At 46.2% G+C, this 42429-nt stretch carries 46 protein-coding genes and 1 tRNA gene; 24 read left to right on the top strand and 23 right to left on the bottom strand.

Annotated features, from left to right (window positions below; translation table 11 throughout):
- From QZ209_RS03055 to cfa, 5 genes are all read left to right on the top strand, one after another.
- Positions 1–306: Maf family protein (locus QZ209_RS03055; RefSeq protein WP_294344586.1), on the top strand; the 306-nt coding region annotated here is incomplete at its 5' end.
- Positions 306–1274 carry a tRNA (adenosine(37)-N6)-dimethylallyltransferase MiaA gene (miaA, locus tag QZ209_RS03050; RefSeq protein ID WP_294344585.1) on the top strand — a complete coding sequence of 323 codons (969 nt, stop codon included), beginning with the start codon at positions 306–308 and terminating at the stop codon, positions 1272–1274. The genes QZ209_RS03055 and miaA, both read left to right, overlap by 1 nt.
- A gap of 257 nt (positions 1275–1531) precedes the next feature.
- Entirely contained in the window at positions 1532–2113 is a 582-nt protein-coding gene (locus tag QZ209_RS03045; protein ID WP_366515735.1) for an STAS domain-containing protein, read from the top strand.
- 246 nt (positions 2114–2359) lie between these two features.
- The gene (locus tag QZ209_RS03040; protein WP_294344584.1) at positions 2360–3133 is read left to right on the top strand and encodes a sterol desaturase family protein; all 774 of its coding nucleotides are present in this window, start codon (positions 2360–2362) and stop codon (positions 3131–3133) included.
- 11 nt (positions 3134–3144) lie between these two features.
- Positions 3145–4059, top strand: coding sequence for a cyclopropane fatty acyl phospholipid synthase (gene cfa / locus QZ209_RS03035; RefSeq protein ID WP_294344583.1), 915 nt, complete (start codon positions 3145–3147; stop codon positions 4057–4059).
- A gap of 163 nt (positions 4060–4222) precedes the next feature.
- On the opposite strand, the gene QZ209_RS03030 is transcribed toward cfa, so the two are convergent.
- The 11 genes from QZ209_RS03030 to purC all read right to left on the bottom strand — a co-directional run bounded on the left by QZ209_RS03030 (position 4223) and on the right by purC (position 14466).
- The gene (locus QZ209_RS03030) at positions 4223–5446 is read right to left on the bottom strand and encodes a DUF1343 domain-containing protein (protein ID WP_294344581.1); all 1224 of its coding nucleotides are present in this window, start codon (positions 5444–5446) and stop codon (positions 4223–4225) included.
- A 155-nt stretch (positions 5447–5601) separates the two neighbouring features.
- Positions 5602–5674, bottom strand: a tRNA-Met gene (locus QZ209_RS03025).
- A gap of 47 nt (positions 5675–5721) precedes the next feature.
- Positions 5722–7830 (bottom strand): methionine--tRNA ligase, encoded by a 2109-nt coding sequence (gene metG / locus QZ209_RS03020; protein WP_294344580.1) that lies wholly within the window; start codon positions 7828–7830, stop codon positions 5722–5724.
- Positions 7831–7857: 27 nt separating this feature from the next.
- Positions 7858–8826 (bottom strand): PSP1 domain-containing protein, encoded by a 969-nt coding sequence (locus QZ209_RS03015; RefSeq protein WP_294344578.1) that lies wholly within the window; start codon positions 8824–8826, stop codon positions 7858–7860.
- 134 nt (positions 8827–8960) lie between these two features.
- A complete protein-coding gene (locus QZ209_RS03010) occupies positions 8961–9722 on the bottom strand; it encodes a lysophospholipid acyltransferase family protein (protein WP_294344576.1) in 762 nt (253 codons plus the stop codon).
- Between the two features lie 6 nt (positions 9723–9728).
- Positions 9729–10937 (bottom strand): pyridoxal phosphate-dependent aminotransferase, encoded by a 1209-nt coding sequence (locus tag QZ209_RS03005; protein ID WP_294344573.1) that lies wholly within the window; start codon positions 10935–10937, stop codon positions 9729–9731.
- Between the two features lie 54 nt (positions 10938–10991).
- Entirely contained in the window at positions 10992–11486 is a 495-nt protein-coding gene (coaD, locus tag QZ209_RS03000; protein ID WP_294344571.1) for a pantetheine-phosphate adenylyltransferase, read from the bottom strand.
- Positions 11487–11544: 58 nt separating this feature from the next.
- Entirely contained in the window at positions 11545–12078 is a 534-nt protein-coding gene (rsmD, locus tag QZ209_RS02995) for a 16S rRNA (guanine(966)-N(2))-methyltransferase RsmD (RefSeq protein ID WP_294344569.1), read from the bottom strand.
- Between the two features lie 7 nt (positions 12079–12085).
- On the bottom strand, positions 12086–12997 hold the full coding sequence (locus QZ209_RS02990) for a transketolase (RefSeq protein ID WP_294344567.1): 912 nt from the start codon (positions 12995–12997) through the stop codon (positions 12086–12088).
- A 102-nt stretch (positions 12998–13099) separates the two neighbouring features.
- Complete coding sequence (locus tag QZ209_RS02985; protein WP_294344565.1) at positions 13100–13729, bottom strand: VTT domain-containing protein; 630 nt, start codon at positions 13727–13729, stop codon at positions 13100–13102.
- Between the two features lie 26 nt (positions 13730–13755).
- Complete coding sequence (purC, locus tag QZ209_RS02980) at positions 13756–14466, bottom strand: phosphoribosylaminoimidazolesuccinocarboxamide synthase (RefSeq protein ID WP_294344564.1); 711 nt, start codon at positions 14464–14466, stop codon at positions 13756–13758.
- A 106-nt stretch (positions 14467–14572) separates the two neighbouring features.
- Between purC and QZ209_RS02975 the strand changes: the two genes are divergently transcribed.
- The gene (locus QZ209_RS02975) at positions 14573–15001 is read left to right on the top strand and encodes an EamA family transporter (RefSeq protein WP_294344562.1); all 429 of its coding nucleotides are present in this window, start codon (positions 14573–14575) and stop codon (positions 14999–15001) included.
- A 21-nt stretch (positions 15002–15022) separates the two neighbouring features.
- Here the strand turns inward: QZ209_RS02975 and QZ209_RS02970 are convergent, their stop codons facing one another.
- Both QZ209_RS02970 and QZ209_RS02965 read right to left on the bottom strand, forming a co-directional pair.
- The gene (locus tag QZ209_RS02970; protein ID WP_294344560.1) at positions 15023–15421 is read right to left on the bottom strand and encodes a RidA family protein; all 399 of its coding nucleotides are present in this window, start codon (positions 15419–15421) and stop codon (positions 15023–15025) included.
- Between the two features lie 189 nt (positions 15422–15610).
- Positions 15611–16456: a hypothetical protein gene (locus QZ209_RS02965; protein WP_294344558.1), complete on the bottom strand. Its 846-nt coding sequence runs from the start codon at positions 16454–16456 to the stop codon at positions 15611–15613.
- A gap of 114 nt (positions 16457–16570) precedes the next feature.
- On the opposite strand from QZ209_RS02965, the gene QZ209_RS02960 reads away from it, so the two are divergent.
- From QZ209_RS02960 to QZ209_RS02935, 6 genes are all read left to right on the top strand, one after another.
- Positions 16571–17590 carry an endonuclease gene (locus QZ209_RS02960; protein WP_294344556.1) on the top strand — a complete coding sequence of 340 codons (1020 nt, stop codon included), beginning with the start codon at positions 16571–16573 and terminating at the stop codon, positions 17588–17590.
- A gap of 240 nt (positions 17591–17830) precedes the next feature.
- Positions 17831–19906 carry a sodium-translocating pyrophosphatase gene (locus QZ209_RS02955; protein ID WP_294344553.1) on the top strand — a complete coding sequence of 692 codons (2076 nt, stop codon included), beginning with the start codon at positions 17831–17833 and terminating at the stop codon, positions 19904–19906.
- Between the two features lie 159 nt (positions 19907–20065).
- Entirely contained in the window at positions 20066–21670 is a 1605-nt protein-coding gene (locus QZ209_RS02950; RefSeq protein WP_294344551.1) for a thiamine pyrophosphate-dependent enzyme, read from the top strand.
- Positions 21671–21685: 15 nt separating this feature from the next.
- On the top strand, positions 21686–22288 hold the full coding sequence (locus QZ209_RS02945) for an indolepyruvate oxidoreductase subunit beta (RefSeq protein WP_294344549.1): 603 nt from the start codon (positions 21686–21688) through the stop codon (positions 22286–22288).
- Positions 22289–22298: 10 nt separating this feature from the next.
- Positions 22299–23597 carry a phenylacetate--CoA ligase gene (locus QZ209_RS02940; protein ID WP_294344547.1) on the top strand — a complete coding sequence of 433 codons (1299 nt, stop codon included), beginning with the start codon at positions 22299–22301 and terminating at the stop codon, positions 23595–23597.
- Between the two features lie 11 nt (positions 23598–23608).
- Positions 23609–24046: an ACT domain-containing protein gene (locus QZ209_RS02935; RefSeq protein WP_294344545.1), complete on the top strand. Its 438-nt coding sequence runs from the start codon at positions 23609–23611 to the stop codon at positions 24044–24046.
- Here the strand turns inward: QZ209_RS02935 and QZ209_RS02930 are convergent.
- Positions 24030–25229, bottom strand: a complete 1200-nt coding sequence (locus QZ209_RS02930; protein ID WP_294344543.1) for a PLP-dependent aminotransferase family protein — start codon at positions 25227–25229, stop codon at positions 24030–24032. The genes QZ209_RS02935 and QZ209_RS02930 overlap by 17 nt on opposite strands.
- 193 nt (positions 25230–25422) lie before the next feature.
- Here QZ209_RS02930 and pth point away from each other — a divergent pair, with 193 nt between their 5' ends.
- Positions 25423–25992 carry an aminoacyl-tRNA hydrolase gene (pth, locus tag QZ209_RS02925; protein WP_294344540.1) on the top strand — a complete coding sequence of 190 codons (570 nt, stop codon included), beginning with the start codon at positions 25423–25425 and terminating at the stop codon, positions 25990–25992.
- Here the strand turns inward: pth and QZ209_RS02920 are convergent.
- The 3 genes from QZ209_RS02920 to hisC are packed head-to-tail and all read right to left on the bottom strand — an operon-like array spanning position 25989 to position 28456.
- Complete coding sequence (locus QZ209_RS02920) at positions 25989–26804, bottom strand: alpha/beta hydrolase (RefSeq protein WP_294344538.1); 816 nt, start codon at positions 26802–26804, stop codon at positions 25989–25991. The genes pth and QZ209_RS02920 overlap by 4 nt on opposite strands.
- Positions 26805–26816: 12 nt before the next feature.
- Positions 26817–27389 (bottom strand): RNA methyltransferase, encoded by a 573-nt coding sequence (locus tag QZ209_RS02915; protein ID WP_294344536.1) that lies wholly within the window; start codon positions 27387–27389, stop codon positions 26817–26819.
- Positions 27386–28456: a histidinol-phosphate transaminase gene (hisC, locus tag QZ209_RS02910; protein WP_294344534.1), complete on the bottom strand. Its 1071-nt coding sequence runs from the start codon at positions 28454–28456 to the stop codon at positions 27386–27388. Before hisC ends, QZ209_RS02915 begins: the two co-directional genes overlap by 4 nt.
- 185 nt (positions 28457–28641) lie before the next feature.
- On the opposite strand from hisC, the gene QZ209_RS02905 reads away from it, so the two are divergent.
- The 9 genes from QZ209_RS02905 to QZ209_RS02865 all read left to right on the top strand — a co-directional run bounded on the left by QZ209_RS02905 (position 28642) and on the right by QZ209_RS02865 (position 34935).
- Positions 28642–29064: a sigma factor-like helix-turn-helix DNA-binding protein gene (locus QZ209_RS02905; protein ID WP_294344533.1), complete on the top strand. Its 423-nt coding sequence runs from the start codon at positions 28642–28644 to the stop codon at positions 29062–29064.
- Positions 29065–29174: 110 nt separating this feature from the next.
- Positions 29175–30164: an ADP-glyceromanno-heptose 6-epimerase gene (gene rfaD / locus QZ209_RS02900; RefSeq protein ID WP_294344531.1), complete on the top strand. Its 990-nt coding sequence runs from the start codon at positions 29175–29177 to the stop codon at positions 30162–30164.
- Between the two features lie 18 nt (positions 30165–30182).
- Positions 30183–31151, top strand: a complete 969-nt coding sequence (locus tag QZ209_RS02895; RefSeq protein ID WP_294344528.1) for a PhoH family protein — start codon at positions 30183–30185, stop codon at positions 31149–31151.
- 127 nt (positions 31152–31278) lie between these two features.
- On the top strand, positions 31279–31467 hold the full coding sequence (locus tag QZ209_RS02890) for a 4Fe-4S binding protein (protein ID WP_294344527.1): 189 nt from the start codon (positions 31279–31281) through the stop codon (positions 31465–31467).
- Between the two features lie 187 nt (positions 31468–31654).
- Positions 31655–31840 (top strand): 4Fe-4S binding protein, encoded by a 186-nt coding sequence (locus QZ209_RS02885; RefSeq protein WP_294344526.1) that lies wholly within the window; start codon positions 31655–31657, stop codon positions 31838–31840.
- Positions 31841–32200: 360 nt separating this feature from the next.
- Positions 32201–33202 (top strand): chlorophyll synthase ChlG, encoded by a 1002-nt coding sequence (gene chlG / locus QZ209_RS02880; protein ID WP_294344523.1) that lies wholly within the window; start codon positions 32201–32203, stop codon positions 33200–33202.
- The gene (locus tag QZ209_RS02875) at positions 33199–33618 is read left to right on the top strand and encodes a secondary thiamine-phosphate synthase enzyme YjbQ (protein ID WP_294344522.1); all 420 of its coding nucleotides are present in this window, start codon (positions 33199–33201) and stop codon (positions 33616–33618) included. Before chlG ends, QZ209_RS02875 begins: the two co-directional genes overlap by 4 nt.
- Before the next feature lie 15 nt (positions 33619–33633).
- On the top strand, positions 33634–34263 hold the full coding sequence (locus QZ209_RS02870) for a glycosyltransferase family A protein (protein WP_294344521.1): 630 nt from the start codon (positions 33634–33636) through the stop codon (positions 34261–34263).
- 135 nt (positions 34264–34398) lie between these two features.
- Entirely contained in the window at positions 34399–34935 is a 537-nt protein-coding gene (locus tag QZ209_RS02865; protein ID WP_294344520.1) for a TIGR00730 family Rossman fold protein, read from the top strand.
- Between the two features lie 21 nt (positions 34936–34956).
- On the opposite strand, the gene QZ209_RS02860 is transcribed toward QZ209_RS02865, so the two are convergent.
- Genes QZ209_RS02860 through QZ209_RS02845 form a run of 4 tightly spaced genes read right to left on the bottom strand, consistent with a single transcriptional unit; the run spans position 34957 to position 38608 of the window.
- Complete coding sequence (locus QZ209_RS02860) at positions 34957–35325, bottom strand: response regulator transcription factor (protein ID WP_294344519.1); 369 nt, start codon at positions 35323–35325, stop codon at positions 34957–34959.
- On the bottom strand, positions 35322–35696 hold the full coding sequence (locus tag QZ209_RS02855; protein WP_294344518.1) for a response regulator: 375 nt from the start codon (positions 35694–35696) through the stop codon (positions 35322–35324). Before QZ209_RS02855 ends, QZ209_RS02860 begins: the two co-directional genes overlap by 4 nt.
- Positions 35697–35708: 12 nt before the next feature.
- On the bottom strand, positions 35709–37919 hold the full coding sequence (locus tag QZ209_RS02850) for a PAS domain S-box protein (RefSeq protein WP_294344517.1): 2211 nt from the start codon (positions 37917–37919) through the stop codon (positions 35709–35711).
- Positions 37920–37948: 29 nt separating this feature from the next.
- Positions 37949–38608, bottom strand: a complete 660-nt coding sequence (locus tag QZ209_RS02845; RefSeq protein WP_294344516.1) for an adenylyl-sulfate kinase — start codon at positions 38606–38608, stop codon at positions 37949–37951.
- A 132-nt stretch (positions 38609–38740) separates the two neighbouring features.
- Between QZ209_RS02845 and QZ209_RS02840 the strand changes: the two genes are divergently transcribed.
- Positions 38741–39088, top strand: a complete 348-nt coding sequence (locus tag QZ209_RS02840) for a GTPase (RefSeq protein ID WP_294344514.1) — start codon at positions 38741–38743, stop codon at positions 39086–39088.
- A 55-nt stretch (positions 39089–39143) separates the two neighbouring features.
- Positions 39144–39950, top strand: coding sequence for a zinc transporter ZupT (gene zupT / locus QZ209_RS02835; RefSeq protein WP_294344513.1), 807 nt, complete (start codon positions 39144–39146; stop codon positions 39948–39950).
- A gap of 292 nt (positions 39951–40242) precedes the next feature.
- On the opposite strand, the gene QZ209_RS02830 is transcribed toward zupT, so the two are convergent.
- On the bottom strand, positions 40243–41274 hold the full coding sequence (locus tag QZ209_RS02830) for a zinc-dependent alcohol dehydrogenase family protein (RefSeq protein WP_366515736.1): 1032 nt from the start codon (positions 41272–41274) through the stop codon (positions 40243–40245).
- A gap of 176 nt (positions 41275–41450) precedes the next feature.
- Positions 41451–41747 (bottom strand): hypothetical protein, encoded by a 297-nt coding sequence (locus tag QZ209_RS02825; protein ID WP_294344511.1) that lies wholly within the window; start codon positions 41745–41747, stop codon positions 41451–41453.
- Positions 41748–42429 lie beyond the last annotated feature (682 nt).

Below are 42429 nucleotides of genomic sequence, written 5' to 3'. Positions count from 1 at the left end.
GCATATGCAATGCTCGAACAGCTTCAGGGAACATGCCACAAGGTTATGACAGGCTTCGCTTTGCTTCATGGAACGATCTGTCATACCGACTTCGTAACAACCCTTGTGGAGTTCTCACCGATGACAGGAGTCGAGATAAACCATTACATCGACACGCAACAACCATTCGACAAAGCAGGAGCATACGGGATCCAGGATCCCTTCATATCATGCTTTATCCGGCGCATAGAAGGCTGTTATTACAATGTGGTAGGCCTACCCTTATCACGCATCTATTCTGTCATGCGTACAATGGTGCTGGTATAGTGGCCTGCGGTAAGACATCGTCAGGGAAAAAACCGGTTTTAGTGATCACCGGGCCGACAGCCTCTGGAAAATCCGCTCTGGCCCATGCTGCAGCCAAAATTCTCGAAGCTGAAATCATATCAGCGGACTCTCGACAGATTTTCCGCGGAATGGATATCGGCACAGCCAAACCTTCGGCAATCATGCTCGAAGAAATACCCTATCATTTTATCAGTGAAAAAGAGATCGACGAAGAATATAATGCCGGTGATTTCGCTACCGATGCCACCCGACGCATACTGTCTATCCTTGAAAAAGGGAAAAATGTCATAGTTGTCGGCGGTTCGACGCTCTATATCGAAGGACTGCTTTGCGGCTTCACCGATCTTCCGGAAAAAAACCCGCTAATCAGACGTGAACTCGAAGAAGAGCTGAAAACCTCGGGAAAGAATGCTCTCTATCAACGCTTGCAATCAATCGATCCTGAACAAGCGGCAACCCTCGATCCATCAAAAACTCAACGCCTCGTCAGGAGCCTGGAAATCATAGCTATAACCGGTAAAACCGTTACCGAACTTCAAACCGCAGCGAGAAACCGTTCTCATTCCACCACATTCGTTCCGCTCGCCCTCTCATGGCAAAGAAAAGAACTCTACGAACGAATTGACAAACGCACCGATGAAATGATGGAATCGGGACTGTTCGAGGAAGCGGAAAAGCTCTACGAGCTTTATGTAAAAGAGAAGCCCGGCAATACCATCAATGCACTGGAGACAGTTGGTTACAAGGAACTTTTCCAGTATTTCGAAGGCAAGCACTCTCTTGAAAAAGCCGTTGAACTCATCAAACAACATACTCGGAATTATGCCAAACGGCAGCTGACTTTTTTCAGAAACAGGCTCAATGTCACATGGATAACCGCACCGCGGGATAAAGAAAGTCTACACCAGCTGGCGGATGAATTGATCAACCATTTATTTTGTCACTAACCCCTCGCTTTTCTTTTCGAAACCCCGGATCGTTCATCCTTTTCGACGCTCAGGTTTCCAAAGATAATATCCGATACAAGGCTTTTTTCTTGGAAAATTTCCTCTTTTTCCTGAAACTTCAAACAGAAGGCAACAGTAACATCAACATTTCAATCGAGGCGTTCTACCATTCGCCCGGAAAATCATCTTCAAATAATACTCAATGAGCTTTTAATTTGTTGTAAAAAAAGGTATTAAGCCTTATCACCAAGGCTGTAATGATGAAACATTCAGTATCAAAACGCAAAGACCTGATTATCCTTAAAATTGAAGAAACAGTCTTTGACGTTCGACATGCACAAGCTTTCGGTCAATCAATTGACAACGTTCTTGAAAGCAAGGGGAAAAAAAATATGGTTATCGATTTTTCCTTTGTCAAAGCAATCGATTCATGCGGTATCAGTTCGATGCTTCTTGCCCACCGAAAAGCGAACCAGTCTGAAGGACTTGCAATTTTCGTCTCTCTCTGTCAACAGATAAAAGACCTTCTGAAGCTTTCCGGACTGGATAAACAACTCTACATTTTCACCTCTCTCAACGAAGTCATGACGTTGATCGACACGTCAGGAAAAAATAAAAAAAGCCCAAAAAAAACACCCCGCAACAAGGTTTCGTCAGCACCGGCAAACAATGAGGAGTGTGACATCGAACTGATCTCTTCACCCGGGTTCAATAATGAGGAGGAAATCATTGAGGAACCTGCAAAAATCGAAGATAAAACATCCCAAAAGGCAATCCCCGCCAAAAAAAGAGGACGACCAAAAAAGCTTCTTCCTCCCCCGATCCGGAATCAAGAGTAAAAAACAACCTTATCCCGAGAACGCCTGGTCCCCCCTGCTTTTTCACACGTTTATCATTACGCACAAGGAACCTTTTAGCAATATTCCTATTTACTAACAACGGTGATGAACGATTGTCAACGCATCCGAAATCAAAGAGTCTCAATCGATTACGCAGTGAAAAAACATTGTTGAATACCGCTCAGTCTTTTCGGGAAACTATTGACCGATGGCCCTCTTTTATTCTTGGCATGACTTTTTTTCTCAATGGATACCATTCAAGTCCTTTCTTACATAACCACCGCAGCGGGCGGCCTTTTCCTCTGGTTCCTAGAAGGTTTCATCCCGTTTTTCAGCGGCAGAAAATCCAGAGGTACACATGCCGGATTAAACCTATCCATTGCAGGCCTCAACCTCGTAATTCTTCTCCCAAGCGGGATCATGATGGCTTTTGCTCTTGAACAGTCAAAAACCATATGGTCAGGAGTCAACATTCTGGGGCTTCCATTGTTTCTTGAAACAATGTTGGTCATTCTGCTTATCGATCTCTGGATGTATTTCTGGCATAGAATCAATCATGAAGTCGATTTTTTCTGGCGGTTTCACTCGGTTCACCACAGCGACCCTTCGATGGATGTCACAACCGCATGGCGGTTTCACTATGTTGAAATAGTGTTGTCGGAGTTGCTTCGTTTTCCTGTTTTCATTCTTATCGGTGCAGGCATCGAGGACCTTATTCTTTACTCCATGTTGATGACACCTGTGATTGAATTTCATCACAGTAACGTCAGCATTCCCTCTTCAGTTGACAGATTGTTACGGATTATTATACCTACCCCCTTGATGCATCGCGTACACCATTCGGTTACACGCTCGGAACACGATGCAAACTACGGAAGCATGCTCTCTTTCTGGGATAGACTGTTTGGAAGTTTCCTACTGAAAAAAGACATCAAAAACATGACTATCGGCCTCGACAATGAAAGCGCCCCTGAACAACAACGCCTCTTTGCGTTACTGGCAAGACCTTTTCAACAGTGATAACTCGAAGTATGGCCAGTTATTTCAAAAACAAAAAAATTGGAACCTTCGGTGCTTTTACGAGCTCATTTGCAGGGCGCATGTTCAATCTCCAGATTCCTTCCAGAGCATTTACCATAGGTGAACGGCATTACAACACCGGAAACGACCTTTTTACCCTTATGCTCGATCCCGGCATGAACTACAGCTGTGCTTATTGGGAAAACAGCAACAACCTCGAACAAGCCCAAGAGAAAAAGCTGCAGCCGGTATTCGATAAACTCGAACTCAAACGAGGGATGAAGGTTCTCGACATCGGCTGCGGGTGGGGTGGCGCCGCACAATATGCAGCAGAACATTATGGCGTTAACGTAACCGGTATAACCGTTTCGAGCAAACAGGCGCAGTTTGCACAACGGTTTTGCAGTGACCCGTCGGTTTCAATCAAACTCTGTGATTATCGTTCACTCAACGACAAATACGACCGGGTTTATTCTATCGGTATGTTCGAACATGTTGGTCACAAAAATTACCGTCGCTATTTCGAAGTTATTGACCGATGCCTTGCAAAGGATGGGCTTTGTCTGATTCATACTATAGGAGGGAACGAACAGTCTACCTCAACGGACCCCTGGATAAGCAAGTATATTTTTCCCAACTCGATGATTCCGGCCGCCAGTCAGATAACTGGCGCATATGAGGGAATATTCGTTCTGGAAGACTGGCATGTATTTGCTCATGATTACTACCTTACATTGAAATCATGGCATCAAAACGTACAAAAAAACCTTGAAAAACTTCAAGCACGATACAGCGAACGGTTTTTCAGAATGTGGAAGTATTACCTACTGAGTTGTGCCGGAGCATTTCGAGCAAGGAAGCTTCAGATATGGCAAATTTTGCTTTCGCCACAGGGCATAAAAGGACTCTACCGCGCCCCGCGGTAGCCGAAAGCCGAAGTCAAAGGGCACCTCTATGCATTTATTCCATGCCGTAGAGTCATGTCGGACGTAAACCGGAATCCACACAACTGTTACACCTATTTTCCCCGCTCGAAATATCCCTGTCCTCTTCATTTTTCCCTTTAGCCTTTTGACTTTCCCCCAATTCCTATTCATAAATATGCCGATATGGATAGGCTTTTTCAAACGCATGCACCTGAATCCTTGACGCTGCAAGAATTTCTTCAAGAGAACGCCCGGAAACAACCATCTTACGGTATAGCGGTCCCCCTGCAAGCTTATCGAAAAACTGTCCATTCGTTTTCAGATCAAACAGTCCTGGATAGAGTTTCTGCAAAGAAAGCATAATTGCTATACCGGTCCTGAAAGGCTCGAAAACAAGCCGATCGGTCACCTCAAGCCGAACACCACTGCAGCGCAGCCCCTGAAACTTTCCCGATGAGGGAATAAACTGCACTGCCTGAAACGAAACTCCAGGCAGTTTGAAACGTTGAAGCTCTTTTTCAAGAAAATCTGCGTTGATGAAGGGAGCCCCGAACTGTCTGAATGGAAACGGTGTTCCTCTCCCTTCACTGACATTGGTGGCTTCGAGAAATACCGTGGCAGGATAAACAAGCACTGTTTCAATACCGAGTATGTTGGGTGATGGGGACTCGAAACGCACTTCTGGATAATCATCCAGAAAACGCTCACGATCGTACCCCTCCATCGGAACCACCTGAAGGCTAAGTTCTGGATAAAACCTCTTTTTCAGGAAAAGAGCGATCTCACCGATTGTCATCGCATGAATAAAAGGAACGGGGACCGAACCGACGAATGACACGTAGTCCGGATCGAGCATGAAACCACCGGCCGGAACCGGTCCAAGAGGGTTGGGACGATCGAGAACCATAAAGGAAACTCCGGCCTCCTGACAGGCTTCCATGGCATAACGCATTGTTGAAATATAGGTATAGCAGCGGGCCCCGACATCCTGGAGATTGAAAACAAGCACATCGACGCTACTTTTCAACAGCTCTACATCAGGCTTTTTTTGGGAACCATACAGTGAATAGACCTCGAGCTCGTTATCGAGCTTTTCATCTTTCACTCTCATGCCTGCAGCAACAACAGTATGAAAGCCATGCTCCGGCGCCATAAGATATTTAAGGTCCAGGCCATGACGCAGAAAAACCCTGTAGTCAGGTTCTCCGTCAACAGTTATTCCCGCCTTGTTGGTAATGAGAGCAACTCTTTTTCCCTGTAGATCACGGCAACGGTCGGCATCGAGCACATCGATGCCATACCGTAAAGACCGAGCATGAAGCGTCGTTGACACGCAAAACATACAGACAAAAAAAAGGAAAACGATGTACACATCTCTCAAACTCATGAAAAAGTCTCCCAATACCGTTCGTTTTCAGAAGAATACGCTGAACAATCAGAACATACAAAGCCGTATAACGGGAAAAATACCATACGGACGAACGAGATGAAAGTAAAACAGGGCATAAAAAAAGCCGCGCAACATGGCGCGGCTTTTTCTTGTGGTGGGGACAGGACTTGAACCTGCAACCTTCGGGTTATGAGCCCGACGAGCTACCAATTGCTCCACCCCACGATGTTTTAGTACCTTAATGTACAGAACTTAATATTCAATTCAAAACATTATTGTACATTTTTTCCATTTATTTCTGATCCGCTCACTTCGACGAGGTTCATTTTGCCATCGTTGCCTTCAACAGCAAGAATCATCCCCTGTGACAGCTCTCCTCTGATTTTCCTTTCTGCAAGATTAGCAACGAGTATGACATTTTTCCCTATAACGGATTCAGGAGAATATGATTGAGCGATACCTGCAAGAACCTGTCGATTTTGTGAACCGACCTTCAATTGCAATTTCAGTAGCTTGTCGGCTTTTTTAACTCTCTCACATGCCATAACCGTGGCAACCCGAAGATCGACATCGAGAAAATCATCGAAACTGATTTCCGGTTTGAAACGCGTACTCTCTTTCTCTGCCGCTTCCTTTTTTTCGATTTCCGCCAGCAAACCTTCAATCTTTTCAAGCTCAGATGCAATGTCCTTGTCTTCTACTTTTCTGAACAGTATTTCAGACTGTTCAGACAAGTTGTGACCTCGTTTCAGTTGTGGATATTTTGCCGTATCCCAGGAAGCGCTGCCGTTCTTCAAGGCATCATCGAGCGTCTCCGAAAAACCAAGCATTGCGTAGATTCGATTGGCCGTATGAGGAATAACCGGGTACCACGCAATCGCAAGGGTATAGCAGAGATTTACCGAGAGCGCCATTGTCCGTGCAGCGGCATCCGGGTCTGTTTTCAACACTTTCCAAGGCTCTGAATCGGTCAGAAAACGGTTTGCTGCACGAGCTATCTGCATGGTAAGGGATGCAATATCCCTGATATGAAAATCCTCATAGGCTTTTTCAATCCTGTCAAAACAGTCCTCCCAATCAATACCGAGTGACCGCCAGTCCTCTTCAGTGCATTCATACGGGATTTCACCATTGAACTTGGCATTGGTAAAATCAATGGAACGTTTGATGAAATTTCCAAGCGTATCGGCAAGCTCTCCGTTGGTTCTGTTTTGAAAGTCCTGCCAACTGAAGTCGCTATCCTTGTTCTCGGGATAATTCATTGCGATGGTGTAACGCAACGTATCGGCCGGAAACTTGTCGAGAAATTCTCCAAGGTAAACCGCGTAGTTTCTCGACTTGGAAAACTTGCGGCCCTCGAAGTTCATAAATTCAGATGCCGGAACGTTATCGGCAAGAGAATACACCCCCTCATTCCTCCCTTCGTTCCATGCCATAAGAATAGCCGGAAACATAAGAGTATGAAATACAACATTGTCCTTACCGATAAAATGAATGATCCGACAATCGGAATTTTGCCAGTATTCACGCCACAACTCAGGTGTCCCACGATTTTCCGACCATTCACGGGTAAATGATATATACCCGAGTACCGCATCGAACCAGACATACAGCACTTTGCCCGTGGCCTCGTCATTGTCTATTGGAACGGGGACACCCCAGTGAAGATCCCTCGTGATCGCCCTGTCGGCAAGCCCCTGTTTCAGCCAAGTAGCGGTATAGTTCAGCACATTCGTGCGCCAGTCTCCTGTATGGCGCTCAACATAATTCTCGAGCTGTCCCTGAAACCTTCCTAAAGGAAAGTACCAGTGCAACGTTTCCCGCAGCTCGGGCACCTCATCCGAGAGCTTACTTCTTGGATCAATAAGTTCACGCGGGCTTAAATGAGTACCGCATTGCTCACACTGATCGCCGTTTGCTTCGGCATAGCCACAGATCGGACAGGTTCCGGTTACATATCGATCGGAAAGAAACCTCTTTGTTTGAGGATCAAAGAAATGCCGCTCTTTTTTCTTGACAAAAATATCCTTTGAGTCTATCTCGCGAAAAAACTCCTGTGCTGTTCGAAAATGCCCTTTGGATGACGTCCTGCCATAAAAATCAAACGAAATCCCGCATCGTTCGAAAGCATCGAGATTCATGCTATGATAACGATCAACTACATCCTGAGGAGAAATATCTTCTTTATCCGCAGTGATCGTAATGGGCACCCCATGTTCGTCGGAGCCTCCGATATGGACGATATCTTCACCCTGCAGTCTCTTGTAACGTACATAAATATCGGCAGGGAGGTAAACGCCTGCCAAATGCCCGAGATGTACAGGACCGTTTGCATATGGAAGAGCAGTCGTGACAAGCGTTCGCTTATAATGGTTGTTCATAGATATAAAAAATACTTGGATTCAAACTTACTTCTTGACAAACATCGATGTAAACTCCTTCAGCGATATCAGCACCTCTTTTCCGTCTGCAGGATAGCGAAGGATGATTTCACTTTTTGCAGGATTGATATTTTCAATGATTGCCGTACCATCAGCTGTTGTGACCTTGCTCCCCAGTGGAGGATAATTGTCGGAACTTCTGTTCCTCGAGCATTTTTCATATTTAGAATAGCTCAGGCAACACTTTGGGCGGTTACACTGGCCGATAACATTATAGGCATGGTTGTCACCGTGGCCATGTTCGGAAACCTGCTGTTTTTCAGCAAAAGGATTCGCATGAATTTTCTGAATCCAGCTGGAACAGCATAAAACACAGCCGCAGGCACCGAAGCTGTTGGCTCTGCGGGCTTCTTCACGTGTAGTGATCTGAACCATTTGAATCCTTGCCTTGAATTCACTGGCAAGATCTCGTACAAGTGCACGGAAATCAACCCTGTGTGTCGCCGTATAAAAAACCGTCACCTTTTGCTGATCGAGCCGTAACTCCACATCCACCAGCTTCATATCAAGCCCGTGCCCCTTGATCTTCGATAAACACACATCACGAATCTCAGGCTCCCGCTTTCGAACCGAACGGAATTGCTCGGTATCACTCTCTTCGGCAAAGCGTATGATTGAATCCAGTTTATCTTTTTTTTCATCGAAGCCCTTCAGCTTCATCTTTTTTGCGGCAATCACCCCTGTCGAATAAACAATACCATAGTCATACCCTCCATCCGCCTCTACGATAACAGCTCTGCCAACTTCCGATTTTTCGTTAGTGGGGTTTACATAAAATTCACGACGGCAGCATTTGAGTTCAATTTCACATATGTTGCCACCACCTGCATCATTGTCATTGTACAGCTGTTCGATTTCACGATGCAACATCCTGGAAAGCTGTAAGCGCACCTTGGCATAGTCACCTAACGTACAACTGCATATTACATTACTCATAGTAGTTCAACTTTTTACAGGGTTGTTCCCCATCTCATGTTAATCTGCCATATGACAACGCAATACCTTTGGCTCCTCATGTCCTGCATGTACCTGTTGTCAATTTGGATGGCCATTCCAGTGGCCGCCCTCCACTACCTCCTCAATCCCGTCAGTCTCCTCAAACCGTCCACTTTTGTATTTATAGATTCAGTTCCCTTGACCACAATCGACATATCATCGATATCTCCGGTCATTATTTTCTCTTTCAGAAATGAAAGATGCCGTACCGTAGTATCCTGCATATGATTTGTCAACACCTTATGACCGGAAAAATCATTCCGCCCGACAAGCTCAGGTACGTTGAATGAAAGGAACAAATCGGGCCTCTGGTCCTCAAGATATTCAATCCGGCTGACAACTGAAACCAGATATATTCCTTTGGTTTTCTGAAGTACACGCGAAACAATCGAGGAGGTACCGTTAAAAAAACGAAGTGGCTGCTTGTCCACATGTTCGATCAGCCCTTGTGGAAAAATCCATAAGGCATTCTGCTTATGACATTTCTGTATAAGACATTCTGCGGCGTAATCAAGGGTACAAAGGGCGCTTTTCGGGTTTGAGCGGTCAATGGAAAAAGCACCCAGGCGGGTAAAAAAGCGATGCTTGACGAGCTGCTGATATTCAATGATTATATAGAGGTTTTGGCTGAAAAACTCTTCAGTACAAAGCTGTGACCAAAACCCGTCCCACCAGTACGCATGATTGCAGTAAAAAATAACCGGATATCGAGCCTGCATGCCGAGGGTTTCAGGTGGGACCGAAACCCTCACAGCATGAAAATGCCTTCTGAACTGCCGCCGGGAATACCAGCTAAACCATTTGGTATATGCTTTGCTTCGACGGACTGTCAACATGAAGTGTTACTCAAACGCTTTTCTGATCCTGTCAACAGCCACTTCAAGCTCGCCGATCGAAGCCGCATACGATAACCGAAGGTTTTCAGGAGCCCCGAAAGCCTCACCAGGTACGGTTGCGACATAATGATCGATAAGAAGATATTCCGCCACATCTGTAGAACTGTTCATTTCTTTTCCGCCAAACGTTTTTCCAAGCAAACCTGCGATTGAAGGAAAAATATAAAACGCCCCTTCCGGTAATGTTGCGGTTATTCCCGGAATCTCATTGAGGGCCTTATACATATAATCCCTGCGCATCTCAAACTCCAGCCTGCGCTCCTCGATAATCCGCTGGTCGCCGGTAAGCGCAGCAACGGCTGCTTTCTGCGCAATTGAATTGGCGTTCGAAGTGGTTTGAGACTGTATTTTTCCACAAGCATCGATCAGCCATTTCGGCCCGGCAAGAAAACCGATCCGCCACCCTGTCATTGAATATGTTTTCGACACGCCATTGCTGACTATAACCCAATCGCGCATTCCGGAAATCCTTGCAGGAGAAAACGGCTTTACCGACCCGTAAACGATCTGGTCGTACATCTCATCGGATATCACAAAAATCTCACGACCATCCAGTACCGCCATCAACGCTCTTACCTCACTTTCCGAATAAACTGCACCTGACGGATTCGAAGGAGAATTAAGTATCAGTACTTTTGTCCTTTCGGTAATTGCAGCCTCGAGCTGTTCCGGCTTCATTTTATAACCGGAATCGATGGTAGTGGGAACAATAACCGGCTCAGCCCCCGAAAGCCGAACCATCTCGGGAAAACTTACCCAGAAAGGCGCAGGAATGATGACCTCATCCCCCTCCTCACACAATGCGAGAAGTGTGTTCGCCAGGGTCTGCTTTCCCCCATTGCTCACAATGATCTGTTCGGGAGTAACGTCGAGTTGGTTATCACGTTTGAACTTTTCAACAATAGCTTTTTTGAGCTCGGGAATACCGGCATTAGCCGTATAGCGCGTGAATCCGGATTGTATAGCATCGATACCCGCCTCTGCCACAAAATCCGGTGTAGGAAAATCGGGCTCACCCGCAGACAGGCTGACAATATCCTTGCCTTCAGCCTTCATTTGTTTCGCAAGCCCGCTTATTTTCATGGTTTGCGACTCCTGCATGCTCAAAACCCGCCGGCTGAGATATCTTTCTTCAGGAAAACTATTTATGCTCATAACATGAAAAGATTAAACATTTGAAAGTTCGAAAAACACCTGCAAAAGCCTGTATCAGAGATTATGTTCCTCAAATTTTTTCTTCAGCATTTTCAATACGTGAGGATGAACGAATTTGCTTACATCACCCCCGAGTAACGAAACCTCCCTGATGATCGACGAAGCCACATACGTATAGTTGACATTAGGCATAAGAAAAACAGTGGTAACGTCCGGGTTCAAATGTCTGTTGAGAAGCGACATCTGAAACTCGTACTCGAAATCTTTTACCTGGCGCACACCGCGAACTATCGCGGCTGCCCCTGCATCATGCGCATATTCTGCCAGAAGGCCACTGTGCAACACTTCGACTGTTGTTCCCGGAAGAAATTCCGTAACGGTTTCGATCATCTCAGAACGTTCTTCAACGGAAAAAAGAGTTTTTTTTGTACTGTTTTCCGCTATAACAACGATAACCCGCTCGAAAATCGTCAGTGCCCGTTCAAGCACATCCAGATGCCCATTCGTAAAAGGGTCGAAAGTACCCGGATAAATTGCAAGCTTTTTCATAAAAATGTTCTCCTGAATGTGTCCGACCAATCACTCGGTCCGGCGATAGGTTTAGGAATTAGGAAAAAAAAGAAACTCTCGTCATCCCGTAATCTTTATGAAAAGCGTACCGTGATTCATCTTCGAAACTGTGACGATTACTATGCTCGATAAGGAGTACACCGTTTTCCGTTACCAGACCATGGTCGAAAATCTCACGAATCAGGACTTTGTAATCCTTCCAGTTATACGGTGGATCACAAAAAACAAGGTCATAAGCCATTTTTTCGGTTTTAACAAACCGAACGACATCCTTTTTGACAATCCTCACCTTTGACGCCACACCCAGTTCACTTGCGGTTTCCCGTACAGACTTGAGAGACTGAAAACTGCTGTCGACAAAGCAAACCATCTCCGCACCACGGCTTAACGCTTCATAACCGAGCGAACCAAAACCGGCAAAAAGATCGAGGACCCTGATTCCTACAAGATCCATCCGAACGGAAAGTATATCGAACAGAGATTTTTTCACCCTGCTGCTGCAGGGACGGATAGAACCGGTTGTGCTACGCTGCAGTTTTTTCCCCTTGTATCTACCTGACTGTATCTGCACCCCTGTGTTAAAAATCACCGAAAGATGTCTCTCCCAGTATTTCCAGAGCTTGTTCACACTGCTCTGGTGAAGGAGGTTTTCCGTGCCAATTCGTATTATCAGGCATCGTGCCTTCAAAAAAAGGAACTCCTTTACCCATAACCGTTACGGCAAGAATAACAGACGGTTTTGCCCTGTCCTTTTTTTCCCGAACATTTTTCATTACAGCAATGATATCTTCGATGTCATTGCCGTCGCACTGATGAACATCCCAGCCGAAAGAGCTCCATTTTTCGGCAAAAGGCTCGACATTCATGACCTCGCTGACCTCTCCATCGATTTGCAGATTATTGTAATCGACGATACCGACAAGATTACCAAGTCCGTAGTGCGCAGCACTCATCGCAGCTTCCCATATCTGGCCTTCCTGGCACTCACCATCTCCCATGAGGCAGAACACATCCCCGGAACAACCATCCATACGCTTTCCCAAAGCCGCACCGACAGCAGCAGAAAGCCCCTGCCCGAGCGAACCCGAAGCGATACGTATACCAGGCAAACCTGCTTCTGAAGCGGGATGCCCTTGAAGATAGCTATTGATCTGGCGTAACGAATGAAGTTCTTCCAGCTGAAAATAACCGCTTCTAGCAAGAACACTATACCATACAGGAACAATATGACCATTCGATAGAAAAAGCATGTCCCTTTCAGTGGTTTCACCTGAATCATGCGGGTCATGCTGCATGATTTTAAAATACAGGGAGGTAAAAACATCGGCCATACCCAACGATCCGCCGGTATGTCCCGAAGCAGCTTTGGTGAGCATACGCACAACGTCTCGCCGCACCTGGCAAGCCATTTCCTTCAATTCCTGAATTGATTCCAGTGTAACAACCTGTCCTTTTTTGTCTGCAGGATAAGGCTTGATATTTTTCGCCATTGCTGAGGCCCCGTATTTCTTGAATTATTATGGGTTACGATGCAAAATGTAAAGGTACGTGCAAAGGTGTAAAAATCCAACAGCCTATATATCCCCCTTTCGTTATCGGCGATTCAAATACCTGAAAAAAGCGACAAGTACGACAACAAGAAAAACAAGTGTGAGCGGTATGCTGTAAGCCGCCATATACGTTCCAATCCGGTGCCAGTTTTCTCCCAACAAATATCCTCCACGAAGCAGGAGTACATACCAAACAATTGAACTTGAGAAGGCTGCTGCACAAACCCCCGTTACGTTAAGATGCAGGAAACCTGACATCACCGATATGATCGCACGATAACCGAAAAGAAACCTGTTGATCAAAACAGCAAAATAACCGTGCGTCGAAAAGCGCTGCCGAGCAGATTCCATCTGATCAGGAGGAAACATTCTGTGAATTGCCGTTACCAACCCATGCTTGACTCTGCTTTCCCCAGGAGCATAAATACTGAGCCCGATTTTCCTGCTGATAAGAAACATCAACATGAAACCAAGGGTTGAACCGGCCGATGCAAAAGCAACGGAAAACCAGAAATCGATATCACTGGAGAACGTTAGATAACCGACAAACGCTACAGGCACATCCCCCGGAATCGGGGGTACGACGTTCTCCAGAAAAGATATGAAAAACAGGAAAAGGTATATCGCAACGGGATCAGCGGATCGAAGATATTCTACAATACTTTCGAGCATGTGTTTCCAAGACTCGTGATCCGATACTATTTCAGGTCAAGAACTCTTTTTTCAACCTCCGAATAAGCATCTTCCACTCCCCCGAGATCGAAACGAAAACGGTCTTTGTCCATTTTCTCCCCGGTATCGAGATCCCAGAAACGACAGGTATCAGGACTTATTTCGTCACCAAGAAGAATTTCGCCCTTGTGCCGACCGAACTCGAGCTTGAAGTCAACCAGATTGAGATTTCTTTCTGCAAAAAAACGTTTCATGAGCGTGTTGATCATTGCCGCCTGCTCTTTTAGTGTATCGAGCTCTTCATAGGTAGCCAGACCAAGTGCGACAGCATGGCTCTCATTCATCAATGGATCATCGAGATCATCGTCTTTCAAATACAGCTCGATAATAGGTCTCTCAAGTTTGGTCCCTTCCTCGAAACCATAACGTCTTACAAGCGATCCGGCAGCGACATTTCTCACAACTACCTCTACCATTATAATTTCAAGATATTTGCAAAGCATATCCCTGTCCGAGAGCTTCTCGACAAAATGGGTCGAAACCCCGTTTTCAGTGAGATAGGTAAAAAGTTTACAGGATATTGCATTGTTGACAACCCCCTTGTTGCTGATCGTGCCTTTTTTCTTGTTATTGAAAGCAGTAGCATCATCTTTGAATTCCTGAATAACAAGGTCACTTGTATCAGTCAGAAAAACTTTCTTCGCTTTTCCTTCATGAAGAAGCTCGGTTTTATTCATAGTTCAGTTCCCTCTATGGTTTTGTTTGATTTGATTTGACTCACAGAACGTACCGGTTTTTCCGGAGCGACAATCCCACTTCACGTATCGCTACAACATAACGATTATGAAAACATTCAACCTCTATCTTTCGCTCATCATAACCGTGTCGATAGTCGGATCGTTACCGATTCTCGAAAAGATTACTTTGGCAAAGATGAATATCACGCAAATGATTTTCTATCGAAGCCTCTCACAGACGCTTATTCTCGGCATTGTCGTCTGGGCCTACGGCTCGTCACTTTCAAGCGGCATACCGCTGAAATATACCGTTTATGCGCTCCTTCAGGGAGTCGCAATCACAATTATGCTTTTTTTCTACCTTTCGGCAATAAAAACAACCGATGTCTCTTTCGTGTACCCGCTCATTGCAACTTCTCCCCTAATAACCTATGTACTGGCAATCGTTGTTCTCAACGAGCCATTCAATATCGTTCGTATGTCGGGTGTAATTCTGGTTATTGGAGGTATAATATTGATTCTTCACAGCAGGTAGTATGGAAACAGCAAAGAATCCTTATTCGTGTTCCTCATCGTTCGCCTGTTGGACAGCACCACGAAGCACAATATTCACCTGATCATCAGTCAAACCTTTTTCCATAAGGAAGTTCATAAACCTGAACACACCGAGGTCCGAAAGCATGGCTTTCGGTTGATCTTCTTCATGAAGGCCACGAGATCTGCAATGCTCCTCGGCCGTATTGATCCAGTTTGTCACAAACTGCTCCGATTTGCCGTCGTTAGTGAAATATTCACTAACGATTCGCACGACATCGGGCCTGGAAGGTTCTGGATTGTCATTGAAAATCTGCTGCATCTCACGGGATATTTTCGCAAGAACATCTACCGCTTCCCTGTCGAGCGCTTCCTCGAGAATATCCTTTGCCTTTTGTGTAACATCGATCTTTCTAGCCATACTGCTGTTGATCGTTGGATGTTTTATGCTTCAGTACGCTTACGGTAAAATCCGGGACAAGTTACATATCATTATTGTAAAGAAAAAATTTTGCCCTTTTCTGCACAATGATAGAATTACGGCCCGGAAAACATGTCTATAACCAACCCTTAGCACGTCGATATCCAAGAACCGTGCAACTCACCCTCCTCAACGTCCTGCTACTTCATCCAGGAGGAAAACAACCATGTGCGTATCACCGGCCGCATCGATAAGGAATATAAGACTTGCTGATTCACCGACCTTTTCGGGTTTAGCAACCCTGATTTCGCCGGACAGTATCATTCCGGGAAAAACAGTTGATTTCCTCAAGATCGATGACAGCGAAGAAATACGCTCTTGCTTATCATGCTCTATTTCCGCAAGATCGGACTTCAGCTCGTCGTCGGCTGCAGCTCGTGCCGCCTGCTCTGCTGCCGGATCATAGGTGGTTTGGGTGTAGGTACCATATCCCTCAGGCCCCGAAAAAGAGCCTTCTGTATGGGAATACCCTGCCTTGGATGCCTGAGTGATGTTCCCCCAATACTCCAACCCTGCAAATACGGCACCTATAGCCGCTGATCGTTCGGCTTTCTTCACCAACTCGTCATAAGAATAGATTCTAACATGCAAAGGCTCCTCACCGGCATCGTTGAGCACTTCGGCCGTTATATTGTCTATCGAGAAAACCGTCGGCTCTTCACCGATGTTTTTCAGTAGGATATTAAATCTGGCCGTACTGTTGATCCACACTCTTTCTGAAAAGGAATACATGGCAATAACCGAATTGTCTTTCATCGAACCGACAATATGGTTTCCTCTGGCATAATACTCCGCCTGATCAGGCTGTATATCGAGAGATATTTGCCGTGAAGAGCCGCATCCAACAGTCAAAAAACAGACAAGCGATAACAGAACTGTTCTCGGGGACGGCATGAAAGCCTTACGGCCGCGTTTCAACTCACGAATTCGGTCATCGGGTTTTTTCCCGCCATATTTCAAGCCAACTGTCCACAAACCACACCCTCCCTACCTCTTTTTTAAAAACAATCGTAAACCAGGCATCTTTCAATACTTTTTTATTACACACATTGATAAATTAACCATTATAATCATAACAGATAGAATAAAATGAAAAAACGAACAGCGCTCATAACCATGGTGTCTTGGGTCTTGCTATCTTTGATATCACCAGTCATCGCTGCCGACGCAGATGATAATCGATTGTCAATGATGTGGTGGAACGTGGAGAACCTGTTCGACACCCATAACGATCCGTTAACCGAAGACAGCGAATTCACGCCTGAAGGAAGAAAACGATGGACCGAAAAAAAGCTTCTCTTGAAATATATACGGCTCTCGCACATCATAAAGGTTGTGCAGCTTCAAAAAGGATCGTACCCTGACGTCCTTGTTCTCGGCGAAGTTGAAAATCCGCGGGTCTTCAACCGGCTGCTCTCATTCCTTCCCGAAAGCCGCTACAAAACAGCCTATCATGACTCGGATGATCCCAGGGGAATCGACATAGCGCTCGCTTATGATTCTACAAGCGTCGTTCTCGACAGCTCCTTTTCCCGGAAGATCGACCTCAAAGGCAAAAACACAAGAGACATTACCTTGTACAGTTTCTCGGTAAACAGCAATCCTTTTTTCCTGCTGGTTAACCACTGGCCATCGAGAGTACTCGATACAGCATGGTCGGAGCCGCAAAGACTGCTTGCCGCAAAAACCGCAAGATCGATCATCGACAGCCTTATGAGTACGTCAATTCATGCCGATATCGTCGTGATGGGAGATTTCAACGACGAACCCCATGACAGATCGATACGCGAAATCCTGGGGGCCACTACCGATAAAAAAGCCTTCATGGAAAACCCGGGAAAAAAGTTGCTCAACTGTTGGGTAGAACTGGACGAAAAAGGTAGTTGTTATTTCGGAGGACGATGGTTGAAATTCGATCAGGTAATGGTTTCATCCGGGCTTTTCGATGAAAAAGGACTGTCACTTTCAGAAAATGCATTTTCCTGCTTTCACATCCAGCATATGCAAACCGGGAGAAGCGCACGCCCCAATGCAACCTACAAGGGACCGAAGTACCTGGGCGGATATTCGGATCACTTCCCCATACTTTTCGAAGCCATAACGCGGTGATATAAAACGTGTAATAAAATTTCACCGGCATAGAGATCCTTTCTTTGAAGAACTCCACAGAAATTGTAAATTCATCCTCGTTATGATCTTTGCGATTATACTCCACATACATTCAGTCACCTTCTTTCACGGGTATACGTGACTAGCCTGTGTCTGCTTGCCGACTAGCCTGAACAATGTTCAGCGACTCAATTTTACGGTTGCTTCTCAACTCATGCAATTCTAACGCAAAATCATAAAATGGACAACCAATTACTTCTTTATGCAGTACCCCTTTCCGGCATCATTGCATTACTGTATGCTTTGTTCAAAGCCGGATGGGTATCAAAACAGGACAGCGGAACCCAGGAAATGGTAACCATTGCCGGGCACATCGCGGACGGTGCGGTTGCATTTCTCAAACGAGAGTACAAGGTTCTGGTAATTTTTGTTATTTCCGTTGCGGTCCTGCTAGGCTTTGCCAACAGCGGAAGACCTGACTCTTCCCCGATTATCGCGGTAAGCTTCATTGTAGGCGCCATCTGTTCGGGTCTTGCCGGTTACTTCGGCATGAAAGTAGCCACCAAAGCGAATGTCAGAACAACGCATGCCGCACGGGAAGGACTTTCAAGAGCACTCAACGTTGCGTTCTCGGGAGGCCTTGTCATGGGGCTTTCAGTTGTCGGCCTGGGTATACTCGGACTCTCGACACTTTTCATTATCTACAACAACCAGTTTTCCGAAATCAATCAGGTAATCAACCTCATTTCAGGCTTTTCCCTGGGTGCCTCTTCGATCGCACTCTTTGCGCGTGTAGGAGGAGGAATCTATACCAAGGCGGCTGACGTCGGTGCCGATCTTGCGGGAAAAGTTTACGAGGGAATCCCTGAAGATGATCCGAGAAATCCGGCAACCATTGCCGATAACGTCGGCGATAACGTTGGTGATGTAGCCGGTATGGGAGCCGATCTTTTCGAAAGCTATGTCGGTTCGATCATCGGAACCATGGTTCTGGGTGCGGCATTCGTTCCCGTGTTCGACAGCATGGGCATCTCACCTATCGCCGGAGTGATCCTTCCGCTTGTCATAGCCGCTGTTGGTATCATCGTATCGATCCTCGGCTCGTTTTTTGTCAAGGTCAAAGAGGGAGGAAATCCTCAAACCGGTCTTAATACCGGCGAATTCGGTGCATCGTTTATCATGGCTGTACTGAGTTATTTCATCATCACGAACATCCTGCCATCGACATGGACGGTCAGTGGTGTAACGTATACCTCCCTCAACGTATTTTTCGCGGTTATCATAGGCCTTGCCGCCGGTGTTCTTATCGGTCTTATCACCGAATATTACTGTTCGACACACCATAAACCTGTCGTAAACATCGCCTATCAAAGCGTTACCGGTTCAGCAACAAACATCATCGCAGGTCTCGGCACGGGTATGATGTCAACCGGTCTCCCGATTATCGTTCTTTCGGCCGCAATTATCGGATCTCACTACTTTGCCGGCCTCTACGGTATAGCCATCGCAGCGCTTGGCATGCTTTCCGTCACCGGCATCCAACTTGCCGTCGATGCTTACGGTCCGATTTCGGACAATGCCGGCGGTATTGCCGAAATGTCCAAACTTCCGCCGGAAGTACGCGAAAGAACCGATAAACTCGACGCTGTCGGCAACACAACAGCCGCTATCGGAAAAGGATTCGCTATCGGCAGTGCGGCTCTTACCGCTCTGGCTCTTTTTGCGGCTTTCCGCCAACAGGCAGGTGTGGAGTCCATCGACATATCGAAACCGGTCATCATGGCAGGTCTGCTTCTTGGAGCCATGCTTCCGTTTGTGTTCAGCGCCCTTGCCATGGGAGCTGTAGGCCGTGCCGCCCGGGATATGATCACCGAAGTCGGTCGTCAGTTCAACGAAATTCCCGGCCTGAGAGAAGGAACCACCCCGGCCGAGTTCGCTCACTGTGTCGATATCTCTACAAAAGCGGCTATTCGCGAAATGATTCTTCCCGGCACACTCGGCGTCCTTGTACCTGTTGTCGTCGGTTTCGTTTCAAAGGATATGCTTGGCGGACTGCTTGCAGGGGTAACATCTTCAGGTGTGCTGCTTGCCATATTCCAGTCCAACGCCGGAGGCGCATGGGATAACGCCAAAAAACGTATCGAAGGCAATATCGAGTTTGACGGTGTAACCTACGGCAAAGGCACCGAAGCTCATAAAGCCGCAGTTGTCGGAGATACCGTTGGTGATCCGTTCAAGGATACCAGTGGACCGAGCCTCAATATTCTCATGAAGCTCATCGCAGTTGTTGCACTGGTTATAGCCCCGCTTATCTAGGCGGTTGTAAGTAACAAAAAACAGAGGAGGCCTCGAAGAATCGGGGCCTTCCTTTTTGTATGAAACACCATAGTACACCTTGCCTTTAACCTCTCGCACTTTATATCACATTTATTACATTCAGCTTTCAACATGTAATCAGAGAATGTAGAAACATCCATGAAAAACAATCTTTTGCTCGGAGCGGAAGCAATCGGTGCAGCAGCTCTTGATGCAGGCATCTCTGGGGTTTACGCTTACCCTGGTACTCCTTCGACGGAGATCACCGAATTCATTCAGCGCTCCCCTGAAGCAAAAAAACACACTGTCCGGTCGTCATGGTCCGCAAACGAAAAAACCGCACTCGAGGCGGCACTCGGCATGTCATTCGCCGGAAAACGATCCCTCTGCTGTATGAAGCATGTCGGGCTCAACGTAGCGGCTGATCCCTTCATCAACGCAGCTTTGACCGGAGTTAATGGGGGACTGGTCATCGCTGTTGCGGACGATCCGTCGATGCATTCATCACAGAATGAACAGGACAGTAGAGTTTACGGCAAATTCGCCTTGCTCCCCGTTCTCGAACCGGCATCCCAACAGGAACTCTACGATACCACAGTCGATGCGTTTCACCTTTCAGAAGAACTCGGTCTTCCGGTTCTTCTGCGTTTGACGACACGCCTGTCGCACTCCCGTGCCAATATCGTCCGACACCGTCCCTTTCCGCAAAACGTTTTGCGACCGGAAACCGATCCCAACCGTTTTGTCCTGATCCCCTCAAATGCACGCATCCAGTATCAGAAGCTTCTCGACCTACAACCAACGCTTAAACATCGCTCTGAACATTCCTCTCTCAACAAACTCATCGAAGGCCCTGGGAAAAAAGGCGTCATAGCTTTTGGGATAGCCTTCAACTATGTAATGGAAGTTCGTGAAATCCATGATCTCTCGATACCGGTACTCAAAATCGGGCAATATCCTCTGCCTGAAGAAATGCTGAAAGTCTTTATAAATAACTGCGAGAGTGTCCTCATCGCAGAAGAAGGCTACCCTTTTGCAGAAGAATACCTTCGCGGTCTTTCCGGCAATCCCAAACTCAGCGGACGCCTCGACGGTGCTTTACCCCGGTCCGGAGAACTCAATGCCACACTCATCGCCGAAGCGCTCGGCATTGCTCATGAAAAAACATTCGATATCCCGCCAGTCGTTACCGAACGACCTCCTGAACTCTGTAAAGGCTGCGGACATCGGGACATGTTCGATGCCATAAACGCTGCCATGCAGAACCAGCCATATCATCAGGTGTTCTCCGATATCGGATGTTATACGCTCGGAGCGCTACCACCGTATAATTCGATCCACACCTGTGTCGACATGGGTGCCGCGATAACCATGGCAAAAGGTGCAGCTGATGCAGGAATGCTGCCTGCTCTTGCGGTGATCGGTGACTCCACATTCACGCACTCGGGCATCACCGGTCTTCTCGATGCTGTCAATGATCGCAATAGCATCACCATCATCATCGCTGATAATGACACCACTGCAATGACCGGAGGACAGGATTCTTCGGCCACCGGAAGGCTACATGCCATCTGCCAGGGGATTGGCGTGGAAGAACAGCATATTCGAACACTTGTACCACTGAAAAAAAATATTGAAGAAAACATCGCTGCCCTTAAGGAGGAACTTGCCTACAATGGTGTATCCATTGTCATTTTCCACCGCGAATGCATCGAAACAGCGGCACGTAAAAGACGCAGTAACCGGCAAAAAAAGCAGCAGTAGAACCTGGATAGAATCATGAAGAAAAACATTATCCTCGCAGGTGTGGGAGGTCAGGGGATTCTCAGTATAGCCACTGTAATCGATCTAGCAGCAGTAAAAAGCGGTCTGAACATCAAGCAGGCAGAAGTACACGGCATGAGCCAAAGAGGAGGTGCCGTACAATCACATCTTAGAATCTCCGATACCGCAATCCACTCAGATCTCATTCCCCTGGGACAAGCAGATATTATTCTCTCGGTCGAACCCATGGAAGCCCTTCGCCACCTTCCCTGGCTTTCAGACAATGGCATGATCGTCTCCTCGATCGATCCGGTCAAAAACATACCGAATTACCCGGATATGGAAAAGATCACCGAACAGATCGAACTGAACGACTGTCATCTCCTGATCAATGCAGCTGCACTTGCCGCTGAAATCGGAAATCCCAAAACAGCAAACATGATCATGCTTGGCGCAGCTTCACCATGGACAAACCTCGAAGAGAACCTGATCGAAGAAGGGGTCAGGCTCCTTTTCGAAACCAAAAGCAAAGAGATCGCCGACCTGAACATCGAAGCGTTCAGAAAAGGACGTTCATTGTCGAAGAAAAGCAACGTATGGAAGAACAAAAACCTATAGAGTCGGATACATGATTTGGAACAAGCACAGAGAATGCATGGGTCGTGAAGAAATGCAGTCACTACAGGGCGAACGGTTACAGAATATGGTTGAGCTGGTCTACCACAACGTTCCTTTTTACCGCCAAAAGCTGCAGAATGCCGGTATCGAACCCGGGGAGATCAGAACGATAGACGACCTGAAACACCTGCCGTTCACCACGAAACAGGATCTTCGCGACAACTACCCGTTCGGGCTTTTCAGCGTTCCGCAACAGGATATCGTACGGCTGCATGCATCCAGTGGCACAACGGGTAAACCAACCGTTGTCGGCTACACGCATCGTGATATCCAGACATGGAGTGAAGTCGTCGCCCGCTCTCTTACCATGGCAGGTGTGACCAGAGAAGACATTATTCAGGTTGCTTACGGTTACGGACTTTTTACCGGAGGACTCGGGCTCCATTACGGAGCTGAAAAAGTGGGAGCTTCGGTGATTCCGATTTCAGGCGGAAACACAAAAAAACAACTCCAGCTCATGCAGGATTTCGGTTCAACGGTACTTGCCTGTACACCATCTTATGCCTCTTTTCTCGGCGAGGCGATCAACGAATCCGAAATCGACCGAAAGAACTTCCGCCTCACGTCAGGAATCTTCGGAGCCGAACCCTGGACTGAAGAAATGCGTAAGGAAATAGAGGACCTTCTGGGAATCAAGGCATTCGATATATACGGTCTCAGTGAGATCATCGGCCCAGGGGTTTCGATGGAGTGCTCAGCTCACCATGGCATGCATATCTTCGAAGACCACTTCATACCCGAAATCATCAATCCCGATACTGAAGAAGTTCTTCCATATGGCGAACTTGGAGAACTCGTGTTCACCCCTGTCACAAAAGAAGCCTTACCGCTCTTGCGTTATCGAACCCGTGACCTCACCAGACTGCATGCTGAAGCCTGCAGCTGCGGCAGAACACTCGTGCGTATGGAAAAATGTGTCGGCCGTTCCGACGATATGCTCATCATCCGCGGCGTCAATGTCTTTCCCTCGCAAGTCGAATCCGTTCTATTGGAAATGAATGAAACAAAACCGCATTATATACTTATTGTCGACCGTGTGAACAATCTCGATACACTTGAAATCCAGGTTGAGGTTGAAGACCAGTTTTTCAGTGACGAAATAGGAGAACTCGAAGACTTGCAGAAACGTATTCTTCACAATATTCAAAGCACCCTAGGTATCAGCGCCCGTATCAAGCTCGTCGAACCACGCACTATCGAGCGCAGCGCCGGGAAGGCACAGCGGGTTATCGACAACCGAAATCTTTAATCGATATCACTATGATCATCAAACAACTCTCCGTGTTTCTCGAAAACAAAATCGGTCGGTTAACCGAAATTACCGGCATACTAGCTGAACACAACATCAATATCAGCGCCTTCAGCATCGCTGACTCAACCGATTTCGGGATATTACGCATGATAACGAGCGACTCCGATCTTGCTGAACACGTGCTCAAAGCACATGGTTTTGCCGTAAAAACAACCGACGTCGTATGCCTCATTGTTCCTCACAATCCGGGCGGACTCCACAAAGCGCTTCGAATTCTGTCCGATAACGGCGTTGCCATCGACTACATGTACGCCTATGCCACAGGCAATAGCGCTGTTGTTGTCATCAGAGCCGATTCTCTTGAAAAAATCATACACGTTCTTCAACAGCACGAGCACCAATTCCTGCAGCCCGGAACCAACCAAAACCTCAACAACGATTCATAACCTTTTTAATCGCACTTGCTATAACCGGTACTCCACGTTCAATCTGAATCGCATCTGTATTACAATATGACAAACGCAGTGTATTGTTGCGTTGTCCTTGTGGATCGAAAGTCTTTCCGATCACAAAGACCACTCCATCCTCGAGAGACTCGTCCAGGACTTCGGACGCGTCGATATGCTCCGGCAGCGTGAGCCAGATATAAAACCCCCCTCTGGGTCTTGTCCAGGCAACATCAGCCGGCAACGTCGCCTCGAGAATATCTCCCATCAACAATGCACGTTTCCGATACTCCATACGGACCCGCTCTATGTATGGAGAGATATATCCGGATCGGATGAACTCATCTGCAATAACCTGTGTAAAACTCGGGGAGCAAGCATCGTATGACTGCTTGATCAGCTCACAACGCTCATAAATCTCCTCGGAAGCGAGCAACCATCCCAAACGCAGACCCGGCCCCAGTATTTTCGAAAATGAACCGGTGTAACACACATCGAGACCTTCGGGATTTTCCGCCTTGATCGGTTTCAGATATGGTTTATCTTCTTCATAAAAATAAAGCTCACCGTATGCGTCGTCTTCGATCAAAACAATATCCCTCCAGGCGAGAGTTTCAGCAAGGCGGCGCTTGCGCTCCATGGAATACAACATTCCTCCGGGATTGTGAAAATACGGAGTGATATACAACAATTTTGCAGGATCGGAACTGTTCGCTTCAGCCTCGAGCTCATCGATACTGATTCCCTCCTCATCGACCGAGAGTCCGGTCAACTTTGCCTGGCATGACTTGAATGCCGAAAGTGCTCCGATAAAACAAGGGTTTTCGACCAGAACCCGGTCTCCCGGATCGAGAAAAGCACGAGCGAGAATACTGATCGCCTGCTGTGATCCAGTGGTAATCATGAGCCGTTCATGCTCGGTCGGTAAACCTCTGGCAGCAAGAAATTCACCGAGAGATTCCAAAAGCGAAGGCAAGCCTGGCGTTGGACCGTACTGAAACGCTTGTTGTTTTTTCATAATATCGAGCCGACCGAACAACTCTTCGACTTCAGAGATGGGAAACAGGTTATTGTCCGGCATACCACCGGCAAAAGAAATGATTCCCGGCCGGGAAACAAGCTTCATCAAATCGCGGATTTCAGACGAACGCAGTGAAGATATCGAAGAAGAAAAACGTGGCATGAACAAAACAGTTACAGGTTTGGAACGAACAGCAAAGTACAGGTCTATCGACTAAACACAAAAAATAAACCTTCGATGCTTTGCAACAAGTGTATCAACGATCAGCCCGCACCATGCGGTAGATGGCTTTTGCTATTATAATTCTTATCACTTATGTTCTTGACAGATCCGCAACCTCAATAAAAACAAACTCATGAAGCTTATCGTCGGACTGGGAAATCCCGAAAAAAGGCATGAAAACACCCGTCACAACATAGGATTCGAAGTTATCGATGAAATGGCCCGAACATTTCAGACCGGCTTTACTTCAGGAAAGGGTAATTTCCACTATGCAAAAATATCCCATCGGAGCGAACCGGTTCTCCTGCTCAAACCGATGACATACATGAACCTTTCAGGTCATGCTGTAGTTGCAGCAATGAATTTCTATAAAATAGATATCGGGGATATTCTCGTTATCTGTGACGACCTCAATATTCCCCTCGGCTCGATACGCCTGAGGACAAAAGGCTCTGCAGGAGGCCAGAACGGACTGAAACATATTATCCAGTGCCTTGGAAAAGAAAATTTCTCCCGTCTACGAGTCGGCATAGGTATGGACCGGCCAACGGGATCCTACTCGTCATTCGTGCTTGGGAGATTCAGTGAAGAAGAACGAAAAATCATCGACAGAATAATTCCCGAATGCGCTGATGCCTCCCTTGATTTCGTTCAGCACGGTATAGAGCATGCCATGAACCGTTTCAACAGAAGAAACGTCTAAACAGCGACACTTGCCCCGATGAACCCAGAACTCGCAGAATTACTCTGCATAAAAGCTATCGCTTTTGCATTGAAATCTTTAGGCTGATCGACATTGCATACATGACCTGAATTCCTGATAATCCCGAGAAAGGAATTATCGTGTCTCTGTACGATATATTCGACAGCCGGCAGAAACATGTAATCCTCTTCTCCGCTCAGGTAGAGCGTCGGGATTCTCGTATCCTTTTCCTCGAAATATTTGAGAAGTGGATTCAGTTCGTAAGTCAGCTTGAACCAGCGCATGAACTCTTTCTGCGCAACTTTTTTGGCCTCGTTGACAAACAGCAATCTCGACTTCTTGTGCCGTGCCCTCGGCATGATGATCCAGGCAAAAAAACTGTACAGCCACATATAAGGCACAAAGCGTTTGAACGTATTACCGAGGCCCACCAAAAACCTTGCCCTGACATTGAGCCGTATGATCGCCCCGGCCATTACCATCGAACATATTCTTTCAGGAGCCAATTCGCTGATCTGGCGAATCAAAATGGTCCCGAGTGAAACGCCGATAAAGTGGGCTCGATCTATTTTGAGGAAATCGAGTACTTCAATGATATCGAGGGTGATATCTTCAAAACTATACTTTCTTTTCTGTGAAACCGGCATCCCCTTCGACTTTCCATGCCCTCTCAGATCGACCATCAAAATGTTGAAATGCTTCCTGAATTCCTTGACTTGAAGAAACCATATAGAAGAGCTTCCCCCTGCCCCGTGAACAAAGACCACCCATGGATCCGTTTCCGACAGCCTGTACGTCCTGTAATGCAACATTAACGCTAAAACTTAAAAAATTAATTGACTGCCGGAGCCGATTGTTTCTTGACGGAATATTCTTACCATTTCAAAAAGAGCGATGCCTGCAGCAACCGAAACGTTCAGAGAATGTTTTGTCCCAAACTGCGGAATTTCAAGCACATGGTCACAATATTGCAGAACATCACAGTCAATACCTTCGACCTCATTCCCGAGAATCAGGCACAATGGGAAATCATGTTTACAAATACCGGTATATTGCGTACTGTTCTCGGTAATTTCAAGCCCACATATCGTTACACCCTGATTCTTCATTTTTTCCAGGATCTCTTTCGGATGAGAACAATATTCCCACGGGACACTTTCCTGGGCTCCCAAGGCTGTCTTATCGATCTCCTTTCTCGGTGGTGTCGCAGTGTAACCTGTAAGGACAACCTTCGCTATACCCGCAGCATCTGCTGTACGAAAAACCGAACCTACATTGTACATACTGCGTATATTGTGAAGCAAAACGGTAACAGGGTGTTTTTCCACTCTGGCATACTCATCAAGACTGAGGCGGTCCATTTCATCACTTCGTAATTTTCTGAACGATGTCGTCATTGAAACACCAGAAGTTTCTCGAGGAGAAGATCATTTTCCCGCCTCAATCCTATATTGAAACGAAGACAGTTTTCCATCGATGGATAGCCAGAAACATTTCGTACAAGGATACCTTCCCCTATAAGGGATGAAAAAACCTTTTGCGCATCTGAAACTCTTATAATAATAAAGTTTGCATCACTTTCGAACACTCTTATCCCACTTATTTTTTTCAAAGCCTCGGACATACGTAACCGTTCTTTGAGAATATAGCTTACCGCTTCTTCAACGAGATGATAATTATCAAGTACATGGATAAGGGTGATTTCAGCCAAACGACTCGAAGTGAAGGGTATTTTCGGCTTTGCAATCTGAGCCATCAGTCCCGGATTGGTCATCGCGAACCCAATCCTCATACCCGCGAGAGCAAGAGCCTTGGACATTGTTCTCAACACAATCAGATTGGACGCTTCTTCCAACAACGTAATTGCCGATTCTTCACGCGAGAACTCAATATAAGCCTCGTCAACAAGCACAATTGCATTGACTTCACTGGTTATCATACGTATTTCTTCAAGGGTCAAAGAGCTGCTCGTCGGATTATTCGGGGTAGAAAGAACGACAAAGCCAGCTTTTTCATCCTTTGCTCTTCGTATGATTTCAGGAACGTCGAATGCAAGATCTTCATGCATCGGGACGGCGACAATCTGTGACTGAAGCAAAATTGCAAGTTTTTCATACAGGGAAAAGGAAGGTATGGGAATCACCACTTTACTACCTTTGGAAAGGCAAGCGAGAAAAATGGTATACAGCATTTCGTTGGACCCATTACTCATCATTACAGACTCGGGAGAAACACCGATGAAGTTCGCATACGCCTGTATCCCCCTGAATGGCAAAATATCCGGATAGCGATTCCAGGCTTCCTGCTTGAATTCATCGAGAATAGCCTCCTTCATCAGTAACGGCAGGTCGAAAGGGCTTTCGTTCTGATTCAATTTGACATCGGCCTGCTGTCCGCCATCAACCTTGTATGCTCCGATTTGCTGCAATGCGGGATTCAACAACCGAATGAGATCTTTATCCATAAACACTCGAGCGATTAATGTGTAGCTTAGCACATGGTGCAAAACGATAAAATACTGTTTTTTGTCCAGCCTTGTGTTCGTGAATATCCCTTTTTTCCCGACCTGATCCAAAAAAAGGTTGACTTATCGTTTTTTTTTCATAACTTAAAACAGGACATAATTAATCCTATATAAAGGAGGCAACAATGGTCAGGATAAACAAAACACCTCTGGACATACTCAATGATATATACAGCCTTGCTTATTGGATGACCGGGAGTGAAAAAGCATCGGATGAACTGGTAAACAGAACATATCTCAACGCAAACATCAATAACCGGGAGACCGATCTCATCAAAGTGTTCAGAAGTTGCTACATCGATAGTTATGGACAGGAAACGGAACTCGGAATGAGTGAAAACGGAAATGGAACAACAAAGTCAGTCCTTGGAAAACTGAGACAAAGGGCTGCCGATGTCAAGCTTTCCGTACTTTTGTACGAAATATCGGGGTTGAAACACAAACAGATATCCGAAATCATGGACCGACCTGTAGAGACCATACGACATTGGCTCTACTGGGGGCGCAAATTTCTCGTTAAAGACTGTTTGCTGAAGGCTTCGGCATGATCGACTCTTCTCCTGCAAAAGGCCGTTGCTCTGCAAACGGCCTTTTGTTTTCCAAACCGCCGGTTTATATTTATTGGTAATTATAAATACAAAACCCACACAATCCCTACATGATAGTTATCACCGGAGGAGCTGGATTCATAGGCAGCGCAATGCTCTGGGAACTCAACAAACATGGCAGAACCGATATCATGATTGTCGATGATCTCGGCTCAACCACCACAGGAAAATGGAAAAACCTTTCCGGCCTTTCTTTCAGAGACTTCATTCATAAAAACGAATTTCTTTCATGGTTCGCAGATAACGGGCTTCCTGAAATAAGTACCGTTATCCACATGGGAGCAATCAGCGCGACGACGGAAACGGACGCATCGCTCCTCATGGCAAACAACTACAATTATTCAAAAGAACTTGCCATGCTTTGTGCTTCTCGAAAGGTCCGTTTTATCTACGCATCGAGTGCAGCAACATACGGAGACGGTCGCAGAGGATATAATGATGAAGAAGAGAATCTCGAGCATCTCCGGCCCCTTAACATGTACGGCTACTCGAAACAACTGTTCGATCTCTGGGCTTTGAAAACAGGTATCCTCAAACAAGCAGTGGGATTGAAATTCTTCAATGTATTCGGTCCGAATGAATACCATAAAAAGGACATGTGCAGTGTCGTCTTCAAAGCGTTTCACCAGATAAAGAAAACCGGCACTGTAGAACTCTTCGAATCCCACCGGGAAGATTACCTTCATGGAGAGCAGATGAGAGATTTTATCTATGTAAAAGACTGTACGTCGCTTATATCGTGGCTTATCGAAAACCCGGCGATATGTGGCGTTTTCAACGTGGGAACCGGGCAGGCAAGAAGTTTCAACGACCTTGTGACTGCTACCTTTTCGGCCCTTGGACTCGAAACGAAAATGCAATACATACCCATGCCCGAAACACTTCGAGACAAGTACCAGTATTTCACCCAGGCAGAAATCGGCAAACTGAGATCGTACGGCTACACACAGCCATTGACCTGCCTTGAAGAGGGCGTCAAAGACTATGTACGCAACTATCTTTATAGTGATACCCCCTATTTCGACAATCAAAAACCCTAATGATAAAACCAAAACCTCTTGCTTAAAGAAAAATCCATAGAATTCGAGGGCATCGAACCCGTCATAGTCTTTGGCCCCCATGACAATTGGCTCAAAAAGATTCGAGATGAATTCCCTGAAACAAAACTGACAGCTCGCGGCAACAAACTGTTGATCAAAGGGGAAGAAAACGAAGTAACGCTTCTGGAACAGATTTTCGGTGAAATGAAATTTCTGGCAGATCAACATGGAGAAATACAGGAAAATGATCTCAATGCCCTGCTCAGTCTCGCCTTCACACCTCCTCCCTCGAGCAATAAATCCCAATCCACCGACAGTGATATAATTGTCGCCACAAAGGATTTTGTAGTAAAAGCAAAAACGAACGGTCAGCGAAGAATGGTTTCCGAAGCGAAACAGAACGATATTGTGTTCGCTATCGGTCCCGCAGGAACAGGCAAAACCTACACGGCCGTCGCAATCGCAGTCTCGGCATGGAAAAAAAAACAGGTCAAGAGAATCGTTCTTGCAAGACCGGCAGTCGAAGCTGGTGAAAGCCTGGGTTTTTTACCTGGAGACCTTGCACAGAAAATAGATCCTTACCTTCGTCCTCTCTACGACGCTCTTCAGGACATGTTGACCGCGGAAAAACTCAGAGCGTTGACAGAACAGAGAATCATCGAAATCGTTCCTCTTGCATATATGAGAGGCCGGACACTGAATAACTCCTTCATTATCCTTGATGAAGCACAGAACGCGTCAAACAAGCAGATGAAAATGTGTTTGACAAGGCTCGGCATCAATTCAAGAGCCATCATCACGGGAGATGTAACCCAGATTGATCTTCCAAACAAAGTCGAATCGGGTCTTACCAATGCCCGTACAATTCTTCAGGGAATTTCCGGAATAAGTTTCGTGTTTCTCGACAAATCAGATGTTGTCCGACACCGTCTCGTTCGTAATATCATCGATGCTTACGAGCAGGAAGAGGAAAGGCAGAACCGGTAACTGCTTCGACATCTATAACGGCAATTGCGGAACTATGTCCGACCAATCACTGTTAAGCAATCAAGGGTATACAACTATTGGTCATTCCCTCCTGTAATACTGCTTTTACAACGAAAAATCTACCATCATGGCACATCGAATTACAGAAGAATGTACGTATTGTGCAGCTTGTGAACCGGAATGCCCGGTCAACGCTATATCTGCCGGCGACGATATCTATATCATCGATGAAAGTGTCTGTGTTGACTGTGAAGGATATTTCGACGAAGCGGCCTGTGTCGCTGTTTGCCCTGTCGATTGCATCTTTCAGGTATAAAACACTTTTTTTCAAGATAGAAATGCACAGCCGAAATAGTGTTCCGGAAAAGAAATAAGCATCTTTCCGGCAGGCCGTTAAGAGATTTTGTCAGGAGAAAAAAAGTTTTATATTAACTTCCTGTTTTACTGATAGAGTTCTTTTTTTCAATTAATCTTTTCTTGTAACTCTTAAGCGAGGAAGTAACATGGCACTTTACATTACCGAAGAATGCACCTATTGTGCAGCCTGTGAACCGGAATGCCCGGTAAATGCTATCTCAGCCGGTGACGATATTTATATTATCGATCCAAACGCATGTAACGAATGTGAAGGTCTTGACGAGCAGTCTTGCGTAGCTGTTTGCCCTGCCGAATGCATCGTACAGGGATAAGTATTACTATTACGTTTTGCTCATAGACAAAAGCGGCCCGCAAACTTGCATGCCGCTTTTTTTATCGTCTTTTATTCAGCCCGTCTGGAGAGTCGGCACCACTTCCGTCATGAATGCCGTTCCGTGAATTCAGCGGACCTAGGAAGCAAACCGGCAATGACAGTTGTACCTCGCTCTTCATGCATAAAACCTCTGCCTTGTTCTTTGCTGTCACAGTCCTTCCGGAAAACAGTTTCGTTTTAAAAAACGCATTGTTCATTGTATAAAATACGGACAGAACTTGTGATATGCAGTTTGGTTCTGTAGCTTTACGTGTTATTTTTTCAGGCTTCTTTACCTACAACAAAAAACAATGCCGGGGTGAGCGATTCTTCCCTCAAAAATAGTTCAACCGATCCGCAAGGAAACGACGCACGGCAGGAATCAACCCTTAATTTCCGTAAGGTTGTTACACCAGGAAAAAGATCGGCTGAACACCTCCCCAGCATCGTTCTTCTTATCCGGTTTCTGAAGCCTGTCACCTGGATTCCGGTAATCTGGAGCTTTTTATGTGGTGCAGTTGCCAGTGGCGCTTTCGGCTGGCAAGATATTGTAGGCATCAAGTTCCTGTTGGGTATACTGCTTACCGGTCCACTCGCCAGTGGAACCTGTCAGATGCTCAATGATTATTTTGACCGTGACCTCGATGAAATCAACGAACCATGGCGCCCTATCCCAGGAGGAGAAATATCGCTTAAAAACGCAACGATACTCATAGCTGTATGGTCGATCCTATCAATTGTTGTCGGTTACCTCATCCATCCGCTTATCGCGCTGTATGTCGTCATAGGGATCATCAACGCTCATCTCTATAGTGCAAATCCCATAAAGCTCAAAAAAAGGCTCTGGGCCGGCAACATCATCGTTGCAGTCTCATACCTTGTTATCCCATGGATTGCCGGGGAGATAGCCTATAACCCTGAATTCACGTTACAATCCCTTTCTCCCTCACTGGTTGTCGCAACTCTTTTCACCATATCGAGTACGGGTACCATGACAATCAATGATTTCAAATCAGCTGACGGTGACCGTCAAATAGGCATCAGAACTCTACCTGTTGCATTCGGAGACAGAAAAGCCGCGATTATCGCGGCGGTCTTGATCAATATTGGCCAATTGATGGCTGCAGCATATATGTTCATGTTACAGCAGCCATTTTTTGCACTGATTGTCACCCTGCTCATCATCCCCCAGTTTTATCTTCAGTTCAGTCTTGTAAGGTCTCCGAAAACAATGGATGTACGCTACAATGCGATCGCCCAGAACTTTCTTGTTGCAGGAATGCTTGTCTGTGCTTTCGCAATCAAAAATTTCAGGTTATGATCTGTTCTAAAACCATACACATCACAACGAAAGGCTTCTCCGACATCATCGACCTGACGAATGAAGTCGAAAACGTTATCGACGAATCCGGTATCGTGAAAGGAATCGCCAACATCTTTGCCATAGGCTCGACCGCCTCGATAACCACCATGGAATTCGAACCGGCCCTCGTTGAAGACCTCAAAGAAAAACTCGAGCAACTTGTTTCGAGTAAAGAGCGCAGTCGCCACTCCGAAACATGGGGAGATGACAACGGTTTTTCGCACATGAGAGCATCGCTTATGGGACCGGGAATAACCATGCCAGTCAGTGAAGGAAAACTTGTACGGGGAACATGGCAACAGGTTGTTTATGTCGATCACGACAACCGCCCAAGAGATCGCGTAGTGTTTATACAGATCATGGGAGAACAATAATTCAGAACAAAAAAAATGAACTTCTCTCACTACCCCGCCATTTCGGTTATATTGCCAACCTACAATCGAGAAACACGCCTCGTACGTGCGGTTCAGAGCGTCATAGACCAGACATTCACAGACTGGGAACTCATAGTCGTCGATGACGGCAGTACCGATCAAACCTTTGAACGCATTTCAGAATTCATGGAACTGCATTGGAACATCCGTTACATGAAACACTCGAACCGGAAACCGGCCATTTCAAGAAACGCAGGTATACAGGCATCATTCGGTCTCTACATCACCTTTCTCGACAGTGATGATCACTACTTGCCGGAACACCTCGAATCACGCTTTTCATATCTTGAAGAGCACTCTGAAACAGACCTGATCTCGGGAGGTTTTTGTGGGGATGATGACGTTTATGTGACAGACTGTTATCATCCGGAAAAAAAAATACATATTCAGAAATGCATTTTAGGGGCGACTCTTTTTGGAAAAAGAAATCTTTTTTTCTCTCTCGGCGGATTCGAGAATCTCGACTATGCCGAGGATACCGATTTCTGGGAACGTGCTTCTGAAAAGTTTTCCATAAAGAAGCTGCTCGAACCAAAAACCTACGTCTATGAACGTTCTGACGACAGTATCACGAGAAACCGTTAAACTACACTGAATACCTGATTGACAAACAAAGTCTTCACGTTACCAGCCACGACCAAAAAGCAACGAATCATGGAAAAGTGGGAATGTTGCCGAGAAACAACACGAACAATATTCTTTATTCATTAGTCACGTCCTATGCCAAAATCCGTCACCGTATACTGTAGCTCGAGTAACCATTCACCGAAACACTATTTCGAAGCCGCATCGGAACTCGGCAGAAGCCTTGCCGAGCACAATATCTCTCTTGTTTTCGGTGGAGGAAATGTCGGGCTGATGGGATGCATTGCAAATGCCGTTATGCAGAACGGTGGAACTGTCCGGGGGATTATTCCGCGTTTCCTCGAAGAAAAAGAGATTGCCCATTATGACATTACCGAACTCCATATCGTCGAAACAATGCATGAAAGAAAAATGAAGCTTGCAGAATGGGCTGACGCTTTCATTGTTTTACCTGGAGGATTCGGCACACTCGATGAACTTGTCGAAATTATTACATGGCGCAATCTGGGCCATCACGATAAAACCATCTCACTCTTCAACATAGATGGTTTCTGGAACCCTTTACTGCAATTCTTTGATGTACTTGCCGCACAAAACCTCGTGAAACAAGATCATAGCAAGCTTTACCGGGTGTGCGCCACTGTTGAAGAAATTATCGACAATCTCGGTTAAGCGCCCTCTATGCAATAGAGTTCATGCAAGCAAACGATCTATTCTTTCACCAAGTTCATCGATATCGAAAGGTTTGGTAAGGTAATCATCTGCCCCGAGCTTCAAACCTTTCTCTTTGTCCCCGCTCTTGTCCCTTGCCGTCAGCATAATAAGAGGAACAGCATTATAGGTAGAATCCTTTCTGATCCGGTCAACAAAAGAAAAACCGTCCATTCCCGGCATTGCAACGTCGACAATCATCAGATCGGGCATCTGACCCTGGTCCAGCAGGTCCAGGGCACCCTGAGCATTTTCAGCAAGCAGGACCTTGAACTTCTTCCCGAGGTTATGAGAGAGAAGACGCCTGATACTTGGAGAATCATCGACGACAAGAATACGTGATTGTCTCATTTCAAATGGGTTTTAACCGTTTCAACAATTTTTTCCGGTTCAACCGGTTTTGTAATATACCCGTGGGGATAAAGCCTTTCAGCCTCTGACAGTTCTTCAGTCTGCGCCCTTGCAGAAAGAAAAACAAAAGGGACAGAGCGAAACCGCTCGTTTTGAAGCAGTTTTTCACGGAACTCGAAACCATTCATTTCAGGCATCATGATATCGCAGAGAATAAGATCCGGAACCGACCGGAAGCACTGTTCCAAGCCCTCTTTACCGTTTACGGCTTCAATAACCTTGTAACCCGCTTTCTGCAATGAATAACTGATAAGCCTTCTCGTACTCGATTGATCGTCAACCACAAGTATAGATTGTCCGTTATGCTTCATATACTATCGGTTTTAAGAACGGTACAGCGGAAAACGGACAATGAAGGTCGATCCAAAACCGTTTCGGCTTTTCACATCTACACTACCGTTATGCGCAAGAATTATTTCTTTGACAATCGGCAATCCGAGTCCAGTCCCCTCGATTTCTTCACCGGGTCTTTCGACACGGTAGAATTTTTCAAATATCTTCTCAATGTCTTTCTCAGGAATACCGGGACCGTTATCATCAACCTCGAGTTTCATGGTATCGTGATTTCTTGAAAGGGTTACACTTACTTTTCCTCCCTCAGGGGTAAACTTTATTGCATTGCCTATGATATTAACCGCCACCTGTTTCAACGCATCAGGATCCGCATATATCAGTAAATCGCTCTCATAAAGGTCAAGAAAAAGCTCGACATGTTTCTCTTCTGCACGGATTTTCAGGCTTTTGCAGGCACTATCGATGATCGTTGCCGGGTCGATTGAGTTTTTCTTATAAGCGATTTTTCCGGAATCTATCCTGGAAATGGTGAGTACATCTTCAATAAGCGAAGAAAGTCTCCTGCTTTCCTCGTGAATAATCCCGAGAAACTCGCCTATCGTCTCATGATCCAGCTCATCTCTGTCCCGCAGCAGGGTCGAGGTAAAACCAAGAATTGAAAATAGGGGTGATCTGAGTTCATGAGAGACATTCGCAATGAAGTCATTTTTCAGCCGGATGTTTTCCCTGATAAGCTGCTCGGATTTTTTTTGCTCTGAAATATCGCGGAATATTCCGAGAACCCTTTTTTGCCCTGCCGTTTCAAAAAACGCACTGCTCACAGCAACATCAACGAGAAAACCGTTTTTCGTCAGAATTTTCGTCTCTACCGAACCTCTTTTTTTTCGTCCCTGCTTTCGAAAAAATGCAGGAGGCTTATCACGGATATTTTCCGGATAGAGCGACGCCACCATCATGGAAGAAAGCTCTACAGACTTGTATCCAAAAAAAGGCAACGCTCTTCTGTTCCATTGAACAATAGCACCGGTATCGGCATCGGCGACGATGACAGGGTCCGGAATCGCATGAAAAAGATTCCTGTACTTTTTCTGGTTATCCAGAAGAGTTTTCTCAGCCTGTTTTCGCCTGGTGATATCGAGCACTATACCCCTCAATCCTTCGAAATCATCTTTTTTGAGAATGGGTGCATAGTAAACCAGAGCTGGAAACGTGGTACCGTTCTTTCTTTGGGCAATGTATTCGTGGTTTTCAACTCTTTTCCCATCCAGCCGTCCCTTCATATTCTTCCTGACTTTCGCCCTTTCCCCCGGGACATACATGAACATAGCGTCCAAACCATTACGGAGGTCGCTCTGTTTATAGCCGAAAACAGAATAACCAGCTCGGTTGAAATAGGTTACATAACCATCCCTATTGGCTTCAAATACAGGTTGAGGTAAAAGATCCGAAAGTTCTCTGAACCTTTGCTCACTTTCAGCAAGTGCTTCCCGGCTCTTCTTCTTTTCTGTGATGTCTTCTTTGAGGGCAAGGAAGTGCGAAATATCATGCTTATTATTTTTGATAGGGCTAATAACAGCCTGCTCCCAAAGCAGTTCACCGTTTTTCTTTTTATTCAGAAATTCACCTTGCCAGACTTCGCCTCGGGAAACCGTTTCCCAAAGGTTTTTATAAAATGCGTCCGAATGTTCACCTGATTTGAGAATATTGATCTTCTTTCCAATAACTTCATCCATGGAGTAACCTGAAATTCTGGAAAATGCCGGATTGATATACTCTATCCTCCCCTTGATATCGGTAATGGCAACGGAAACAGGACTCTGCTCCATGGCGGTTGTCAGGAGCCTCACCCTTTGCTTCAACATCGATTCGGAAAGGGCATTTTTCAAAGTAATTTCAAGACGGCTGTTGTCAATAGGTTTCGTCAGATATTCATACGCTCCGAGTTTTATGCACTGAACCGCCTGATCAATGTCTCCGGAACCGGAAATCATGATCACCGGCAGGCGGTAATCATTTTCCACAATATATCTGAGCACCTCCATACCGCTCTTCCCCGGCATGCTGATATCGAGCAGGAGAGCATCACAACGGCCGGCAGTCACCTGCCCTATCGCTTCATCACCATTCGAAACGCTCAAAGGCTTGTATCCGAGACGTTCAACGACATGAGAGGTCAGCGTCCGCATCGTTGCACTATCATCGACAATCAGCACAACGGCCTTTTCAATGGGAGATTCCATGATCTTGAATCAGGGTTGCTACACATCCATCAATCACGAAACAGCACCTTGTACTCCCTGCTGACAAAAGTATTGGCCAGACGGCGCAATTCGGTTGCACTCTGGTGCTCTTTTTCAAGCACCTTCCAGCGATGATCATCGGTCAACTCCTTGCCGCGAAGCATCTGGTTCTTTTTTGTTTCTTTGTATGTAAGATCGATATACACTCCAAGATCAATGCCTTCAGTGGCGATGGCATAGAGCCCGTCTATAATGAGCAAGTCGATATCGCTAAAATCGGTAATGAGACGATCGACTTTCTCGGTAATGATGTCGATACAGGGCATATCCGCAGTAAGACCCTTTCGAAAATCCGCGATATTGCGTTGCAGTTGCTTGCGATCATATTCCTGAGGGCCAATATCCTCAAAATTGTTCAGCTCCCTGAACGCCCTTCTTTTCAGAGGCTCGATGAGGTAATAGTTATCGGTATGCAGAATCTTGACTCTAATTCCCTGTTTTTTCAATACCGTTGCCAGAGAATGTGAAAGTTCCGACTTGCCCGCACCCGATTCACCCGAAATGGCGACGATAAACCGGTAATCAGGGTGCTCTTCTTCTTTAGCCTCTTTTTCAACAAGCACTCTTTCGGCTATCGATTCAGCGGCTTTTTTATGTTTCTCTCCGATCAGCAAAATATCATTGAGCATGGTACTGGGAGTTATAATGAAAGAGGAAACGAAAAGACGACACAATAATTCTTCATACTAAAAATTATTATTTTACGTTGTTATTATCAAAACTTTACACTTGCAGATAACGTCACCGATAAACGACCGATCATGAAACTTGTCTTTGTATACAACGCCGACAGTGGGCCGGTAAGCGGTCTTTTCGATATTGGCCACAAGCTCTTCAGCCCTGAGACATACCAATGCGGCTTGTGCAGCCTGACGCATGACACCTTTACCGAAAAGCGGATATGGAGGGATTTCAGGGAAAACTCGGATACCGAAATGGAATTTCTTCACAGGGATGAATTCAAGAAAAAGTACGGAAAGGAATTCGACTATCCGGTTGTTCTGCAGCGAAATGACACGCTCGAAGTTCTCCTTGCCAAGGAAGAGATCGACGCAATACCGGACGTGGAGACACTGATAAAAACGATTGAAGAAAAAGCAACCGGTTAACATCGGCAAGTGAACCTGAAGAAAAATCTTCATCAATAATTCAAAGCCAAGCATCATGATCACTGCCGACATGATTCCTGCCTTGACACTGACACTGCTTGCCGGACTTTCGACCGGTATCGGCAGTGTCCTCGCGTTGACCGTCCATCACACCAACAAAAGGTTCCTGACGTTTGCCCTCGGCTTCTCTGCTGGAATTATGCTCTATGTTTCTTTCGCGGAAATATTGCCGGAAGCCCAGGCTTCGATTCTCGAAGAAGTGTCTGAAAGGAAAGCGGCATGGATCACGACGGCGGCGTTCTTCGGAGGAATCACCCTGATCTGGATCATTGACCAGTTGATGCCACATTTTGGAAATCCGCATGAAACATCACTTGTGGGCACTATCGAAAGCGACAAGCCTGACGAAAGCAAGCTCTACCGAATGGGTATTTTCACAGCCATTGCCATTGCCATTCACAATTTTCCGGAAGGTCTCGCGGTTTTCTTCAGCGCCCTTTCCAACCAGAGCCTCGGTATCGTGATAGCCGTTACCATCGCTTTGCACAATATTCCTGAAGGCATGGCCGTTGCCGTACCGGTTTATTTTGCCACAAAAAGCAAAGGCAAAGCATTCAGCTATTCTTTTCTTTCCGGCCTGGCTGAACCCCTCGGAGCCATTATCGGCTATCTCCTGCTGCAGCCATTCCTCACACCGCTTGTCTTCAGCCTTGTGCTTGCCGGAGTAGCGGGTATCATGGTGTATATCTCGCTCGACGAACTGCTGCCGACAGCCGAGGAATACGGAGAACACCACCTGGCCATATCAGGACTCGTCATCGGCATGGCCGTGATGGCAGTAAGCCTGCTGCTTTTGATATAAGGCTCCCCTCTTTTATTTATTCCGCGATTCGATCGCGTCGTTGAGCGGTGCTCAGAATCCTGATTTTCTCCTGCACACTGCGGGATTCTCCGGCTCCTTTCGCTTCGCAATTGAACCGCTCATAACAATAAATAGCGATGCCTCAGCAGGCTCTTGCCGACATTTTTTAAGTCATCACCGGGCTTGACCCGGGGATCAATCTTTTACTGATAGTCACCGTGAATGCCGCATCAAGTGCGGCATGACTTTGGGGGAGACTGAATACCAAGCTTGACCGGGGATCTGTTTTGCCTTAACAGTTAACCTGCAGAACCTTCGCCCCCTTGATCCTCCGCTGCTTGATGTCCGTGAGCGCCTTGTTGGCTTTTTCGAAAGGATAAAGCTGTACTTCCGGACTCATTTTCATCTTTTCCGCTATGGCCAGAAGCTCTCTTACATCGCCTGCCGTGACATTGGCAACGCTTTTCATCTCTTTTTCCATCCAGAGATGCCTTGCGTAATCAATCCGCATAAGAACATTCTGATCTTTCGACTCCTTTCGAATCGCGTTTATCACCAGACGGCCTGAAGGTTCGAGATTTTCCAATGCTGCAAGTACCGGAAGCCAGACAGGAGTTGTATCGATAATCCCTGCAAGCGGTTCCGGCGATGTATCGATCGTATCACCCGCCCAGGCAGCGCCAAGCGAGAGAGCAAATTCGCGTTCTTGCGGGCTCCTCGCGAAAACGTGAATCGCTGAATCTGGATAGAGAAACCGCATCATTTTCAAAACAAGATGAGCCGATGCGCCGAATCCGGTCAGCCCTGCACTCTTTCCGTTCTGCAGATTCAAAAGCTTCAACGAACGATAACCGACCGCTCCCGCACACAGCAACGGAGCAGCTTCGGCATCTGAAAAAATTTCCGGAAGAGGATAGGCATAAGCAGCCGGAACAACCATATATTCCGCATACCCGCCATGAGCATCCCGACCGGTCGCATGAAAGTCCATGCAGAGGTTTTCCTTCCCATTACGGCACAGTTCACAGACGCCACAAGCTGAATAAATCCACGCCACCCCTACCCTGCCACCAATCTCGGGTTCACTCACCCCTGCACCCCGAGCGACAACTTCACCGACAACCTGATGTCCCGGAACTATCGGAAAAAAAGCCGGCGGCGTCCTCCCTTCTATCTCATCCAGCTCCGTATGACACACCCCGCACGTCCTCACCTTCAGCAACACCTCACCCGCCCCCGGTTCCGGAACCGGCATGTCAACCATGCTCAACGGTTCAGTGTTCTCCGATAGATCTGTGATGCATTCTATAACCTGAGCTTTCATGACAAGATCAAGATTCGTTTTCATTTCCAATAACCTCTTTTTAGAGAAACGACAACATTCACTAATCTGCGAAGAGTAAAAAACGAACAACACCGACCGTACCTTCTTTTGAAAAAGGCTTTTTTTATCGAATCGAGCCCTCCTCCTGAAAACCTCATTCTTTCATTGCCTCGACTTCACATCAAACTGTAATCCATTTCTCCCATTATCCAGCTGACCCAAATGAAAAAGTTGAACAGAAGCACGATACCAACTATCATAATCGGGATACCGATTATTATTCCTGCAACTCCGTTCAACTTTTTCATAAGTGTTTTAATCCACGTAAACCCAAGTAGAATACCTCCAACGATGGAATAAACGAAAACAACAGGCCCAATACTATTCTCAACCCTTGTATATAGGGCTGTGATGATAATCGGCAACCCAAAGACAAAAAGGCTGTGGAGACTGCTTGTTCTGATCTCTTTCATTTAGGGGATGTTGTTTATTAGCGATAAAAGACAACAAAAATAGCGAACCATACAGCTTTTGTCACAACTGTTGTCTCCAGCAACTGTCCTGCCGTTTCTGCATGCGATAAACCATGTTCGTTGAACCAAATTCCTTTAAAGTGCTTTTAGCATAGCCGACACCTATCCATTTTTTCTGCCTGTACGCAACACCGCTTCGGTGATCCTCCCCTTTTTACCGATAACAATGCTTCCAGCAATAGAAGCAAACAAACCTCTTTTCCATCTGTTGAACCCCGTCCGCTTGTGAGCGCTTTTCATAATCCCTCACACACCCCTCCAACCTGAATAGCCATTCACAATCTCTTTCAGAAAAGCCTTCTCAGTCCGCAACAATTTACCTATACGACCGGCAAAAAACGAAATACCTCCCCTTTCTTCTACGCTCTTCTCTGCTGTTCTTCGGCCTGAAACAACTGTTTCTTTTACGCTCACTGCGCCCTCTTTTACACACTTGCACGCCTTTTCGTTGCCTCGGTGGCACGCCCTCTAACTCTCTTTTTTTTCTGCTCTTAACCTCTTTCTGATGACTTTGGCCCGGCTGTTGTCTCTTCTCCTGTAGAAACGTCAACGAATCTTAGCCGGAGAGTCATCATGAAACGCACTTTTATCACTTCCCTAATCGCCACTGCCTCTATCGCAG

Source organism: Prosthecochloris sp. (assembly GCA_015482705.2).
Classification (GTDB): Bacteria; Bacteroidota; Chlorobiia; order Chlorobiales; family Chlorobiaceae; genus Prosthecochloris.
The sequence above is the reverse complement of the archived record's forward strand: the minus strand, read 5'-3'. Positions and strand labels throughout refer to the sequence as shown.

What these genes read in the sequence shown, in the direction of transcription:
- QZ209_RS03045 (WP_366515735.1), top strand. Translation starts at nt 1,532, where the DNA reads ATGATGAAACATTCAGTATCAAAACGCAAAGACCTGATTATCCTTAAA.
- zupT (WP_294344513.1), top strand. Translation starts at nt 39,144, where the DNA reads ATGATCACTGCCGACATGATTCCTGCCTTGACACTGACACTGCTTGCC.
- QZ209_RS02855 (WP_294344518.1), bottom strand. Translation starts at nt 35,696, where the DNA reads ATGAAGCATAACGGACAATCTATACTTGTGGTTGACGATCAATCGAGT.
- QZ209_RS02920 (WP_294344538.1), bottom strand. Translation starts at nt 26,804, where the DNA reads ATGTTGCATTACAGGACGTACAGGCTGTCGGAAACGGATCCATGGGTG.
- QZ209_RS02945 (WP_294344549.1), top strand. Translation starts at nt 21,686, where the DNA reads ATGAAGAAAAACATTATCCTCGCAGGTGTGGGAGGTCAGGGGATTCTC.
- coaD (WP_294344571.1), bottom strand. Translation starts at nt 11,486, where the DNA reads ATGAAAAAGCTTGCAATTTATCCGGGTACTTTCGACCCTTTTACGAAT.
- rfaD (WP_294344531.1), top strand. Translation starts at nt 29,175, where the DNA reads ATGATAGTTATCACCGGAGGAGCTGGATTCATAGGCAGCGCAATGCTC.
- QZ209_RS02860 (WP_294344519.1), bottom strand. Translation starts at nt 35,325, where the DNA reads ATGAGACAATCACGTATTCTTGTCGTCGATGATTCTCCAAGTATCAGG.
- QZ209_RS02885 (WP_294344526.1), top strand. Translation starts at nt 31,655, where the DNA reads ATGGCACTTTACATTACCGAAGAATGCACCTATTGTGCAGCCTGTGAA.
- QZ209_RS02890 (WP_294344527.1), top strand. Translation starts at nt 31,279, where the DNA reads ATGGCACATCGAATTACAGAAGAATGTACGTATTGTGCAGCTTGTGAA.
- QZ209_RS02970 (WP_294344560.1), bottom strand. Translation starts at nt 15,421, where the DNA reads ATGGCTAGAAAGATCGATGTTACACAAAAGGCAAAGGATATTCTCGAG.
- QZ209_RS02840 (WP_294344514.1), top strand. Translation starts at nt 38,741, where the DNA reads ATGAAACTTGTCTTTGTATACAACGCCGACAGTGGGCCGGTAAGCGGT.
- QZ209_RS02975 (WP_294344562.1), top strand. Translation starts at nt 14,573, where the DNA reads ATGAAAACATTCAACCTCTATCTTTCGCTCATCATAACCGTGTCGATA.
- QZ209_RS03040 (WP_294344584.1), top strand. Translation starts at nt 2,360, where the DNA reads ATGGATACCATTCAAGTCCTTTCTTACATAACCACCGCAGCGGGCGGC.
- QZ209_RS02985 (WP_294344565.1), bottom strand. Translation starts at nt 13,729, where the DNA reads ATGCTCGAAAGTATTGTAGAATATCTTCGATCCGCTGATCCCGTTGCG.
- QZ209_RS03015 (WP_294344578.1), bottom strand. Translation starts at nt 8,826, where the DNA reads ATGAGTAATGTAATATGCAGTTGTACGTTAGGTGACTATGCCAAGGTG.
- pth (WP_294344540.1), top strand. Translation starts at nt 25,423, where the DNA reads ATGAAGCTTATCGTCGGACTGGGAAATCCCGAAAAAAGGCATGAAAAC.
- QZ209_RS02955 (WP_294344553.1), top strand. Translation starts at nt 17,831, where the DNA reads ATGGACAACCAATTACTTCTTTATGCAGTACCCCTTTCCGGCATCATT.
- QZ209_RS02935 (WP_294344545.1), top strand. Translation starts at nt 23,609, where the DNA reads ATGATCATCAAACAACTCTCCGTGTTTCTCGAAAACAAAATCGGTCGG.
- QZ209_RS02830 (WP_366515736.1), bottom strand. Translation starts at nt 41,274, where the DNA reads ATGAAAGCTCAGGTTATAGAATGCATCACAGATCTATCGGAGAACACT.
- QZ209_RS02915 (WP_294344536.1), bottom strand. Translation starts at nt 27,389, where the DNA reads ATGACGACATCGTTCAGAAAATTACGAAGTGATGAAATGGACCGCCTC.
- QZ209_RS02825 (WP_294344511.1), bottom strand. Translation starts at nt 41,747, where the DNA reads ATGAAAGAGATCAGAACAAGCAGTCTCCACAGCCTTTTTGTCTTTGGG.
- hisC (WP_294344534.1), bottom strand. Translation starts at nt 28,456, where the DNA reads ATGGATAAAGATCTCATTCGGTTGTTGAATCCCGCATTGCAGCAAATC.
- purC (WP_294344564.1), bottom strand. Translation starts at nt 14,466, where the DNA reads ATGAATAAAACCGAGCTTCTTCATGAAGGAAAAGCGAAGAAAGTTTTT.
- QZ209_RS02940 (WP_294344547.1), top strand. Translation starts at nt 22,299, where the DNA reads ATGATTTGGAACAAGCACAGAGAATGCATGGGTCGTGAAGAAATGCAG.
- QZ209_RS02990 (WP_294344567.1), bottom strand. Translation starts at nt 12,997, where the DNA reads ATGGCGAAAAATATCAAGCCTTATCCTGCAGACAAAAAAGGACAGGTT.
- QZ209_RS02930 (WP_294344543.1), bottom strand. Translation starts at nt 25,229, where the DNA reads ATGCCACGTTTTTCTTCTTCGATATCTTCACTGCGTTCGTCTGAAATC.
- QZ209_RS03030 (WP_294344581.1), bottom strand. Translation starts at nt 5,446, where the DNA reads ATGAGTTTGAGAGATGTGTACATCGTTTTCCTTTTTTTTGTCTGTATG.
- metG (WP_294344580.1), bottom strand. Translation starts at nt 7,830, where the DNA reads ATGAACAACCATTATAAGCGAACGCTTGTCACGACTGCTCTTCCATAT.
- QZ209_RS02850 (WP_294344517.1), bottom strand. Translation starts at nt 37,919, where the DNA reads ATGGAATCTCCCATTGAAAAGGCCGTTGTGCTGATTGTCGATGATAGT.
- QZ209_RS02960 (WP_294344556.1), top strand. Translation starts at nt 16,571, where the DNA reads ATGAAAAAACGAACAGCGCTCATAACCATGGTGTCTTGGGTCTTGCTA.
- QZ209_RS02905 (WP_294344533.1), top strand. Translation starts at nt 28,642, where the DNA reads ATGGTCAGGATAAACAAAACACCTCTGGACATACTCAATGATATATAC.
- QZ209_RS02870 (WP_294344521.1), top strand. Translation starts at nt 33,634, where the DNA reads ATGAACTTCTCTCACTACCCCGCCATTTCGGTTATATTGCCAACCTAC.
- QZ209_RS02875 (WP_294344522.1), top strand. Translation starts at nt 33,199, where the DNA reads ATGATCTGTTCTAAAACCATACACATCACAACGAAAGGCTTCTCCGAC.
- QZ209_RS02950 (WP_294344551.1), top strand. Translation starts at nt 20,066, where the DNA reads ATGAAAAACAATCTTTTGCTCGGAGCGGAAGCAATCGGTGCAGCAGCT.
- QZ209_RS02865 (WP_294344520.1), top strand. Translation starts at nt 34,399, where the DNA reads ATGCCAAAATCCGTCACCGTATACTGTAGCTCGAGTAACCATTCACCG.
- QZ209_RS03010 (WP_294344576.1), bottom strand. Translation starts at nt 9,722, where the DNA reads ATGTTGACAGTCCGTCGAAGCAAAGCATATACCAAATGGTTTAGCTGG.
- QZ209_RS03005 (WP_294344573.1), bottom strand. Translation starts at nt 10,937, where the DNA reads ATGAGCATAAATAGTTTTCCTGAAGAAAGATATCTCAGCCGGCGGGTT.
- cfa (WP_294344583.1), top strand. Translation starts at nt 3,145, where the DNA reads ATGGCCAGTTATTTCAAAAACAAAAAAATTGGAACCTTCGGTGCTTTT.
- QZ209_RS02845 (WP_294344516.1), bottom strand. Translation starts at nt 38,608, where the DNA reads ATGCTCAATGATATTTTGCTGATCGGAGAGAAACATAAAAAAGCCGCT.